Annotated in this window: 55 protein-coding genes (2 of these 55 cut by a window edge); 18 read left to right on the top strand and 37 right to left on the bottom strand. The window is 42.7% G+C overall.

What is annotated here, in order from left to right:
• From ftsE to NSQ26_RS13605, 7 genes are all read right to left on the bottom strand, one after another.
• Positions 1-596, bottom strand: the 5' portion of a protein-coding gene (ftsE, locus tag NSQ26_RS13635; RefSeq protein ID WP_499718559.1) for a cell division ATP-binding protein FtsE. 91 nt of this gene lie to the left of the window's left edge; the window shows 596 of its 687 coding nt (coding positions 1-596); it begins with the start codon at positions 594-596; its stop codon lies off the left edge, out of view.
• 245 nt (positions 597-841) lie between these two features.
• Positions 842-1,174 (bottom strand): c-type cytochrome, encoded by a 333-nt coding sequence (locus NSQ26_RS13630; RefSeq protein WP_499718558.1) that lies wholly within the window; start codon positions 1,172-1,174, stop codon positions 842-844.
• The gene (locus NSQ26_RS13625) at positions 1,175-2,041 is read right to left on the bottom strand and encodes a YitT family protein (RefSeq protein WP_499718557.1); all 867 of its coding nucleotides are present in this window, start codon (positions 2,039-2,041) and stop codon (positions 1,175-1,177) included.
• A gap of 113 nt (positions 2,042-2,154) precedes the next feature.
• Positions 2,155-3,259, bottom strand: a protein-coding gene (gene prfB, locus NSQ26_RS13620) for a peptide chain release factor 2 (protein ID WP_141769832.1) whose coding sequence is annotated in 2 segments (ribosomal slippage) — positions 2,155-3,186 and positions 3,188-3,259 — 1,104 coding nt in all. Because the reading frame shifts where the segments join, the coding sequence is not laid out codon by codon here.
• Positions 3,260-3,287: 28 nt separating this feature from the next.
• Complete coding sequence (gene secA / locus NSQ26_RS13615; protein ID WP_499720079.1) at positions 3,288-5,810, bottom strand: preprotein translocase subunit SecA; 2,523 nt, start codon at positions 5,808-5,810, stop codon at positions 3,288-3,290.
• A 179-nt stretch (positions 5,811-5,989) separates the two neighbouring features.
• Entirely contained in the window at positions 5,990-6,556 is a 567-nt protein-coding gene (gene hpf, locus NSQ26_RS13610; protein WP_090774809.1) for a ribosome hibernation-promoting factor, HPF/YfiA family, read from the bottom strand.
• 162 nt (positions 6,557-6,718) lie between these two features.
• Positions 6,719-6,916: a cold shock domain-containing protein gene (locus NSQ26_RS13605; protein WP_090774808.1), complete on the bottom strand. Its 198-nt coding sequence runs from the start codon at positions 6,914-6,916 to the stop codon at positions 6,719-6,721.
• A gap of 372 nt (positions 6,917-7,288) precedes the next feature.
• Between NSQ26_RS13605 and NSQ26_RS13600 the strand changes: the two genes are divergently transcribed.
• Positions 7,289-8,113 carry a DUF6612 family protein gene (locus tag NSQ26_RS13600; RefSeq protein WP_499718556.1) on the top strand — a complete coding sequence of 275 codons (825 nt, stop codon included), beginning with the start codon at positions 7,289-7,291 and terminating at the stop codon, positions 8,111-8,113.
• A gap of 11 nt (positions 8,114-8,124) precedes the next feature.
• On the opposite strand, the gene NSQ26_RS13595 is transcribed toward NSQ26_RS13600, so the two are convergent.
• The 5 genes from NSQ26_RS13595 to NSQ26_RS13575 all read right to left on the bottom strand — a co-directional run bounded on the left by NSQ26_RS13595 (position 8,125) and on the right by NSQ26_RS13575 (position 12,963).
• Entirely contained in the window at positions 8,125-8,829 is a 705-nt protein-coding gene (locus tag NSQ26_RS13595) for a ComFC family protein (protein WP_499718555.1), read from the bottom strand.
• A gap of 2 nt (positions 8,830-8,831) precedes the next feature.
• Positions 8,832-10,160 (bottom strand): ATP-dependent helicase ComFA, encoded by a 1,329-nt coding sequence (locus NSQ26_RS13590; protein ID WP_499718554.1) that lies wholly within the window; start codon positions 10,158-10,160, stop codon positions 8,832-8,834.
• A gap of 49 nt (positions 10,161-10,209) precedes the next feature.
• The gene (locus NSQ26_RS13585; RefSeq protein WP_499720078.1) at positions 10,210-11,049 is read right to left on the bottom strand and encodes a DegV family protein; all 840 of its coding nucleotides are present in this window, start codon (positions 11,047-11,049) and stop codon (positions 10,210-10,212) included.
• A gap of 162 nt (positions 11,050-11,211) precedes the next feature.
• On the bottom strand, positions 11,212-11,889 hold the full coding sequence (locus NSQ26_RS13580; RefSeq protein ID WP_499720076.1) for a response regulator: 678 nt from the start codon (positions 11,887-11,889) through the stop codon (positions 11,212-11,214).
• Positions 11,890-11,949: 60 nt separating this feature from the next.
• Entirely contained in the window at positions 11,950-12,963 is a 1,014-nt protein-coding gene (locus NSQ26_RS13575; RefSeq protein ID WP_499718553.1) for a sensor histidine kinase, read from the bottom strand.
• Between the two features lie 293 nt (positions 12,964-13,256).
• On the opposite strand from NSQ26_RS13575, the gene NSQ26_RS13570 reads away from it, so the two are divergent.
• Positions 13,257-13,889, top strand: a complete 633-nt coding sequence (locus NSQ26_RS13570; RefSeq protein ID WP_499718552.1) for a YigZ family protein — start codon at positions 13,257-13,259, stop codon at positions 13,887-13,889.
• Here NSQ26_RS13570 and pcp read toward each other — a convergent pair.
• Entirely contained in the window at positions 13,868-14,503 is a 636-nt protein-coding gene (gene pcp, locus NSQ26_RS13565) for a pyroglutamyl-peptidase I (protein WP_499718551.1), read from the bottom strand. The genes NSQ26_RS13570 and pcp overlap by 22 nt on opposite strands.
• Before the next feature lie 154 nt (positions 14,504-14,657).
• Between pcp and NSQ26_RS13560 the strand changes: the two genes are divergently transcribed.
• A complete protein-coding gene (locus NSQ26_RS13560) occupies positions 14,658-15,263 on the top strand; it encodes a trimeric intracellular cation channel family protein (protein WP_499718550.1) in 606 nt (201 codons plus the stop codon).
• 191 nt (positions 15,264-15,454) lie between these two features.
• Here NSQ26_RS13560 and NSQ26_RS13555 read toward each other — a convergent pair whose 3' ends face one another.
• The 6 genes from NSQ26_RS13555 to NSQ26_RS13530 all read right to left on the bottom strand — a co-directional run bounded on the left by NSQ26_RS13555 (position 15,455) and on the right by NSQ26_RS13530 (position 23,324).
• Positions 15,455-17,281 (bottom strand): oligopeptide ABC transporter substrate-binding protein, encoded by a 1,827-nt coding sequence (locus tag NSQ26_RS13555; RefSeq protein WP_499718549.1) that lies wholly within the window; start codon positions 17,279-17,281, stop codon positions 15,455-15,457.
• A gap of 377 nt (positions 17,282-17,658) precedes the next feature.
• Positions 17,659-19,473 carry an oligopeptide ABC transporter substrate-binding protein gene (locus NSQ26_RS13550; protein ID WP_499718548.1) on the bottom strand — a complete coding sequence of 605 codons (1,815 nt, stop codon included), beginning with the start codon at positions 19,471-19,473 and terminating at the stop codon, positions 17,659-17,661.
• Between the two features lie 15 nt (positions 19,474-19,488).
• Positions 19,489-20,397, bottom strand: coding sequence for an ABC transporter permease (locus tag NSQ26_RS13545; RefSeq protein WP_090774799.1), 909 nt, complete (start codon positions 20,395-20,397; stop codon positions 19,489-19,491).
• Between the two features lie 18 nt (positions 20,398-20,415).
• Positions 20,416-21,378 carry an oligopeptide ABC transporter permease gene (gene opp4B / locus NSQ26_RS13540; RefSeq protein ID WP_090774798.1) on the bottom strand — a complete coding sequence of 321 codons (963 nt, stop codon included), beginning with the start codon at positions 21,376-21,378 and terminating at the stop codon, positions 20,416-20,418.
• Between the two features lie 4 nt (positions 21,379-21,382).
• Complete coding sequence (locus NSQ26_RS13535) at positions 21,383-22,315, bottom strand: ABC transporter ATP-binding protein (protein WP_090774797.1); 933 nt, start codon at positions 22,313-22,315, stop codon at positions 21,383-21,385.
• A complete protein-coding gene (locus NSQ26_RS13530) occupies positions 22,302-23,324 on the bottom strand; it encodes an ABC transporter ATP-binding protein (protein WP_499718547.1) in 1,023 nt (340 codons plus the stop codon). Before NSQ26_RS13530 ends, NSQ26_RS13535 begins: the two co-directional genes overlap by 14 nt.
• Before the next feature lie 499 nt (positions 23,325-23,823).
• On the opposite strand from NSQ26_RS13530, the gene NSQ26_RS13525 reads away from it, so the two are divergent.
• Both NSQ26_RS13525 and NSQ26_RS13520 read left to right on the top strand, forming a co-directional pair.
• Positions 23,824-24,822, top strand: coding sequence for an LCP family protein (locus NSQ26_RS13525; RefSeq protein ID WP_499718546.1), 999 nt, complete (start codon positions 23,824-23,826; stop codon positions 24,820-24,822).
• A 168-nt stretch (positions 24,823-24,990) separates the two neighbouring features.
• A complete protein-coding gene (locus NSQ26_RS13520) occupies positions 24,991-25,806 on the top strand; it encodes a polysaccharide deacetylase family protein (RefSeq protein ID WP_499718545.1) in 816 nt (271 codons plus the stop codon).
• Positions 25,807-25,964: 158 nt separating this feature from the next.
• Here NSQ26_RS13520 and galU read toward each other — a convergent pair whose 3' ends face one another.
• From galU to NSQ26_RS13480, 8 genes are all read right to left on the bottom strand, one after another.
• A complete protein-coding gene (gene galU, locus NSQ26_RS13515; RefSeq protein WP_499718544.1) occupies positions 25,965-26,852 on the bottom strand; it encodes a UTP--glucose-1-phosphate uridylyltransferase GalU in 888 nt (295 codons plus the stop codon).
• Between the two features lie 22 nt (positions 26,853-26,874).
• Positions 26,875-28,437, bottom strand: a complete 1,563-nt coding sequence (locus NSQ26_RS13510; protein ID WP_499718543.1) for a glycosyltransferase family 2 protein — start codon at positions 28,435-28,437, stop codon at positions 26,875-26,877.
• A gap of 107 nt (positions 28,438-28,544) precedes the next feature.
• Positions 28,545-30,698 (bottom strand): bifunctional glycosyltransferase/CDP-glycerol:glycerophosphate glycerophosphotransferase, encoded by a 2,154-nt coding sequence (locus NSQ26_RS13505; RefSeq protein WP_499718542.1) that lies wholly within the window; start codon positions 30,696-30,698, stop codon positions 28,545-28,547.
• A 63-nt stretch (positions 30,699-30,761) separates the two neighbouring features.
• A complete protein-coding gene (gene tagD, locus NSQ26_RS13500; protein WP_090774789.1) occupies positions 30,762-31,157 on the bottom strand; it encodes a glycerol-3-phosphate cytidylyltransferase in 396 nt (131 codons plus the stop codon).
• 226 nt (positions 31,158-31,383) lie between these two features.
• Positions 31,384-32,133 (bottom strand): CDP-alcohol phosphatidyltransferase family protein, encoded by a 750-nt coding sequence (locus NSQ26_RS13495; protein WP_499718541.1) that lies wholly within the window; start codon positions 32,131-32,133, stop codon positions 31,384-31,386.
• Between the two features lie 2 nt (positions 32,134-32,135).
• Positions 32,136-33,332 carry a CDP-glycerol glycerophosphotransferase family protein gene (locus NSQ26_RS13490; protein ID WP_499718540.1) on the bottom strand — a complete coding sequence of 399 codons (1,197 nt, stop codon included), beginning with the start codon at positions 33,330-33,332 and terminating at the stop codon, positions 32,136-32,138.
• Between the two features lie 73 nt (positions 33,333-33,405).
• The gene (locus NSQ26_RS13485) at positions 33,406-34,782 is read right to left on the bottom strand and encodes a sugar transferase (protein ID WP_245701010.1); all 1,377 of its coding nucleotides are present in this window, start codon (positions 34,780-34,782) and stop codon (positions 33,406-33,408) included.
• A 143-nt stretch (positions 34,783-34,925) separates the two neighbouring features.
• Complete coding sequence (locus NSQ26_RS13480) at positions 34,926-35,927, bottom strand: glycosyltransferase family 2 protein (protein WP_499718539.1); 1,002 nt, start codon at positions 35,925-35,927, stop codon at positions 34,926-34,928.
• 282 nt (positions 35,928-36,209) lie between these two features.
• On the opposite strand from NSQ26_RS13480, the gene nrdI reads away from it, so the two are divergent.
• The 5 genes from nrdI to NSQ26_RS13455 are packed head-to-tail and all read left to right on the top strand — an operon-like array spanning position 36,210 to position 41,005.
• A complete protein-coding gene (gene nrdI / locus NSQ26_RS13475) occupies positions 36,210-36,596 on the top strand; it encodes a class Ib ribonucleoside-diphosphate reductase assembly flavoprotein NrdI (RefSeq protein ID WP_090774785.1) in 387 nt (128 codons plus the stop codon).
• Positions 36,559-38,661, top strand: coding sequence for a class 1b ribonucleoside-diphosphate reductase subunit alpha (nrdE, locus tag NSQ26_RS13470; protein WP_090774784.1), 2,103 nt, complete (start codon positions 36,559-36,561; stop codon positions 38,659-38,661). The genes nrdI and nrdE overlap by 38 nt, the downstream gene beginning before the upstream one ends.
• A gap of 57 nt (positions 38,662-38,718) precedes the next feature.
• Entirely contained in the window at positions 38,719-39,711 is a 993-nt protein-coding gene (gene nrdF / locus NSQ26_RS13465; protein ID WP_090774783.1) for a class 1b ribonucleoside-diphosphate reductase subunit beta, read from the top strand.
• A complete protein-coding gene (locus NSQ26_RS13460; RefSeq protein ID WP_499718538.1) occupies positions 39,708-40,331 on the top strand; it encodes a hypothetical protein in 624 nt (207 codons plus the stop codon). Before nrdF ends, NSQ26_RS13460 begins: the two co-directional genes overlap by 4 nt.
• 5 nt (positions 40,332-40,336) lie before the next feature.
• Entirely contained in the window at positions 40,337-41,005 is a 669-nt protein-coding gene (locus NSQ26_RS13455; protein ID WP_499718537.1) for a DUF3885 domain-containing protein, read from the top strand.
• 171 nt (positions 41,006-41,176) lie between these two features.
• Here NSQ26_RS13455 and NSQ26_RS13450 read toward each other — a convergent pair whose 3' ends face one another.
• The 4 genes from NSQ26_RS13450 to NSQ26_RS13435 form a co-directional block, all read right to left on the bottom strand.
• Entirely contained in the window at positions 41,177-41,278 is a 102-nt protein-coding gene (locus tag NSQ26_RS13450) for a putative holin-like toxin (RefSeq protein WP_499718536.1), read from the bottom strand.
• 191 nt (positions 41,279-41,469) lie between these two features.
• The gene (locus tag NSQ26_RS13445) at positions 41,470-42,015 is read right to left on the bottom strand and encodes a GNAT family N-acetyltransferase (protein WP_499718535.1); all 546 of its coding nucleotides are present in this window, start codon (positions 42,013-42,015) and stop codon (positions 41,470-41,472) included.
• Between the two features lie 39 nt (positions 42,016-42,054).
• Complete coding sequence (locus tag NSQ26_RS13440) at positions 42,055-42,609, bottom strand: GNAT family N-acetyltransferase (RefSeq protein ID WP_499718534.1); 555 nt, start codon at positions 42,607-42,609, stop codon at positions 42,055-42,057.
• 27 nt (positions 42,610-42,636) lie between these two features.
• Positions 42,637-43,182 (bottom strand): cysteine hydrolase family protein, encoded by a 546-nt coding sequence (locus NSQ26_RS13435; protein ID WP_499718533.1) that lies wholly within the window; start codon positions 43,180-43,182, stop codon positions 42,637-42,639.
• A 109-nt stretch (positions 43,183-43,291) separates the two neighbouring features.
• On the opposite strand from NSQ26_RS13435, the gene NSQ26_RS13430 reads away from it, so the two are divergent.
• Both NSQ26_RS13430 and NSQ26_RS13425 read left to right on the top strand, forming a co-directional pair.
• Positions 43,292-43,468 carry an SE1832 family protein gene (locus tag NSQ26_RS13430; RefSeq protein WP_499718532.1) on the top strand — a complete coding sequence of 59 codons (177 nt, stop codon included), beginning with the start codon at positions 43,292-43,294 and terminating at the stop codon, positions 43,466-43,468.
• Between the two features lie 147 nt (positions 43,469-43,615).
• On the top strand, positions 43,616-44,920 hold the full coding sequence (locus NSQ26_RS13425; protein ID WP_499718531.1) for a glycosyl hydrolase family 18 protein: 1,305 nt from the start codon (positions 43,616-43,618) through the stop codon (positions 44,918-44,920).
• A 2-nt stretch (positions 44,921-44,922) separates the two neighbouring features.
• Here the strand turns inward: NSQ26_RS13425 and NSQ26_RS13420 are convergent, their stop codons facing one another.
• From NSQ26_RS13420 to NSQ26_RS13395, 6 genes are all read right to left on the bottom strand, one after another.
• Entirely contained in the window at positions 44,923-45,924 is a 1,002-nt protein-coding gene (locus NSQ26_RS13420; protein ID WP_499718530.1) for an agmatinase family protein, read from the bottom strand.
• On the bottom strand, positions 45,915-47,186 hold the full coding sequence (gene hutI, locus NSQ26_RS13415; protein ID WP_499718529.1) for an imidazolonepropionase: 1,272 nt from the start codon (positions 47,184-47,186) through the stop codon (positions 45,915-45,917). Before hutI ends, NSQ26_RS13420 begins: the two co-directional genes overlap by 10 nt.
• Entirely contained in the window at positions 47,183-48,853 is a 1,671-nt protein-coding gene (hutU, locus tag NSQ26_RS13410) for a urocanate hydratase (RefSeq protein ID WP_499718528.1), read from the bottom strand. The genes hutI and hutU overlap by 4 nt, the downstream gene beginning before the upstream one ends.
• A 141-nt stretch (positions 48,854-48,994) precedes the next feature.
• Positions 48,995-50,449, bottom strand: a complete 1,455-nt coding sequence (locus tag NSQ26_RS13405; RefSeq protein WP_499718527.1) for a helix-turn-helix domain-containing protein — start codon at positions 50,447-50,449, stop codon at positions 48,995-48,997.
• A gap of 60 nt (positions 50,450-50,509) precedes the next feature.
• Positions 50,510-51,040 carry a GNAT family N-acetyltransferase gene (locus NSQ26_RS13400; protein ID WP_499720075.1) on the bottom strand — a complete coding sequence of 177 codons (531 nt, stop codon included), beginning with the start codon at positions 51,038-51,040 and terminating at the stop codon, positions 50,510-50,512.
• 384 nt (positions 51,041-51,424) lie between these two features.
• Positions 51,425-52,270 carry an NYN domain-containing protein gene (locus tag NSQ26_RS13395; protein ID WP_499718526.1) on the bottom strand — a complete coding sequence of 282 codons (846 nt, stop codon included), beginning with the start codon at positions 52,268-52,270 and terminating at the stop codon, positions 51,425-51,427.
• 238 nt (positions 52,271-52,508) lie between these two features.
• Between NSQ26_RS13395 and NSQ26_RS13390 the strand changes: the two genes are divergently transcribed.
• From NSQ26_RS13390 to NSQ26_RS13365, 6 genes are all read left to right on the top strand, one after another.
• Positions 52,509-53,333, top strand: a complete 825-nt coding sequence (locus NSQ26_RS13390) for a hypothetical protein (RefSeq protein ID WP_499718525.1) — start codon at positions 52,509-52,511, stop codon at positions 53,331-53,333.
• Positions 53,334-54,497 (top strand): hypothetical protein, encoded by a 1,164-nt coding sequence (locus NSQ26_RS13385; protein ID WP_499718524.1) that lies wholly within the window; start codon positions 53,334-53,336, stop codon positions 54,495-54,497.
• 28 nt (positions 54,498-54,525) lie between these two features.
• Positions 54,526-54,906 carry a GntR family transcriptional regulator gene (locus NSQ26_RS13380; RefSeq protein WP_090774770.1) on the top strand — a complete coding sequence of 127 codons (381 nt, stop codon included), beginning with the start codon at positions 54,526-54,528 and terminating at the stop codon, positions 54,904-54,906.
• Positions 54,899-55,588 carry an ABC transporter ATP-binding protein gene (locus tag NSQ26_RS13375; protein WP_499718523.1) on the top strand — a complete coding sequence of 230 codons (690 nt, stop codon included), beginning with the start codon at positions 54,899-54,901 and terminating at the stop codon, positions 55,586-55,588. Before NSQ26_RS13380 ends, NSQ26_RS13375 begins: the two co-directional genes overlap by 8 nt.
• Complete coding sequence (locus tag NSQ26_RS13370; RefSeq protein ID WP_499718522.1) at positions 55,585-56,403, top strand: hypothetical protein; 819 nt, start codon at positions 55,585-55,587, stop codon at positions 56,401-56,403. The genes NSQ26_RS13375 and NSQ26_RS13370 overlap by 4 nt, the downstream gene beginning before the upstream one ends.
• A 187-nt stretch (positions 56,404-56,590) precedes the next feature.
• A protein-coding gene (locus NSQ26_RS13365) for a GAF domain-containing sensor histidine kinase (protein ID WP_499718521.1) crosses the window boundary here: on the top strand, positions 56,591-57,671 show its 5' portion. The gene runs 59 nt beyond the window's last position; only the first 1,081 of its 1,140 coding nucleotides appear in the window; its start codon is at positions 56,591-56,593; its stop codon lies off the right edge, out of view.

Here is a 57,671-nt window from a genome sequence, read left to right as displayed (position 1 = left end):
ATTTCTTTATTATGTGTCGCCATGATGACTGTTGTACCAAGCTGATGAATGTTGTCAAGTACATCCATAATTGTCCATGCCGTGTCGGGGTCTAAATTTCCTGTTGGCTCATCCGCAATGAGCACTTCTGGTTTGTTCGCCACGGCGCGAGCGATGGCGACCCGTTGCTGCTCCCCTCCAGAAAGTTCGCTCGGTAAAAATTTCGCTTTATGCTCCAATTTAACAAGACCTAACACTTCAGTGACACGTTTCTCTATGTTTTCTGGTGTTTCCTCTATTACTTCTAACGCAAACGCCACATTTTCAAAGACTGTTAGCTGTTGTAACAACTTGAAGTCTTGGAAGACGACACCAATTTTGCGGCGTAAATGTGGGATGTGCTTGTCAGGTAACGTAGATACATCGGTATCCCCTATAAAAACAGCACCTTTTGTCGGACGTTCTTCTCTATACATTAAGCGAATAAACGTTGACTTTCCTGCACCGCTGGGACCGACTATGTAAACAAATTCTCCTCTAGTGACTTCCACTGTTACCCCACTAAGTGCTTTGACATTATGAGGGTATACTTTCCAAACATCTTCGAGCCTGATCATGATCACACAACCTTTTTTTCTTGTTTGTTGCAATAACATTGTTTTATTTTGTTTATCACACGGGGGCATATTACGCGTCACTTCATCATACGACGTGATCGCCTCATTACCCCTCTTCTGCGACAGGCTTCGTGCTGATTATACCATTAGAATCTTACATATAACATTACAGTTCTATTTCAGTTCTTTTCAAGGTTTGTTTCAAGCTGTCGGATGTGCTGAAAAGACGCAAAAAAAGAGCGAACTTATTGTTCACTCAACCACGTCGCCAGCACCGTTAAAATGTCAGCATCTACTTGTTGCGGCGGCATAAACCCTTTTCCCTTTGAAATAATCTGTTCAATTTCAGATACCGACAAAGATTGTGACGTCAACGCCGGTCCTGATGCGCCTTGCAATGCGTCGCCATGACAAGCAATACACCCTTCTTGCTCATAGTACGCATAACCTTCACTTTGTTCAAAGGACGTGTTTCCTGTCGACACATCTTCTTTTTCAACACCGTCCTCTTTACCCCCACAAGCAACGAGCACGCCCACCATACATAGCGCGATATAGACACGCCACACGTCAATCACCTATCCCTTCTTAAATCCTTCACCTAACACTTCAGAAGCAGTAGAAAGCACGACAAACGCCTTTGGATCCGTTTGGCGCACTGTTTGTTTCAAGCGAGCAACTTCATTTTGGTTCACCACACACATGAGTACTGCACGGGCTTCGTTCGTATAACCACCATAGCCAACAAGCTTCGTTACACCGCGGTCAACCGAACGATAAAGTGCTGCCTGCACCTGTTCTTCCTCATTTGAAACGATATAAGCCACTTTTGCGTAACCAATGCCCATCTGTACAAAGTCAATCGTCTTACTAATTGCGACAAGTGCAATCAATGCATACAGCGCAAGTTCAATACTAAAAACAAATGCAGAGGTAACAACGACAAATCCATCAATTAAACCGACACACATGCCAACGGATAACCCGGTGAAACGCTGCACAATTTGTGCAATCAAATCTGTACCCCCTGTACTTGCATTTGCCAAAAAGACGATGCCTAAACCGAGTCCCACACCAATACCGCCAAACAACGCACCGAGCAACGGGTCACTTACTGCAACCGACCAATCTCGTGTTAACAATACAACGAGCGGAATAAACAATGTACCAACTAACGTTTTCAACCCGTAACGAAACCCACCAAGTAAAAGTAAACCCGAAATAAAAATAGGGATGTTTAACGCCCATAATGTATACGCTGGTTCAAACCCAAAGGCATAGTTTGCAATTGTACCGACGCCACTTACACCACCTGGTGCAATTTGGTTCGGCAATAAAAATAAATTAAACGCAAGCGCCACAATGGCTGAACCGAGTAACACACGGCTATAATCAAAAATGACTTGTGTCACCGCATTTGGCGGCGCTGATCGACGATTTCGCACGATATCTTTCTCCTTTTTACTCTTATGTTAAAATTTTCATGTTGAAACGTAAAAAAATGGACGTGCTGCCTCTAACGTACAAGAGGCAACTAGCAACGTCCACTCCCCATCAATCATCCCGATAGTGCCTGTCTTAAGTATGCATCTATAAAGCCATGAATATCGCCGTCCATGACAGCATTCGTATTCCCAATTTCATAATTTGTGCGGTGATCTTTCACCATTGAATATGGATGAAACACATAGGAGCGAATTTGACTGCCCCATCCAATATCTTTTTGTTCCCCTCGGATTTCTGCAAGCTCTCGCTCTTGTTCCTCAATTTGTAGTTGGTGTAACTTTGCTTTCATCATTTTCATTGCATGTTCCCGATTTTTAATTTGAGATCTCTCGCTTTGACACGTCACAACTGTATTGGTTGGCAAGTGTGTAATACGCACCGCTGAATCGGTCGTGTTAATATGTTGACCACCGGCACCACTGGCACGATACGTATCAATTTTTAAGTCTTCCGTATTCATCTCAACATCGACTGCGTCGTCAAGCTCTGGCATCACTTCACATGAGACAAACGATGTATGTCTACGTCCCGATGAATCAAACGGGGAAATGCGGACGAGTCGGTGCACCCCTTTTTCAGCTTTTAAATAGCCATATGCATGAAGCCCTTTGATCGACAATGTCACACTTTTTACGCCAGCTTCTTCACCAGGTAGGTAATCTAATGTTGCGACAGAAAAGCCATTTTTCTCGGCCCATCGTGTATACATTCGAAGTAACATCGCAGCCCAGTCTTGTGATTCAGTCCCTCCAGCTCCTGGATGCAACTCCAAAATGGCATTGCTGCGATCGTAAGGACCATTCAATAACATTTGTAGCTCAAACTGGTTAATTGACTCTTTTAACGTTCCCAATCCAGCTGATAGCTCTTCTGCAAGCTCAGAATCCTCCTCCTCGCGCAACAGTGCAAAGCTAACCTCCAAATCTTCATACGCGGTCACCATCTCGGCAAACGTTCGCACCTGATCTTTTAAAGCATTCGCTTCATTAATAACCACCTGAGCTGCTTGTTGGTCATCCCAAAAATTTTCTTCAGTCATTTTCTGCTCTAACTCAGCAATGCGCTCTTCTTTTTCTTCGACGTCAAAGAGACCCCCTAAAATCAGTTAGTCGCTTCTCAATTACTGTCAATTCTTGCTTTATTTCTACTAAATCCATGACAATCACCCCACGCTTGCAGGAAAACTTAATTTTTCCCGCAGCAATTTTTATATTTTTTTCCGCTTCCACATACACAAGCATCATTTCGTCCTGCAACTTCACTTTTACGGATCGGCTTTCGTTTCGGCTTTTGATCTGCCTCTGTCGTTGTAGACTGCTGCATCGCTTTTCCTTCTGCTACTTCTTGACGTTCGAGATTTTGCTGTACTTGTGCTTTCATGACATACATGGAAACTTCTTCTTCAATTTCTGCAATCATCGCTTCAAACATGCTAAATCCTTCAAAACGATACTCACGCAATGGGTCGTTTTGACCGTACGCACGTAAGTGAATCCCTTGTCGCAACTGATCCATTTGGTCAATGTGGTTCATCCACTTACGATCGACTGTCCGCAGCAAAATGACTTTTTCAAACTCACGCATATGCGCCGGTGACACGTCTGCTTCTTTCTGTTCATACGCTTGTTTCACTTGCTCATAAACAAATGCTATCATTTCTTCTTGGTCTTTTCCTTTGAGTTGTTGTTCCGTCATCGCATTCTCACTTAATAATTGCCCGTTCATATACGAAACAATCGCTGCAAGATCCCATTCTTCTTCCAGTTCTGCTTCAGGCGTATGTGTGGTCACAACACGTTCGACAACTGCCTTTTGCATCGTTAAAATGACTTCACGTAAATTATCAGACTCAATGACTTCCATCCGTTGTTTATAAATGATTTCGCGCTGCTCACGCATAACATCATCATATTGCAAAATTTGTTTACGCGCATCATAGTTATTGCCTTCAACACGTTTCTGCGCTGTCTCAACAGCTCTTGAAACAAGCTTCGATTCAATTGGCTGGTCTTCTTCCATACCAAGTCGATCCATCATTGTTTTCATATTATCCGAACCGAAGCGCCGCATTAATTCATCTTCCATTGACAAATAAAATTGGGAAGAACCTTCATCGCCTTGACGTCCTGACCGACCTCGCAACTGATTATCAATCCGGCGACTCTCATGCCGTTCTGTCCCAAGAACATGTAAGCCACCAAGCGCTTTCACACCATCACCGAGCTTAATGTCTGTTCCTCGACCAGCCATATTTGTGGCAATCGTCACTGCGCCTTTTTGACCCGCATTTTCAATGATCTCCGCTTCACGCTCATGGTTCTTCGCATTTAACACATGATGCGGAATCCGCTTTTTATGCAACATTTTCGCGACAAGCTCTGAGGTATCCACATTAACCGTTCCAACGAGTACAGGTCGTCCACTTTTATGAAGCGCCTCTATCTCGGCGACGACAGCTTCAAATTTCGCTTGCATCGACTTATAAATCAAATCTGGTTTGTCAATCCGCGCAATCGGTTTATTCGTTGGGACAACCATCACGTCCATCCCATAAATATTGCGAAACTCTTCCTCCTCTGTCTTCGCCGTACCAGTCATTCCTGCCAAGTTTGCATACAAACGGAAATAGTTTTGGAACGTCACCGATGCGAGCGTCATGCTCTCACGCTGTACTTGTAAACCTTCTTTCGCCTCTAACGCTTGATGCAAGCCATCACTATAGCGTCGCCCTTTCATTAATCGTCCTGTGAATTGGTCAACAATGACCACTTCACCTTCATCGACAACATAGTCGGCATCACGGGCCATCGCTACATGCGCCTTTAATGATTGTCCAATATGATGATTCAATTGTACGTGCTTTTGATCATATAAGTTATCAATTTGGAACGCGCGCTCTGCCTTGTTAACCCCTTCATCGGTTAGCTGTACATTTTTCGTCTTCACGTCATACGTGTAATCCACATCTTTTTTCAATGCCCGAACGAATGTATCCGCTTGACCGTATAATTTCGTTTTTCGTTCAACGGAACCCGAAATAATAAGTGGCGTCCGCGCTTCATCAATTAAAATCGAGTCCACTTCATCAATTAAAGCAAAATAGAGCGGACGTTGAACCATTTCCTCTTTATACAACACCATATTATCACGCAAATAATCAAACCCTAATTCATTGTTTGTACTGTACGTGACATCAGCTTGGTACGCTGCTTGCTTTTCTTCTCTTGACAAACCGCTCTCATTTAAACCTACTGTCAAACCAAGAAACTGAAAAATTCGACCGTAATTTTCAAGGTCACGGCGCGCCAAATAATCATTGACCGTTACAATGTGTACCCCTTTCCCCGCAAGCGCTTGTACATACATTGCGATCGTTCCAACAAGTGTCTTCCCTTCACCTGTTTTCATTTCCGCAATATTGCCTTGATGAAGTGCCAATGCACCGAGTAATTGTACGCGATATGGATATTCGTTGAGCACCCGACCGGCTGCTTCACGCACAACCGCAAGTGCTGGCACAACGATGTCGTCTAATGTACTTCCTTCTTTTAATTCCGCTTTGAACTGTTCCGTTTTTTGACGTAACTGTGTGTCGGATAATTGTTTTGTCTCATCGGCTAACGCTTCAATTTTGTCTACAACCTTCTCATTTTTCTTCAACTGCTTTTGCGCAGGATCTCCTACGACTTTTTTCAGTAACCCAAGCATCAACATCTTTCCCTTCTTGACAGTAGCATAAACAACACTCGCTCATCGCCATGTTTCTCTCTTTATCATACCAGTTTACACTGTCACTTACAATTTAGACAAGTGGTAACAAATAAAGAGGCGCACGATTATCCGTACGCCTTGTTATATTCTAGAAACGTCTTTCCTAATTGAAAATACTATACCGCTTCAATTAAACCGTATTTTCCATCCTTGCGCCGATATACCACATTTGTCCGCCCGCTATCTGCATCCGCATAGACAAAGAAATTATGACCCAGCATATCCATCTGCAAAATGGCTTCTTCTGCATCCATTGGCTTCAAACTAAATCGCTTTGTCCGCACGACCTCTGGTTCCTCTAATGCACCTTCATCATCTATGATCTGTTCTTGTTGTAACGGCTCTAGCTCATTGACAAACATATATTTCAAACTACCTTCTTGACGGAACTTGCGGTTTACCTTCGTTTTATACTTACGGATTTGTCGCTCTAACTTCTCTACAACTAAATCGATTGCTGCATACATATCTGAGTGTGTCTCTTCTGCTCGTAAAAGCAATTTAGACATTGGAATCGTCACCTCTACACTTGCCTCGTTGTTACCTAAGAGCTGCAATTTCACATGAACATCAGCAACAGGCATCGTCGCAAAATAGCGGCTAAGCTTACTCACCTTCTTTTCGACATATGCACGAATCGGAGCTGTTACCTCAATGTTCTCTCCACGAATGTTAAAATTCATGTCAACTCTCCCCTTTCTTTCTTACACATACTATTTCGCCAAACCCCATATGTATTCCTACCAGAAAACAAACGTAAATGTGTACAAAATATGACAAAAGCCCACCTCGATGTGAAGTGGGCTGTTCATTAGCTATCATTCATATCCGTACAGGAATGTGAATTAAAGCTTCATTACGTTTGCAGCTTGCGGTCCACGCGCGCCTTCAACGATTTCAAATTCTACATCTTGACCTTCATCAAGTGTTTTAAAGCCTTCAGAGTTGATCGCTGAGAAATGTACGAATACATCGTCGCCATCTTCGCGCTCGATAAAACCGAAACCTTTTTCTGCATTAAACCATTTTACTTTTCCTTGCATGCTTCACATTCCCTTCGTTACTGAAAATTTCATTGTGGTGCTTTACCACATCTTCAACTATATCAGTGAAGTGGAGTAAAGTCAAACCATTTATTTTAAATCTACATCATAAATCCATGTCTAATTCTAGCGATCTGTGATACTTTTTCTTTGCTCAATGTATCAAAGTACTGATTTATCAAGCTTTTTTCTCAATCATACTTCGAAAATATTGACGAAAGATTGGTGCAATATTTTTCTCTTTTTCTCTCCAACGATCACTAGTACATTTTCCCTATTCCATCGATCCACAATTTTTGTTACAATAGATGTCAAATGTAATATGATTGTAATATTTTTTGTATGTTATTTCTCCAGAAGGGGGATTCACCTTTGTTTTCGCATTTACGTACCTATAGCCTTTTATTACTTTTCCTGTTAAGTGGTTGCTCTTTTTCAATGAAAGAGACACCGAACATACAGACATATACAGATAATGAACACTTGGATGTGGACACATTGCTCCAACAATCCATCGAAACACACAATCATCAAAAAGTGTTTGGTTTTAAAAGCAAACAAATTGATACCCTGTCGCACCTCCTCCAAACAGATACTTACTCGACAGTAAACACTACTGTTACAGAAGGGACATCCCAATATGTATCAAATCAAGGTGCGTGGTATAGTGAATTCAAGCACATAAAAGACTGGGATCCATCTGTTTCTGACAGCCAAAGTGAAGATTTCTCCATCTGGAAGACTGACACATCTGCATTTGTATTAAATAACGGAGATTGGTCAGAGGAATCACCTCGTCTATCGACCTTTCAAGACACATCCATCATCCATTTTGCACCAGTTGATCACCTTGAAGTGTTCAAAACGTTTATCGATCATGTTATTTTTGAGCAACAAGAAGATATGTATGTGCTATCCGTAAAGGCAGATGAGACGCAACAACAGGCAGTTGCGGACACCTTCATTTTACCAGACGATATGGCGAATCAACAATCGGACAGAGAAAAAGAAGCATCGTACCAGTTTAGTCAGCTACATTACATGTTATTTATTAATGAATCATCACTGCTCGTCGAACAAGTTTACATCTTTTGTGAACTTACAGCGCCGACAACAAAGGGCATCGAAACCATCAGCAAAGAATATACGCTTCTTAAGCTAGATACGCCCCCACAATTAGACACACGCTCCCCGTAATTACGCATGACTCAGGAACGCGCGATTGTCAAAGATGACACGGATTGTGCGCCATACTTGATCAGAACGCGCGCCGCTTGTCTCACCGTTGTTCCAGTTGTATAAATATCATCCATAATGACAACACTTTTTCCTGAGAAATAAGCAGGCTCAACATCTGATGCAAGTTTAAAAGGATTTTCTTTTATGAGCGCGATCCGCTGCCGGCGCGTTTTTTTACTTTGTTTTCCTGAGTCGTTTGTTGCCCGCTGTAACCAAGTGACACGACCTGCCCAATTTCTAGCAAGCAATGTAGCCTGGTTAAATCCCCTCTCCTTGAGTCTTTCTGGAGAAAGCGGGATCGCTACAGGTATACAGTGAGCAAATGTTTTACGGTATGCCCGCCGCATAACCGCTACAAAACATTCATGTAAAGCAACATCTCCTCGATACTTGTAATCTGCTAATATCCCCTTTAAGAAATCATTATAATAAAACAACGAATAATTGCGTTCCAACACATCGCCTTCAAGCATTTTTGACCAGCGCACACAATCATAGCAAATCTCTTGCTTCTCATGAACAACCTTACTCCCACAACGCTGGCATCCGCTCCCCTCTATCGCTTCTAATTTTTCGTAACATTGCTCACACATCTTCTCTTCTCCTGGATCCATGAGCATTCGAAACGACATCGCTGTCCGAAATGAAACATGACAAATGATACACCGCCTCACACTCATTCCTCCTCGTTCATCGATACAATGTGCGCAATCGCTTTCTTCATTGCTTTTGTCTTACCGTGATGAAAGAATACAATGTCCCCTGTTGGTTCAGCCTGATTCCGCCCCACTCGACCGCTTATTTGTACAAGTGCTGCTTCAGTGAAAATATGATCCTCCGCGCCTAGTACAGCGACTTGCAAGCCTTTGATTGTAATTCCTCTCTCTAAAATTGTTGTCGTCACAATGCAATCAACTTCACCACGTCGATACAATGCTACATCTGTATGTCTCGCCCGCGACTGAGCATGAACAGCAACGTGTGCCATGTCAGCACGTTTTAAACAGATCGACAGTTGTTGTAAAGTATGGACGGAAGGAACGAAAATCATTTTTGGCTTGGTCCGGTGTGACATCATCCACGCGCGCACTTTCTTCGGCAACTTCCCTTGTTGCAAATCCTTTCGCCAATGTCCACACCATTGCAGAGAAGGGAGAGGTAAATCATGGCCATGGAACCTTCTCGAAATTTTTGTTTGATGAAAGCGATACTGTTTCTGAATTTGCCTAGAAGGTGTCGCACTAAGCAATATGAATGCGCTTACATTTTTACGCGCACGCTCAACCACGCGCTGCAAACGCTCATCGTAAGCGTAAGGAAATGCGTCCACCTCATCAACAATCACCACATCAAATGCATGTTGATAACGCATCAGTTGGTGCGTTGTCGCAAGTACAAGTTGTGCGTGTAACGGTTGTTTCCGGCTACCTGCATACCATACACTTTGAGATACTTTCGGGAACGCCTCACATAAACGCGGTGCTAACTCTTTTATTACATCTATTCTTGGTGCGACAATCGCAACACGATAACCAAGTGCAAAACTACGCGCTAACGCAGGATACAATACTTCTGTCTTCCCCGCGCCACATACTGCCCAAAGTAGATGTACATGCGCTTGTTCTACCGCGCGTACCAATGCCTTTGCAGCTTGAGCTTGTGCAGACGTGAGCGTCCCACGCCACGCACACGCCGAAAATAGCGGACGGTAAGAGAACAATGCCCCTACCCACGTATATAAAAGCGTACACGATGACGCTTTTCCGAGCCGAATACAATAGCGACAATATGTGCATGGCTGTTTACAACGCGCACATTCATGTGTATAAAAAAGGGCCTGCTCATCATTGCCACACCGACGACAATGCCAGTGGCCAAATTCGATTTGCAACGCTGGTTGGTGATTGACATGAAGAGAACGATGCAGCACTTCTTTCGGGAATGGCACTTCTGTTTCTAACAATTGTCGACCCGCTAAACATTGACGGATCGCCTGATCAGTCATAACGCCACCCCCACGTTTCAAAAAATAGTGTACATCATTTAAACGTAAATTAGTGCCAACCAATTCCTAAACTGCCCACTCCGAGATGCGTGCCAATGACCGGACTAAAATAGCCTGTACGTATTTCGAGTGTTTTATTATACGCTTCGATCTCCTGCTTCAATGCCTCAGCCCGATCAGGGCGGTTTGCATGAATAACAGCTACACGCGTCACTTTACCTGCATCAATATCAGCGTACAACATCGATAAAATGCGATTTAACGCTTTTTTTTCTGTTCGTACCTTTTCAAATGGCACAATGGTACCATCCTCAAAATGTAAGATCGGCTTGATTTGTAGTAAACCACCGATTAATGCTTGCGCACCACTTAATCGCCCACCACGACGCAAATGATTTAAATCATCGACCATAAAATAAGCGCAGGCCCTCTCTTTTAATTGTTGTAACGTAGCGATAATATGTGTCACATCCGCCCCATCCTGAACCATTTCTGCTGCGGTTTGTACGAAAAACGCTTGGGGCGCAGAACTAATTTCTGAATCAAATCCATGCACTGTTAGCCCTTCAACCATACGAGCCGCGGACATGGCGGTTTGATAAGTCCCACTAATTTTAGATGACAAATGAACGGAAATAACATCTGTATACCCTTCTTCCTTAAGTTGCTCAAATAAAGATACAAATGCACCTACAGGCGGCTGCGAAGTTGTTGGCAATGCTTGCTCCGTCTCTAATTTTTCATAGAAAGCAGCCGCTGTCATATCAATCCCTTCACGGTATGCTTTTCCGTCAAAAATGACAGACAAAGGAACCTCATATACATTGAACGTCTTAATCATGTCTTGATCCAAAAAAGCGGTTGTATCTGTAACAATTGCTGTTTTCACCATTTACTATTCCTCCTACATCAGTCTTCCTAAATGTAGCGGAAAGTGCGCCGATAATCAAGGGAAATCGCTTAAATCATTTATTTCCCGAGAAATATCAGCAAATTTCTTGGTTGATTTTCTTTGTTACTGGAAAAAAGCACAATTTGACAACGAAACGCATCAATCATCACGCACAAGCACATAACCACGCTTCATGGCCACTACAACCGCTTGTGTACGATCTTTCACTTTCAATTTTCGTAAAATACGACTAATGTGGTTTTTGACCGTCTTCTCACTAATGTAGAGCGATTCAGCCATTCCTTTATTATTTTCTCCGTCAACGAGTAATTGCAATATTTCACACTCTCTTACTGTCAACAAATGTAAGGGACGACAATATTCAACCACTTGGTAAGCAGTTGCAGCTTGTTGCGCTTGTTGTTTTTGCCATAAATCTCGGTACTCTTTTAAGACGTAAGGTGCCACTTTCGGATGAATATACATGCCCCCTGCCGCCGTCATTTTAATCGCTTCAATTAATTTTGTTGCTTTCATTTCTTTTAACAAATAACCTACAGCACCGGCACGCAACACAGAAGAGACATATGTTTCCTCTTCATAAATAGATAAAATTAACACCTTAGCGTTAGGAAATGACTGCAGCAATGTCTCTGTCGCTTCGATACCATTCACCTTTGGCATTTGCATATCCATGAGAATAATGTCCGGCTGGTACTGCCGCATGAGATCAACTGCTTCAGACCCGTCTTCTCCTTCTGCCACAACTTCGAAATTTTCTTCCATAGATAAAATTTGCTTTACTCCTGCACGAAATAAAGGATGATCGTCAATCATTGCGATACGTATTTTATGTCTTTCTTCTGTTTTCACTCGTGCGATTCCCCCTTGTACAACTCATGCTTCCTCTAAGGTCTGACTACAGTCTCTCGGTACAAAAATGGTTACACTCGTCCCATGACCGATGCCCGAATCAATGTCAATGACACCACCAAGTGCATCTACTCGTTCTTTCATCCCAACTAAACCAAATGAAGTGGCCTTACGTTGTGTTGGATCAAATCCTTTCCCGTTATCAACCACTTGTAATACAATCTCATGCGCTTTCATTTCTAACGTGACAGTTACCTTATCGGCCTCAGCATGCTTCTTCACATTATGCAGGGATTCCTGAACCAAGCGAAACAAGGCAATTTGCATATCTAACGACAAGCCCTCTGCTTCACCCATCGATTCAAAAACAATGCTTCCTTTAACCATTTGTTCTTCTATGCCTTCGATATAGACACGCAATGTTTCGACAATCCCTTTGTCACTCATATCTGCTGGTCTTAAGTCAGCCACAACGCGTCTTACATCTTCAGATAACGCCCTCACATACTCACGCAACATGTGAAGCTCGTCTAGCGCCGCATGTAATCCTTCTTTTTCGTAAACAAATGGAATATAATCTGTATGTAACATGACTTGTGTCATCAATTGTGCTGGACCATCGTGCATATCTCTTGCTAATCGCAATCGCTCTTCTTCACGAACTGCAACAGCTCTTGCCTGGATTGCCCGATCACTTGAATGTTGTTCTACACCTGCCAAAGCGTCTCCAGCCCGCGTTAATTGCTCAGAGTAATGCGTCGCCTTCATCATTGTCTGTTGCAGCACTAGCAGGCGTCCCTCCATGTCCTTGTCGTTCTCTTGTCTCCTCATGAAAGCATCAACAGATTGATCTTCGCATGATATCTCTTCATCGTGACTTGCGGCAATTGCGTCCTGGGCACATGACTTCGCTTGCACAATCGCGTGATATTCCTCGCGTGCACACGCATCCATCGTCTTTATTTTCTCCTGCGCTCCTTGCACATCATCTCGGACTTGTTCCATTATCTTGTCACACATTGCTTCATTCGCTTTCATCCATTTCACCCGCCTTTCACAGATTAAGAGAAAAACCAAACATTGCGCACGATCCTGTCGCCATACATTTTGCAGGTTGTTCTTTTTACAACACCTTGCATCTTCTTTGGAAAATGATTTCACATCAGAAACAATCGTGGTAGAATAGTAAGACCTATACTTATTCAGTTTATCAAACATTCCCTATCCCCTGCAAACCTTACTTAAAACAAATTCCTGTCTCTGTAAACTGATTATACTACATCACCCCGTTAAAAACTGACAAAAAACAATGGAAATATGAGGAGCAGCCTATGTTACAACAATACTTGACCATTCAACAAACAGGAAAATACGAGATGGTAATCCAGAAATCACGCTTCATTGCTCACTTCAAAAGAACTGAAACCGAGCAAGATGCAACCAACTTTATTTCAAGTATCAAAAAAGAACATTGGCATGCTGCCCACAATTGCGCTGCTTACTTGATTGGCGAAAACGATACGATTCAAAAAGCAAACGACGATGGCGAACCAAGCGGTACAGCAGGTGTTCCGATGCTTGAAGTATTAAAGAAACGCGGGTTAAAGGATACATGTGTTGTCGTCACCCGCTATTTCGGTGGGATCAAATTAGGCGCTGGCGGATTAATCCGGGCATATGGTCGTGCTGTTAGTGACGGGCTAGTATCTGTCGGCATTGTCAAACGCACCCGAGTTCAAGTTGTACACACCACTGTCGACTATACTTGGCTTGGCAAACTTGAAAATGAACTACACACCTCCCCTTACATCATTAAGACCGTGTCGTATACAGACAAAGTGACGATCGAAACGTATGTTGAACAACATTTAGTAGATACTTTCCATCAATGGGTAACCGCAGTAACAAACGGTCAAGCAGTCATTGCAAACGGTGACACTTCTTATTTAGAAACGCCCATCTGAATCGTCTCGGTATCGATTGTGACAGCGAGCATCTCTTGAACTGCCTCAACCAATTTGTCATTTGTAAAAGGCGTATCATCTATCACTTTCATCTTGCTTGCATACGGGATGTGAACAAAACCAGCCCTCACATCGCTTGCGAACCCCGCTAGGTTCAAATAATGTAACACCCGGTACATGAGCATATTACACACGTACGTTCCAGCAGTATTGGAAATGTGTGCTGGAATCTTTTTTTCTTGTAACCTTTCTACCATTTCCTTGATCGGCAATGTCGAAAAATAAGCCGCCGGCCCTTCAGACGCAATTGGCTGATCAACCATCTGCCTCCCATCATTATCTTTAGCACCATCCATCACATTGATTGCGACACGCTCTGGTGTGATGACATCCCTATCCCCTGCTAAACCAAGCATCATCACAACAGAAGGCTCCTTGCTTGTGACGAGCTGCAACAACTGTTGTGCCGCATCTTGATAGCTCACTGGTAACACATAACCGCAAATGGTATGACCCCCAACGACTTTGCCATTTAGTTTGCGCGCAACCATCTCCGTTGGATTTTCTTGGTGCTGCAAAAATGGTTCAAAACCTGTTACAATAATATTGCTCATTTCACAATACCCCTTTCTATCTCATAAGAAATACCATAACTAAAATCACACCAACGAACGTTTTATTAGCAATGCGTCAGTATAAATTATGCCAGCTATATCAAAGTACTCATTCATTGTATATCATTTTTATCATGCTAACGGAGGAATTATTTTGAATACGTGGGAAATCTTTACGATTATCGGTACACTTGCATTTGCACTCTCTGGCGCGCTTGTTGCTTTTGAAGAGAAATACGACTTATTTGGTGTCTACACACTCGGTTTCATTACTGCTTTCGGTGGAGGTATGATCCGGAATCTCGTCGTCGGTATACCTGTCTCTGCCTTTTGGGCGCAAACGCCTTTATTTTTACTCACCTTTGCCTTAATCACATTGCTTGTCCTCTTACCGTCCTGCTACTTTCAGCTTTGGCACCGCTGGGGCATTTTCTTTGACGCCGTCGGATTATCCGCCTTTGCCATTCAAGGTGCGATCTTTGCCCAAAGTGCAAATGAATCGATTTTCGCGATGATGATTGCTGCTGTGCTCACCGGCGTTGGCGGCGGCATGCTTCGCGATGTTTTGGCTGGGAGAAAACCTCTTGTTCTTCATACGGATATCTATGCTGGTTGGGCATTACTTTCTGGGCTACTCATCGGGATAGGCTTCAGCCATCCGGTAGCGCAGTATGTTTTATTCGTGTTGGTGATTTGCTTGCGGATGCTGACGGTGCGTTATTGCTGGCATTTACCGAGAGTGAGTAAGAACATCGCCTGAATCAGCCTCCAAACGACACGCCTCGCTTATGTCGTTAAGTATTCGCCACGCACGCGGGCGATTCCTGCTAAAAGAACAAAAAAACGATCAAATTAATACACTTAAATACTAAATGAGTAGTAGGAATGGATTAAAAGAAAATCCTGTTCTGAAACGTTTGAATAACTCAGAACAGGATCGTTTTTAACAAACTACTTATCCACAACTGGCTCTTCCGCATTCAATTGAATCGTATGGTATCCATAATCATTGTTTCCTCGTTCAATTGAATACCCACTCACACGTTTGTTAATTGGCTCAACATCTAGACTATAAAGTGTCGGCGCTAATGGCAATACTTCATTAATATATGCCTGAAACTTATTATAGACTTCGCGCCGGTAATCCAAATTGAAAGCTTTATCAGATAATCCTTCTGTAATTAATTCCTCAATCCGATCATCAATATACCGCGGGAAATTGAATTGCGCTTCTGCCCCAAAAAGTCCTGCCGGGTCAACATCTGATCCTACATTCCATCCTGCCGTGTACATATCAATTGCTGGATCATCTTCTTGAATACGATCATAGAAAGCATTCACCTCCATCAATGCACCATCAAGCAACTGCACATTCAAACCAATGTCTCTCCACGCTTGCATCTCGTAGTTAGCCACCGCTTCTGCTGTCGCATCACCTTGACGAGCTGCAAACATAATTTCTAAAGGTTCACCTTCTGGCGTTTCAACAAAGCCATCGCCGTCTTTATCCTCATAACCCGCATCCGCTAAAATTTGCTTTGCTTTTTCTGGATCATACGAGAAACCGGGGTTTGATTTATCATGATAAAGTCGATAAGCAGGTGGTAACACAGTTGTAGCTGGGAACCTTAAACCACTATACATTTTTTCCCCCAATTCCTCGTAATTAACGGCTAAGCGCACCGCCTTACGTAAGGAGACATTTGCCATTTTTGCATCAGGATCTGTGTTGATCTGACCTTCTTCTGCGTTCCACGTACCTAGATTAAAACCAATATACGAATAACTAAGTGCCACGCGTCCAAGCCAATCAACGTTATTCATGTCCGCATTATCTGCAAATTGCGATGATGGAAATGTATTCACCATATCAATTTCCCCTGATCGCAATGCTTGAGCCACTACATCAGGGTTCACCACTTTTAACACAACACGATCGACTTTGGGCTCACCTCGCCAATAATCCTCATTTTTAACAAGCGTCACCGATTCACCCGGTTCAATAGATTCTACTTTGAAAGGACCATATCCAATTGGTTTCACACGAACTTGATCTGAAGCTGACATATCGGCTATCTCAACACCCTCAAAATAGTGTTTTGCCATTGCATAAAACCAAATTCCACCATTCATTAACGACGGGGTCGCTTCTTTAAATGTCAACTTCAGCGTCTTGTCATCTATAATTTCAAACCCTGAGATCTCATCTGCTTCACCAGAATGATATTCTTCCATACCAACAATATTTTGGAATGATGCATCATAGCGAGGGCCATCATAATCTTTATGACCAATCACTTCATGCGCAAACACAAAATCCTCTGCTTTCACTGGTTCTCCATCGTGCCAATTAACATTCTCTTTAATCGTGACCGTATATGTCTTTTTATCCTCTGATGCCTCAATCGTTGCCGGCCCTTCTTCTGTCACTTGAAAATTCTCATCCGTATAAAACAGCGACTCATTAAACCATTCAATAATATCGGCATCTGTGGAAATACCATAAAATTGGAAGTCTAATGTCCCTTCAAAGGCTGAAGATGCGACAATTCCGACTTTTAATGTCCCACCAAGATTGTCTCCTTCTGTTTCTTTTGTTAATTCGAAATCATCGACAGAATAAATCCCGTCTTCTCGTTGAATTGTTTTTGGTTCTTTTGGATCACCCTCATGACCCGGTTTTGAAGACGTATTACGATCATTTCCACACGCAGCCAACGTTGTTGTCACGACAAGCGTAGATACTGCTAGCCATTTTAATATAGACGGCTTCTTCAAAACTAATCTCCCCCTCAAATTTTTAAATTTTTTATCTTAACACATATTTACGCTTGGCTCACACCATTTATACACATGTATCATGTTTAAATGACCAATCATTCTACTTCACCCACTTATTCCTCACCTTTTTCTACCCACATTTATGATTATCTTCTTTGTGATACTATACATTTTAAATATTATTTTTGTTTCATATTCGTTTCGATTTCTTTAATTAATAAACACGACAACATAAAGAAACTCCCGAAAAAATTCGAGAGTTTTTTAATACGCTATTTTGGTTCCATAATCCATCTATCCTTTTAAAAAAATCCCTCTACGCTATCACATCATTCATTAGATAGAGTAGAGGGACAAACCTTCTTCACAACTATTTACTTCGCTACAGCTGGTTTCTCATCATTTAGCTGAATCATGTGTTTCATTTCATCACCATACTCAAAGTTACCAATTTCAACCGAATAACCACTTACACGTTTATTAACTGGTCGTACATCCAGCATGTACAACGTTGGTGCTATAGGAAGCACCTCATTAATATAGGCTTGGAACTCATTATACACTTCCGTCCGGTGCTCTGGATCAAAGGACGCATCAGACATCCCGTCCGCAAGCAATTCTTCAATGCGATCATCAGTATAACGCGGATAGTTAAACATCGCATCTTTACCAAACAGTCCTGATTGATCAATATCTGTTGAAGATCCCCAACCAGCTGTATACATATCAATCGCTGGATCATCTTCTTGAATGCGGTCATACATCACGGTCGGATCCGTTACTGTACCTTCCAGCAAATTCACATTTAAACCGACGTCTCGCCATGACTGCATCTCAAATTTTGCAACCGCTTCAGCCGTTGCATCTCCCGCACGAGCTGCATACGTAATCTCTAACGGTTCACCTTCAGGCGTTTCCACAAACCCATCGCCATCTTTATCCTCATAACCAGCATCTGCTAAAATTTTCTTTGCTTCCTCTGGATCATATGCAAATCCTGGATTTGAATCATCATGATACAACAGGAATGTTGGTGGAATGACTGTATTTGCCGGGAAACGCAGGCCGTTGTACATTTTCTTGCTAAGTTCGTCGTAATCAACCGCTAAACGAACGGCTTTTCGCAAGTTCACATCAGCCATTGTCGCTTCCGGGTCGGGCACGACTTCCCCTTTTTCTTCATCCCATTTACCAAGTTTAAAACCAGTGTAATTGTAACCATTATTTACAGTGCCAAGCCAATCGACATTGTCCATATCGGCATTATCAGCAAACTGCGCCGCCGGGAAGCTATTCACCATGTCAACATCACCTGTACGCAGCGATTCAGCCATGACATTCGGGTTCAGCGCCTTTAAAACAACTTTATCTACTTTTGGCTCCCCTTGCCAATAGTCTTCGTTTTTCACTAACGTCACAGATTCACCAGGAGTGATACTTTCCACTTTAAACGGTCCATAACCAAGTGGTTTTTTACGCACTTGATCAGAACCTGCCATATCTTTCACCTCAACACCTTCAAAATAGTGTTTTGGCATCGCATATGACCAAAGGCCACTATTCATCAAAGATGGATTCGCTTCTTTAAAAGTCACCTTCACAGTTTTATCATCGACAATCTCAAAACCAGAAATATTGTCCGCTTTCCCATCATGGTACTCTTCCATGCCAACAATGTTTTTAAAAGTCGCATCATAACGAACACCATCATAATCTTTATGCCCAATTACTTCATGCGCAAACACATAATCCTCTGCTTTCACAGGTTCTCCATCATGCCAGTTAACGTTATCTTTGATCGTAATGGTATACGTCTTTTTATCATCTGAAACATCAATCGTCGCGGCACCTTTATCTGACATCAAAAAGTTTTCATCCAAACGGAATAACGCTTCACTAAACCAGCTGATGATATCAGAGTCCCCGCTGTTCTCATAGAATTGCCAATCAAATATACCCTCAAAGGCTGACGGTGCATAAATTCCGACATTTAAAGTGCCACCGATTGCCTCACCTTCGGCAGCTTTCGTTTGTTCAAAGTCATCTAATGTATAGACGCCATCTTCTTTTTTTGCCTTATTAGCACCATCCTTGTCGTCGTTACTATCTCCACCACCACAAGCAGCTAAAGCCAGTACACAAACAAGCGCAGGTACAGCAAAAAACTTCGTTTTAAGTAATTTTTTCATCACTCTCTTTCCCCCTTAACCTCTTCGTTGTTTTGCGTCAGTCGAACGTTTTAACGCTTGACCGACATTATTTATACACAACATCAATACTAATACTAGAATTGACGCAGGTAACCATACCCATGGGCGAAGCTCAAAAATTTGTGGATTAGTCGCATGACTCATTAATGTACCTAAACTTGGCTTTGACTCCGGAAACCCAAACCCTAAGAATGATAAGCCTGTCTCAATCCCTACATTTGCAGCTAAACTTAAAGTGAAATTGACAATAACAATCGAGCTTAAGTTAGGTAACAAATGACTAAAAATGATCTTATAATGAGGTGTACCTACTGTCCTAGCCGCATGAATATATTCAAGCGAACTTTGTTGCAATGCTTTTGAACGAATTAAGCGCGCCATTGATAACCATAAAAAAGCAGTCATAATTAACGAAAATTGAATGAGAGTATAACCAGGTACGACCGCCACAAACGCGATAATAATCAACGTTGTTGGCAAAACCATAAAGAAGTCAACGATACGCATAAATACATTGTCCACGTGCCCACCGAAATAACCGGCTACTAAACCAAAGACTAATCCGATTATACCGGACATGATTGTCACAGCAAATGCCATAATCAATGAGTTACGCGTACCAATAATTAGTTGTCCAAATATATCACGTCCGCCATGATCAGTCCCTAACCAAAACTCTGAAGACGGCGGTTCAAAAATGGCTAATAAATCAACCGTTACAATCTCACTCTCTTTCAAAACAAGAGAAACCCCGAAAACAAAAGCTACAATTAATCCAAACAAAATAAGTGAAAATAAAGCGAGCTTATCCCTAACAATTTCTTTCAAAACAATTTTCATTCCCGATGGCGACTTAACAATTTTGCCATCACCTAGCGGTTGTGCATTGCTTTGCTGCTTCATACGACGGTCCTCACTTTCTTATTTAATACGAATTCGTGGGTCAACAATACTTAAAATGATGTCTGAAAGCATCGTTCCAACAATTGATAAAAATCCTGATAACAGCAACAGCGCACTAAACACACTGTAGTCTCGGTTTGTTAAAGAATCTATCACCAGCTTACCGATTCCTGGAAAACTGAACACCATTTCAATAAAGATTGTTCCACCAAGCACCCCAACGATTTCATATCCTAAAAAAGCTGCAATAGGAACGAGTGAATTGCGGAAAATATGATGATTATACACACGATTTTCACTTGCCCCTTTAGCACGTGCAGTTTGAATGAACTCCTTGTGCTTCGTATCGATAATCTCGCTACGCAAATATTGGACAGTACTAACAACAGTGATAAGTGCTAGTGACATCGCTGGCAAAAGCATGTGATGAATCTTGCTCATAAAGTAAGAAAATGTCCCTGGCTCTAATCCAGGTGTGACACTTCCCCCTGTTGGAAACCAACCTAAGTTAAATCCAAAAACAAACAATGTGATAAGACCAAAAATAAAGCTTGGAATCGCAAAACCGAGATACGTATATCCTGAGATCACTCTGTCTGCCCATGAATCATTGTAACGACCACTGATGATCCCTAACGGAAGTGCAATCAAGTAGGAAAAAACTAGCGTAAATATCCCTAGACCAGCTGTATTTAACATCCGCTGACCAATTAGCTCAGAAACAGGCATTTTAAAGCGGAATGATTGTCCAAAATCACCTTGCAGTGCATTCCCAATCCACCGTGTGTATTGTTGATACCATGGATCATTTAGCCCATGAGCCTCACGTAATTCCTCTAAACGCTCAGCTGTAATGCTTGGATCAATTAATCCAGTAAACGGATCACCCGGCATTAAGCTCGCAAGAAAAAAAATAAGCAAACTAAGCACAAACAATTGCGGAATCGCTATTAACATACGCCGAATAATAAATTTCCACATACGCTCACCCTCTCTCCCGTACAGCGGCGAAATGCGTTGGAGAAATTGGCTTTAAGGAAAAGGCAAGTCCTTCTTGATCAAAATACTCATTTGCTCGCTCGCGATACTCTTGATTTACTTGGTTACGAAGCGCCTGTTGTTGCTCTCTATTTTCCGGGTTAATATCCGGGATCGCTGACAATAACCTTTTCGTATAAATATGCTGCGGATTCATAAAGATCTCTTCTGTTTTCCCAACTTCAACGAGCCGGCCTTTATACATAATACCGATATGATCACAAAAATGGCGAACAATACCTAGATCATGACTAATGAATAAATACGTTAAGTTTAACTCGCGTTGAATATCTTGCATAAAATTCAACACTTGTGCTTGCACCGATACATCTAGTGCAGAAACAGGCTCATCTGCAATGACCAATTTCGGCTTCAGTGCAATCGCTCGGGCAATACCAATACGTTGTTTTTGTCCTCCAGAAAACTCGTGTGGATATTTATAAATGCTATCCTTACTAATATTTACCATATTGAGCAACTCTTCCACCGCACGAAATTCTTCGTCTCTCGTCATCTTTTCAAAATTGCGCAGCGGCTCTGCGATGATATCTAATATCCGCTTTTTTGGATTTAATGAAGAGTACGGGTCTTGAAACACCATTTGAATATTACGTCGCATATCACCTTTGCTACTTCGCTTGTCTGTAATATCGACGCCATCAAAAATGATTCTCCCGGACGTAATATCATTTAAACCAATAATCGCACGCCCAGTCGTACTTTTCCCTGAACCAGACTCGCCAACAAGCCCATACGTTTTTCCCTGCTCCAGCTCAATGGTCACGCCATCTACTGCCTTGACATGTCCAACCGTTCGTTTCAAAATACCAGCTTTAATGGGAAAGTGGACTTTCAAGTCTTGGACTTTAAGAAATCCCATTTGCAATTTCCTCCTCTTTCTTTCCTGGAAAATCAAATGTTTGATAACATGTACAACGCACATAATGTCCCGGTACAACCTCATGTAATTTTGGTTGTGCTTCATGCGCGGATTCATCTATCCACGGAATTCGTGATTTAAAACGACACCCTTCACGTGGCAAGTTCACCAATGATGGTACAACCCCTTGAATCACATGTAGTTTAGACTTCTCTTGACTCATTGTCGGATTCGAGCGTAGTAATGATCGTGTATACGGATGCTTTGGATTTTTAAACAGTTCCTTCACTGGTGCAATCTCCACCACTTGCCCCGCATACATGACAGCTACACGGTCTGCCATCTCTGCCACAACCCCGAGGTCATGCGTAATTAAAATGATACCGCTATCTAATTCATTTTTCAGTTTCCTGATGAGATCCAAAATCTGCGCTTGGATCGTGACATCCAGTGCTGTTGTCGGTTCGTCAGCAATTAAAAACGTTGGATCACAGGCAATCGCAATCGCGATGACAATACGCTGCCGCATCCCCCCCGATAACTCATGCGGATACTGGGAATAAACCGTCTCAGGACGCGGGATACCGACTTGATTCAACAAATCGATAACCTTTTTTTTCCGCTCTTGCTGGTTTAAGCTCGTGTGCAGGTAGAGTGTTTCACTAATTTGGTCCCCCACCCGGTGTAACGGATTCAACGCTGACATCGGGTCTTGAAAGATCATTCCGAGATCGCCACCTCGAAGTTTTTGCATCTTTCTCTCTGATGCACCAGCAATGTCGTCACCTTTGTAATAAATGTGACCTTCAATCTTTGAATTCAGTTTCGGGTGCAAGCCCATAATCGAAAAAGCAAGTGCGCTTTTTCCAGAACCGGACTCCCCTACAATGCCGAGAACTTCATTTTTACGTACATCGAGTGTAACATCATCAACCGCCGCATAATATTGATCGTTAATACGAAACGACGTTTTTAAGTTCTCTATTCGTAGTAATTTGTTCTCCTCCATGGCAGCTCCACCTCTATTCCATCATCAACTTAACTACAGATCCCGTTCATTCATTAACTATGTATTTACATATGCATCGCACTTAAGTACACACAGCGTAAAGACTTGTTATGAATTTACAAAAATATATTGTGTGTTTATGGGATACTTTGAAAATGATACTAAGAATAAGTATAAAAGACGTCCCTTCAAATTGCAACATAAAATTTATAAATGCACGCTTGACTTTCCTATTATTCGACATCCATACTTTACGGGCGTAACCTCTCCGTAAAAAACATGTAACATCTTTTACCATATCCATACGCTACCTTCGCATATCATTTTGTGTTATAATTTGAATTTGAACATCACCGTTGTAGAGTATGCTTTGCTGCCAATCTATCGAATGATGGCCGTTCAAATAAACGGTTAGAGCAAGTATCCATATTGCTTTTCATATGCTTAGAGTCTATTATCCCATTACAATATTTTTTTCTTAATGTAGGAGGAACATCTTATGACCGATTATACACGGAATGACCGACGGAAGAAGCGTCGCTCTAAAAAAATCTTAAAAACCATCCTGATCACAATTATTGTCGCTTTTCTCGCGCTCGGTGGCGGGATCGTTTATTTTGTGAAACAACTGCAAGACACTGCTGCGGGGTCTTACAATGAGCTTAAGCGCGGAGACAAATCGGCCATGCGCGCAGAACCGATTGATATTGATAAAGATAACTTTTCAGTGTTGTTACTCGGCAGTGACGCCCGCGAAGGCGAAGACATGGAAAATACGCGAACAGATTCCATGATTGTTGCTACATTTAACAAAGCTGAGCACTCAGTTATTTTAACGAGTATCCCTCGTGATTCTTATGTAGAACTTGCAGGACTGGGTATTATGGACAAAATTAATCATGCAAGCGCAAAGGGAGATGGTGTTGACTCAACCATCGAGACAGTCGAGAAATTATTAGACATTCCCATTGATTACCATGCGCTAATTAATTTTGCCGGCTTAGAACGAATTGTCGATGAACTTGGGGGCGTTGACGTTGATGTCACATACACATTTGACTTCACAGAAGGGGGTCGGACGTTACACTTCAAGGAAGGCCCAGCGACGTTAGACGGTGAACATGCATTAGCATACTCACGCGAACGGAAATCCGATTTAAAAGGGGATCTTGGACGTGGACAGCGCCAACAACAAGTCATTAAAGCGATCATTCAAAAAGCCACTTCATTTTCTAGTATTACGCGCTTTCAAGGTGTAATGGATGCGATTGGGGATAACTTGAGAACTGATTTACAATTTGGTCATCTTCTTTCTCTACACGGTTATGCCGGTTCTCTTGATAACATTGAAATGCTTCAGTTAGAGGGAGACGATATGCGCATCAATGACATTTATTATCTTGGTCTTTATGATGAATCTCTTGCTGAGGTGAAGCAACGTTTACACGAGCACCTCGAGTGGACACCGAAAAAACCTGTTCATACTTCAGGCTATTAACATTTAACGAGCTGCAAGGTGCACACTTTGCAGCTTTTGACTTTTTTAATATGAGGGTTTGTCATATTAAATTTACTTGCCCTTCTCCTCCAAAACGTCTACAATAATAATTAGTGTAAATTCGACACTAGACAACAAAATGTCCACTACATTTTAGGAGGAATTTTCTTGAAAAAGATATTTATTATTTTAACCTGTCTAAGCTTCCTTATCGGTTGTAATCAAGCCCAGAGCGATTCCGGTTCTGACTCTACTAAACCTACAGCTCCGCAGTCGAAAGCGCCCGTAGAGCAAAAAAAGCTCGTATCCAATGAAAAAAGCGCAAAAATATTATATGAAGTAAATCCAGACAACAGTTATGTGCTCGAACCAATTGCAGGCTCAGGCATAGAAGCTGATGAGAAAGCCGTCTTATTAACATTTGACGACCCTTTTCGCTTTAATGATCCAGACCAAAATAATGTCCTTGAAATGGCAAAAACACTAAAAGAACTGGATGTCCCTGCAATTTTCTTTGTAAATGGCACTTATCTTCATAATGAAGAAGGAAGACAAACACTCAAAACAGTCGCAGATCTGGGGTTTGAAATTGGTAACCATACGATGACACATGTAAAATTAGAACCACTACGAGAAGAAGACCAAACTGGGAACATTTTATCATTAAACAATTTAGTTGAAGACATCATTGGGAAGCGTCCACGCTTCTTCCGTGCTCCTTATGGTAAACACACCGAGCATGCACAGAAAGTAGCTGAAGAAGAAGGTATGACGTTAATGAATTGGACATATGGACGTGATTGGAAAGAGGGCTACGATACACCAGAGGCCATTGCAGATTACATGGTCAATAGTAAACACCTACAGCCAGGAGCAAACTTACTTATGCATGATTTAAAGTGGACTTCTGATGCGCTTAAAGATATTGTTACTGGATTACGTGAAAAAGGCTACGGTTTTATTGATCCCGCTACAATAAAATGATCTATTTATTGTTTGGTCACCACACACATCCTCTATCTTAAAGTTAGGTTGAGCCTAACCGGTGGATGCTTAGGTGCGTATTGTTACGATCATAGATTCTTTCCTTATAAACCATCATCAACAAGAGCTATGAGGAATCCTCATAGCTCTTGTTAATTTTAATTCTTCAACATCTCTTCTAGTTCCACATACTGTTTCATCTTCTTCAGCAGTGCTGGTTTCAAGTCTTCTCGCTCCAGCGCGAATGCGAGCGTCGTTAACACAAATCCGATTTTCTCACCTACATCATAGCGCTGTCCTTCGAAATCATATGCATAGACATCTTGCGTCTCATTTAACGCACTGATCGCATCCGTCAGTTGAATCTCGCCACCAGCACCCGTTTCTTGCTTATCAAGGAATTGAAAGATCTCCGGAGTCAGTATATAGCGACCGAGAATCGCCAAATTTGATGGTGCTTCTGCTACTTTTGGTTTCTCAACAAAGCGATTGACACCGTAAAGACGACCTTCTTGCACTTTTGGATCAATAATGCCGTACCGATTTGTTTCTTCGTGCGGCACTTGTTGCACACCAATAATGCTCGCATGTTTCTGCTCATATTGCTCAATTAACTGTTGTAAGCATGGATTTTCATGCCGGACAATATCATCTCCAAGCAAGACAGCGAATGGTTCATTTCCGATAAATTTCCGCGCACACCAAACTGCATGTCCTAAACCCTTAGGTTCTTTTTGACGGATATAATGGATATCAACTTTCCCCGCCTCCTGCACAGCTTCAAGCAACTCATATTTCTCTTTCTGAGCTAAATTTTGTTCTAACTCATGCGCATGATCAAAATGGTCTTCAATCGCACGCTTTCCTTTTCCGGTCACAATAATAATGTCTTCAATTCCTGAATGCACAGCCTCTTCGACAATGTATTGAATCGTCGGCTTATCAACAATCGGTAACATTTCTTTCGGCATTGCTTTTGTCGCTGGCAAAAACCTTGTTCCAAGCCCGGCAGCTGGGATGATCGCTTTCTTTATCTTTTTATTCATACACTAGAGCCCCTTGTCACCATCATTTTTCTGCAATGATTTTTAAGGATAGATTTCCATTGATGGTCTGATAAAATTGATATTTTTTGCCGTTAGCAATCCACTCAACCTTCTTTTCATCGACCTTCTTTAACATCGTCTTCTCATACCCATTGTATATGGCATACATCACATATCCACCTTCTGGGAGAAGTTCTATCTTTTCTTTCTTGAGTATCATCTGCAAACCTTTGCTGTCACTTACGCATTCTCCGTCCAGATAAACAGTATCGGGGGCAGCGCGACTAGCAAATTGAATCGTCTCAAGCCCTTTAGCAACACTCTTTTCTGGATCTAAAAAAATGTGGATATTTCCGCCATGCATTGATACATCCTTAGTTTCAACATGAAGAAGTACTTTTAACCATGAAAAAGCTGTATTTTCTAACGAGGTCTTACAATAAAGCGTGCCATCTTTCATCATGAAAGTTGCTTCTTCATTGCTTTTCGACCATTTTGCTAGCTCAACTAATTGATCATACTCTTTTTGCATGAAGAGACGAAAGTACGCTTGGGCCAATGGCTTTATCAGAATATCTTCTAGTTCATAACTTCGGCGATAGCCTTTGAAAATTTTTATAGCTTTTTTAAGTTTGCTGTAATATGCAGATTTATTTTTGCTCTTGATAAAATGCTTACGGTCAAATAAGCGCGCAATACAGTCAAACTCGATTAACCGGTTTACAATCATTTTCTCTTGTTCGACTGGTAAGTTTTTGTCAAGCACATGACGTAATACAGTTAAGTTTGTGTCCATCTTCTCCAGCACATTTGTTTTCGTTGTTAGCGAAACATTGTCTTCTCGCCTATTCACATAATAAATGGTCTTTGTTGTTGTCGAAATTTTTCCCGCAACAGAAAGGACATCAATAAAAAATTGTTTGTCCTCAGCAAATTTCATCTCTGGGAAAAAAATCTTATGTTGTCGCAACAAATCTAATTTAACCATACGTGAAGGCGGTCCCAAGTGATAAAACATATGTCTGATAGAAAAAGGCGACACGCCTTCCCTGTCCGCGCACGATGTATAAGGCGCAACAATCTTTTGACGTTTACTTTCTACTTTCATTGTTTTTCCAGCCGCATAGTTCACACCCGTTTTTTCCATTAAATCGTACAAGGTCTTTAATCCTTGACGAGAAAGCCAATCATCCGCGTCTAAAAACAGCACATAAGAGGAGTTTGCTAAGTAGATACCTAAGTTTCGCGGAAATGCGGGTGTTCCTGTATTTTCTTCTAAGAAAATGGCAACGATATTCGGGTAAAGCTGAGCGTACTCTCTCATAATCTGTTTTGAACGATCGGTTGATGCGTCATCTACTAGAATAAGTGTTACGTTTTGAAAACCAATATGTTGCACGACAACAGAATCAATCGTCTGTGACAAATATTTCTCGGCGTTATATACAGGCACGATCACTGTTACCGCCGTTTTTGTGTTCAATGCATCCTCGTTTATCACATGATAATCAATCTTAGAAAAGTATTCTTCTTCAGTACTTTCGTCCTTATTTTTAAGCCTCAGTTTCCCCAACAGATTTCGCATCATGACCCTCTTCTCTGTTTTTTATAAAAAGTTGGTTGACCCCATCCGTCTTCCAATGATGGTGCGTGAGCAGTACAAAAAAGATTGCCTGCTCTGGCACCTGCTACTTACTTTTTAAATACGCGTTCAACCACATGACGAGATGCTTGTCCATTGTCCAGATGGCAATATTGGTTATAAAAGTCATCTCTTTTTTGTTCGAATTCGGCCGAAACCGACTCAATGTTTTCTAAAGCATCCATCACTTGCTCGGATGTCTCTAGTAATGGCCCTGGTGCCTCAACGGCAAAGTCAATATAAAATCCCCTCAAGTCATCGCGATATTTATCAAGGTCATACGTATAAAAAACAATCGGACGCTTTAAATTGGCATAATCGAAAAAGACAGAGGAGTAATCTGTAATTAAAACATCCGAGATCAAATATAACTCCGCAATATCGTCATAATCAGAAACATTATAGACAAATCCCTCTAACCCATCTACATCTAGATTGTCGGCAATTAAATAATGCATCCGTAACAACACCACATACTCATCTGCAAAACGTGCCTGCATTTCTCGAAGATCCAATTTCACTTCAAATTTATATCGACCTCTAGCATAAAACTCATCATCTCGCCAAGTCGGTGCATAAAGGACCACTTTTTTATTTGAGGGAATGTTTAAACGCTGTTTCAATCGTTGGATATTGCTCATGTCTGTCTTAGCAGGATCATAAAACAAATCATTACGCGGATACCCAATATCTAGCATCTCTTTTGTAAAGTTAAAGGCCCGTCGAAAAATCTTCGAGGAGTACATATTTGGAGAGATCAAATAATCCCAACTCTGCGTTTCCTCGTAAAAGTTTCGCTTATACGCCGTTGTTGACGTTCCAGGCATTTTCACTTCCTTCATATCTGCTGCCAAACGTTTTAATGGCGTCCCATGCCAAGTTTGCACATAGATCGTACCCGCACGCTTATCTAATGTCTTCTCTTTTCGCGCGTTCATCACCCAATATTGAGATGTCGCTGCGTAGTAATAATACTTTAAACTTAGTCGCTTTACTTTTCGATGCTTTCCTGGGATGTCCTTATCCTTTGGCTGATTGAATGCCCAAATACATTCGTACGAATCATCGTTTTTTTGCAGTTCCTCATAAATATAACGCGGGTTACAAGCATACGTCTTACCACCAAAGCTTTCAAACAACACGCGCTTTTTCTTAAGCGGACGTCGGTGAAACCATACCCTTGAAATTTGCTGATATAATTTTGTGCGGCTTTTAAAGCCATTGCGCCATTGATTCGCGTTCAATCGTCGATCGATCCATTTGCATGCTGATGCTTGACTCCCTTTGAGGTGTGCCGCAATCTGTTTTCTCCCCAGCCAGCCTCTCTTACGAATCGTGTCCTCACGCACTAACGCTAAACCAGATTGAATTTGCGTAAAGTATTGTTTAAATAATACATGGTTTCGGTAATCAGCAAGTTCCTGGAAATATACTTTTAAAAACCGTTCTTCTAGTTCAGTGCGTAGCCAGCCATTTTTCTCCAAACATCCGTCTTCCATCACCTGCTTGAAAAAGCGAAGCCACTCCTCAATCTTATTGGAAAATGGTTCTATATTTAAAGATGGTTGCTGAATTGGGTCGTAACATTCCCCTTTGATGTAGAGGGGAAGATTGATATAGGATACTTGTGAAGCTACTTTTAATGCATCTATTGTAAACCCATCATCAGCATAATAATGGCGTGATTCCTTAAAACTGAGTTCGAAGCAGTCTATAAAATCTTTTCGGTACAGCACCCCTGCAACAGAGTGTCGTTTCATTGCCTTTACTAAGTTTTCAGCTGTCCATCGACTTGTGCGTAAATTCAATTCCTCTACAGGCTTAACATTATGTGATTTTTGCATGCGGCTCATCATAATAGGTGAATCGGTCATCTCAGCAAGTACACCCCATAAACGAAGTGCATGTTCCTGAATATAATCATCACCGTCTAAGAAGAGACACCAATCTCCAGTGACCTTCTCTAAACCGGCATTGCGCGATACACTTACATTCTTAGAAACGTCGCACGTAACTAACGCTACATCGTGTATCTCATGCGTTTGTATTGTCTCTTTTATGATACGTAAGCTATCATCTGTTGATCCATTATCAACAATGATTAGCTGTTTATGCTTATAGTCTTGTTTTGCATAAGAAATTAAACACCGTTCAATGTAGTCTTGCTTATTGTATACTGTCACAATGACACTAAATTTAACCATTGATGCTACGATTCACCCCTTTCGGCTCGCTTGCCTCTAAAACAATACGCACTTTTATTTAGTTCATTGATTCACAGCACTTAATCCTTCTTTAATCTTCGTCGTTGAAATGCCCGCTGTTCGCGGTAAATACACAACCTCACAGTGTTCTTTGAGGAAATCGAACTTTCCTTCCCAATCGTCTCCCATCACAAATACATCAATATCATGTTTCTTCACATCTTCAACTTTTTGTTCCCAATTATCCTCTGCAATCACTTCATCCACATACCGAATCGCTTCCAGAATCATTTTTCGGTTTTCAAAGCTATGGAAAGACTTCTTCCCCTTTAAATCATTAAACTCATCCGATGAAATGGCAACAACTAAATAGTCGCCTAAATCTTTTGCTCGTTTCAATAAATTAATATGACCCCAATGTAATAAATCAAATGTACCGTACGTAATCACTTTTTTCATCGCGTGTTTCTCCTCTCTTATGATTTTTATCAAATAAATTCGTTGTCATTTTCATACTCGTATTCTACAGCCATGCTTCGTCTGTCTTCAACGTTCATTTATGTTTATATACAACACGCTACGCGCCATTGAATTTCCCTCGACAGTCATTTTCCTATTATAACATAAATCTTCATCTTTACATAACGACACAGCCTCATTATAGTACAATTATCAAACACTTCCCTCATTGAAACGTACGCAAAGTCACGACAAAACGTGCTCCTACTTTACATACCATCAACAATAAAAATCCCACCAAATACCAGCCTGTCAACAACATTCCTACACTCACTGACAAAAGAGCGCTAGTGACAAAAAAACCAGGGAGACCGAGCAACACACCAACAAATTGCCATAATAACGCCTTCGTCCGAATTTGATTAACTGGATCGCGCTGGTCAGCATGTGTGGCATGTGTTAATTGGTAAGAGATTGGAATGAATAATGCCATAACGATACACGTAACGACACCGTAAACTATGACGGATTCAGACGATGACAATTGTAAACGATCGGTCATCGTTAAGATCGCAAGCAAAATCGATAAATACACGGGCAACGTAGCACCTTGAATAAGCAAATCGATAAAATAACCTTTTCTGGACGTTTTTCCCGTCAAACGTGCCATTTCACCATCTACACAGTCGAATAAATAGCCGATGTTATAACAAAAAAAGGCAATCACAAAACTGAGCGGTGTGGCTTGCATTACCCAAACCCCTGATGCAACAACGAAAAAAGCACTGAGCCAACTAACGGCATTCGGTGTTAAGCGGCATTTTAAAAACACGATGGTGACAAAGATAGATAACCGCCGCAGCACATACCATGACCATAAGTCTTCTTTTGTACTATATGCTTGTGATTGCGCACGCAACGTGCGAACTTTCGCTGTATCAAACCACGTCGTCGCTAACTTTTGCTCCGTTGTCATTACTACTCGGCTCCTTTATATGGAAACACGCGCTCGACGACGCGCTTTGTCGCTTGCCCATCTTCTAGCGCACAAAACTTCTCTTGAAAGCGCGTATACGCGTCCTCGTATAATCCTAATCCTTCTTCCTCAAACCGACCAATCGCAGCAAGCAATGCTTCTGTCGTCCGCACAATCGGTCCCGGCGCTTCTTCTTCCAAAGAAAAATAAAATCCTCGTACTTCATCACGATAACGCTCTAAGTCATACGTAAAAAATATGATCGGCCGTCCTAAATTCGCGTAATCGAAAAACACAGACGAGTAATCGGTAATGAGCATGTCTGAAACCAAATAAAGCTCATTAATATCGTAATAGGTAGAAACATCCTTTACACAATCATTATAGGACGAAAGATCCAGTTTCTCACTTATAAACGAATGAAGTTTGACGAGCAACACTGCGCGGGCGCCATATGTTTCCCTAAAAGTGTCTAAATCTATTTGCAACTGAAATGTATAGGCACCTGGTCCAGCATGTTCATCATCACGCCATGTTGGGGCATATAAAAACACTTTCTTGTCTGTTGGGATGGCAAACTTTTTCTTTAACGCCGCAATGGCGTCAGGATGGCTTTTCGTCGTTAAAACATCGTTACGTGGATACCCTGTCTCAAGCATCTCTTTTTTAAATTGAAACGCCCTCCGAAAAATATCGCTTGAATAACGGTTGGGTGAGATCAAGTAATCCCAATGGCTTGACTCCGCATGAAAATGCTTTACATACGCTTGTTTTGTGACGCCTGGCATTTTGACATCTGTCATGTCAGCGACAAGTTTTTTTAAGGGCGTCCCGTGCCATGTTTGCACGTACACCGTATGAACTGGTTTTGGGACCCAATTTGGCATACGGCTATTTATCACCCAAAACTTCGCTCGTGCCATGAGCAAAAACCACTGCAAACTCAACCTTCGCACATAACGAACCCCATTCTCCTCAAATAAACGTTCGTGTTGCTTTTTCACACTCCAAATTAGTGTATAATCCATCTTCTGCTCGCGCATATATTCATAAATTGCCCGGGGATTGCAACTATATTGCTTACCCGAATAACTTTCGAACATGACTAATCGCTCATTCACTGGCAACTTTGCAACTAGCCAAAAAACAAAGCGCGTCAGCATTTGAACCGCATTGATTCGTTTTAATCGTTTCAGCATGGATCCATCTCCTTACAATCAAACAGCGAACCCCACAACCATAATCATTTGTGGGGCAACTTTATACTAACTTCTACTGTGTCTTACGTGCAACATAAGGCATCTGCTGACTGCTTTTTGTCTTTGGTAGCTCTGCTCCTTCTGATTTCGCTTTATTAATGACAACCAAGATCGTTTGCATCAAAATAATGAAATCAAGCCAAAGTGAGTAATTACGAATGTAGTGTAGGTCAAACGTTAATTTTTTATCGACGCTCGTCGTATATTTACCCATCACTTGTGCGTAACCAGTAATGCCCGGTTTGACAGCATGGCGGTAGTTAAACCATTTGTTTTGCCGTTGAAACTGTGTCGCAAAGAAAGCACGTTCCGGTCGTGGACCGACTAAAGACATATCACCTTTTAACACATTTATTAGTTGTGGTAATTCGTCAATCCGCGTTTTACGAATAAATTTACCCATTTTCGTGATCCGAGCGTCATTCGTTGTCGCAAGCGTTGGTCCCGTCTTCGCTTCTGCATCAATGACCATGGAACGAAATTTTAATATATGAAATGGACGATGGTTTTTCCCGAGCCGCTCTTGTTTAAAAAAGATTGGTCCACCATCTCCGCACTTGATCGCAATCGCACAAATCACCGTCACCGGCAAAGTGAAAAGCAATAACACGAAGGAAACAGCTACGTCAATCATTCGCTTTAAGCCAGCTTGGAAAAGTGTTAACGTAAACGGCTTTACTTGCATGACCATCGTATCATCGACCGTCGTCACTGACGTATTCATTAGCAACATATCATTCACTTTCGGCACGACATAAACGAGTTTTTCATTTTTCATCGCACAAAACATGAGCCGTTCTTTTTTCGCTTCTTCAATTCCTGAGCCAAGAAAGATGACATCATATTGCATGACATGTGCCTGCAAGGCGGCAAGTGATTCATTTTTATCGTACCAACGTACGTAACTATTTTTAGACAGAAAGGTGGATAGGCTTCTTTCCATACGGTCAAATTCTTCTTCAGTCCCGATGAACATGACACGACCTTCACGGGTAAATTGGCTATACTTTGTATACAACCATTTCCAACCAAGTAACAAGAAAAAAGCATTCGTATGCGCCACAAGTAATAATGAGCGCGGTAATGCAAATTCACGAAAAAAGAACGAAGCTGTCATCGTAAGCAACATAATAAGCGTAAGGGCAATGGCCAACTTCCTGACAATGTCCCAAAAATCATGTTGTACGAGGCGATCTAATTCGTAAATACCTAAAAATAATATACTGATCAGTAAAATCCATGGCACCACGGAGCTGAATGCTTCCATGTTGCGTGGATCCATCTGATCACGTAGCAGCGTGAACGCCAAACCGTATGCAAGAAAAATGAGCACAAGGTCAATGAACATCGTCACACCGCGGATCATTTTGTTTGGGATCATATTTGGCATATGCATGACTCCTAGTTTCATAGTTTTATCTTCAGCACATTTTAACATAGTCAATGAAAAAAATCTTCCCTATGGGAGAATTTCCATTAATTTTTAGCACCTTTTTGACATTCCGAGACAAGAAAGGACACAACCTCCTCTACTCACAACCGCCAGTAATCACGGCTAAAATACGCCGAAAATGAACCCCATCCTCGGAAGAAATGTAAACAAAAAAAGGTCACCATGCACGGGAACAAAGCGCGCCATCCTTTTTTACGTGCAATCCCAACACTAGCGTAAGCATTGACGCCAACGTATAGTGACACCATCAGCAGAAACGCCGCGAATAGATATAAATGAAAAAATGATAAAATCGTGAACAACAACCCAAGCACAAATGCGACAAGCGGTGCCTTTTGCCTGACACCTGAAGCACCTGGTGTCCGCTTATTCGCGATGACCGTCCATTTCCCGTCCCCTAAAGACTTTTCAATTAATGTCCGTAACGTTGGTCGCACAAAATAAGTAGAAGTGATCGTTGTCGATAAAAAAAATCGCTTTCCAGCATCTTTCATTCGTTTATGAAATTCAATGTCTTCATTTCGTTTTAATGTCTCATTAAAAAAACCGACTTCAGCAAAAATCTCACGTTTATAAGCACCATAAGGAACAGTATCGACATACCCTTCCCATGAAGTATTTTTTAATGTCCGAAACTTTGAGTTGCCAACACCAAATGGATGAGCGTACACATACGCATTGATTTCCCCTTGGAAGCTGCGCCCTTTTGAATCAATCACACCACCGACAACATCTGCTTCGGGATGCGCTTCGATCGTCTTTGTGTAGCGTAAAAGGAAGTCATCAGGGATGGCCGTATGACCATCAATCCGCAAAATGTAATCGCCTTGCGCTGCACGAATCCCGATATTCCATCCTGCAGGCAATGTTTGTCGTGGATTTTCAAGTAATTTAATCTGCGGATATGTTGCTTGATAACGCATGACGATCGCTTTCGTTTGATCGGTTGACATGCCGTCAATAACAATTAACTCCATCAAAAACTGCTCACTTTGTTGCTTTAACAATTGTGTCAATAACCCTTCGATATCACGTTCCTCATTGCGCACAACGAGCAACACTGAAAAAAAAGGTTTCTTCATTACTTTCCACCTCACTCACTTCACGCTACTCATCGTAACGTAAACATGCGTAGATGTAAACAAACAGGCTATCCACGATAAATATTTATCCATATTTACATTAAAATAGAAAATCATCTGTCGAAAAAAGAGGATAAATACTTATCCACAAGTCTCATGTCGCACCACATGCAGTATTTAATGCATTTGTGCACAGGTTGGGGATAAAATCAATATATAGACCCCGTTGCGCTTTTGTGGTACTATATGTAGTGTAGACATGACGAAAGGGCTGTGATACTCATGAAGATGATCTTTGCTTCAAAAACGGGGAATGTGCGCCGATTCGTGGACAAGCTTTCCTTTTTAGACTGCCAACCACTGCAGTCCACCCTACAAGTGGACAAGCCTTTTATACTCATTACGTATACAACCGGCTTTGGTGATATTCCACTTGAGGTCCGCCACTTTCTCAAAAACAATCATCATTTCCTTCGTGGCGTCGCCGCAAGCGGAAACCGCATTTGGGGTAATCGCTTTGCGAAAAGCGCGGACACGATCAGTCAAATGTATCATGTGCCTGTCTTGCATAAATTTGAACTAAGTGGCACACCAAATGATGTGGCCATTTTCTCACAGGAGGTTGAAGCCCTTGTCACAAAATCAAGTACCAAAGTGGGTACAGCTTAATAATGAACTGATGATTAAAGCAGATGGTGCTTATCAGTTCGAAAAAGACAAACAAGCTGTACATAGTTATTTTGTTGACCATATTAACCAAAACACCGTGTTCTTCCACGATTTAGAGGAGAAAATCGATTACTTGATCAAGCATGACTACTACGAGTCAGAGCTGCTCGAAAAGTATTCGATGGCAGAGATAAAAGAAGTGATGAACATCGCCTATGAAAAGAAATTCCGTTTTCCTTCTTTTATGAGTGCGTTCAAGTTTTACAATGATTATGCACTAAAAACAAACGACGGACAGAAAATTTTAGAACGGTATGAAGACCGCATCGCCATTGTTGCGCTTTTCTTTGCTGATGGCGATATTAACCATGCCAAAGCGCTCGTTTCCGCAATGATTGCGCAAGAATTCCAGCCGGCAACACCGACTTTTTTAAATGCCGGAAGAAAAAGGCGTGGTGAACTCGTCTCTTGCTTCCTACTTGAAGTAGGCGATTCACTCAATGATATTAGCCGTGCCGTTGATATTTCCATGCAACTGTCTAAACTCGGTGGCGGTGTCTCGCTCAATTTATCGAAGTTACGGGCAAAAGGAGAAGCGATTAAAGACGTGGAGAACGCAACAAAAGGGGTTGTCGGCGTGATGAAGCTGCTTGACAATGCTTTTCGTTATGCCGACCAAATGGGACAGCGTCAAGGATCAGGTGCCGCTTATTTGAATATTTTCCATGCGGACATTCACGACTTTCTCGATACACGAAAAATTTCTGCTGATGAAGACGTGCGTGTCAAAACGCTATCCATTGGCGTTGTCATCCCAGACAAGTTCATTGAACTGGCCCGTGAAGATAAAGATGCTTATCTGTTCTATCCGCATACGGTGTACAAAGCGTATGGCCAGCACTTAGACGAAATGAACTTCGATGAGATGTATGACATATTGGTAGAAGATCCACGCGTTCGAAAAGAGAAAACGAACGCCCGCCGTCTCATGCAAAAGCTCGCTTTACTACGTTCAGAATCAGGCTATCCATATATCGTGTTTGCCGACAATGTCAATCGTGTTCATGCGAATAATCATATTAGCCATGTGAAATTTTCCAACCTTTGTTCAGAAATTTTACAGGCCTCACAAGTATCGACCTACACCGATTACAACGAGCCCGATGACATCGGTTTAGACATTTCTTGTAATCTTGGCTCCATTAACATGATGAACGTCATGCACAACAAATCATTACGACAAACGGTGCGACTAGCGACAGACGCATTAACCCGTGTCTCTGAGTCGACAAACATCACGAATGCCCCCGCGGTTCGGCGCGCGAATAAATTAATGCGCTCCATCGGGCTTGGCGCCATGAACTTACATGGATACCTTGCAAGCGAGCAAATCGCATATGAAAGTGAAGATGCGCGCGACTTCGCCAACACCTTTTTTATGATGATGAACTTCTACTCGCTCGAGCGCTCTGCCGAAATGGCGCGGGACGAAGGTACCACATACTACGGCTACGAAGAAAGCACATATGCCGATGGCACGTATTTTGAGCGCTATTTAACCGAGGATTTCGCACCCACATCCGCCCGCATTGCGGCACTATTTGAAGGCATGCATGTACCGACAAAAGAAGATTGGCGCGACCTAAAAGACTTCGTTGCCAAACATGGCCTGTATCATAGCTACCGTCTTGCCATTGCCCCAACAGGTTCCATCTCTTACGTACAATCGGCCACCGCTAGTGTCATGCCAATTATGGAGCGGATTGAAGAGCGCACATATGGCAACTCAAAGACGTACTACCCGATGCCGGGGCTATCTGAGAAAACATGGTTCTTGTTCAAAGAGGCGTACGACATGGACATGTTTAAAGTCGTTGATATGGTGGCGACGATTCAACAACATGTCGACCAAGGTATTAGTTTTACGTTGTTCTTAAAAGACACGATGACGACCCGCGATTTAAATCGCATTGACTTATATGCCCACCATCGTGGCATTAAAACGATTTACTACGCCCGCACGAAGGACACTGGACAAGACACATGCTTAAGCTGTGTCGTTTAAATAACTATGAGGCGGGAGCACCCAGCTTCCGCCGATGCAGAAGGAGACGAGCACGTGATGGCACATATATACGATGCAGCCAATTGGTCCCAACACGAAGATGATTTTACGCAAATGTTCTATAATCAAAATGTGAAACAATTTTGGCTTCCTGAAGAAGTTTCTTTAAACGGCGACCTACTCACATGGAAGTATTTATCTCCCGCCGAAAAAGATACGTACATGAAAGTTTTGGGCGGCTTAACTTTACTTGATACAGAACAAGGCAATACAGGAATGCCAATTATTGCCGAACACATTAACGGACATCAACGTAAAGCGGTACTAAATTTTATGGCGATGATGGAAAATGCCGTTCATGCGAAATCATACTCGAACATTTTTATGACTTTGGCAGCCACTGAGGAAATCCACGATGTGTTTGAATGGGTCAAACAAAATAAACGTTTGCAGTTTAAAGCAGACCGGATCGTTTCAAAATATAAAGCGATCACACCTGGTGACGACCATTCTCTCTTTTTTGCATTGGTTGCATCTGTCTACTTAGAGAGCTTTTTGTTTTACAGCGGTTTTTATTATCCACTTTATTTTTACGGGCAAGGGAAGTTGATGCAAAGTGGTGAGATTATCAACCTCATTTTGCGTGATGAAGCGATTCATGGTGTGTACGTTGGCCTGCTCGCCCAAGAAGTTTACAACAAACAAACGCCAGAAGTACAACGTACCTGGTACGATAAAGCGATTGCGTTTTTAGAAGAGCTTTATGAAAATGAACTCACTTATACAGAGGAACTTTATGACCCGGTTGGCTTATCTGCCGATGTGAAAAAGTTTATTCGCTACAATGCCAACAAGGCATTAATGAACCTCGGATTTGACGCTCATTTTGAAGAAGAAGAAATTAACCCAATTGTATTGAATGGTTTAGATACGAAAACAAAATCACATGATTTCTTCTCCATGAAAGGCAACGGGTACAAAAAAGCAACGGTTGAGCCGTTGCGCGATGAAGACTTTGTTTTTCCAGAGAAGGAGGCACCTGTGCGATGAACAAGATGGATGAACAAATTGTTGTTGCCCCGCGTAAAAATATTTTTCAAGAAGAAACACTCACTTTCCAAGGAGTCACAAGCAACCAAGCACAAATTGAACCAATTATGGCAGCATTAAGCACCTATTTCGACGAGATGCGCCGCGGTGATGCCGAAGAAAACGAAGCGTACAAACAACCAATTCCTTATGTTGTCATCCGTCGTGGCTCACAAGTTTATTTGTATGAACGACTACAAAAAGGTGGCGAGGCACGGCTCCATAACAAGTTGTCGATTGGTTTTGGTGGTCACATGAATACAGGCAGCGCCAACACATTTCCTGACCTCATTACAGAAAACATGATGCGTGAACTGCAAGAAGAACTGTATATTGAGCGCGATATGATGGAGAACGTAGATACAATCGGTTTGATTAACGATGACGATACCGATGTCGGTCGGGTTCATATCGGCATTTTAACGGTGATCGACGTCGTAAAAGATGCGATCATCTCCATTAAAGAAACCGATCAACTCTCTGGACGGTGGATTTCGATTACCGCATTAAATGAAGATGCAACGTTCAATCGACTTGAACGTTGGTCGCAATATGTAGCGCGGATTTTGCAAAGAAGTTAAGCGCGATGCAGCTACAGTCTTTCTTGGCAATTCATTTTCCTGATCTTATCTTGCGTCCACCGTTATTTTATAACTGGACGCCAAGCTTGCGGTTCGAGATTGGGTCGCCTGCAATCTGTTTCCGTACGCAACAGGAATTGTATATAAACGAAGCATTCAAGCGAGCGAACACGTTGTTTCAACATGTTTTTCAACCAGAAGATGACATCTTGCTCGTCACTACTGTGTACGCGGGTGAAAACAACCGCTATTTACAAAAGAACCCTCTCCATGTGTATGGGAAATATGTGAAAGAACGATCTTTGCTAACGAATTTAACATGTACACGGGTACCAATCCCAGCTGATGACGGTGAAGGAACGTACCCGTGGTTTGTACTTGCCTGTCAAACAAAGCACCTTCGCGCTGCAGCATTGTTAAAAGCCATTCTACATGAAGACTTCCGCCACCACTCTACACTTTTAAAAAGAGATCGTTACAGTGGCTGTGAAGTATATGTGGTCAACGTCACGCAGCAAATGATTTTCCATCTTTATGATGATCGTGGTTGCGACATGATCGCAGCTGACAAAGAAAATCTTCGCTCTCTGTATAAGAACTTCAATCACTGGTTATTAGACTATGATCGGGAGCAAATGGATGAGGTGTTTGCGGATTTGCGAAAGTCGACTTGACGGCTCTCGTACGGCGCGTGTATACTTAAATTAAGTAAAAGCATAAACTAAAAATAACCGCGAGTGCTTGAGAAACACTCACGGCTTTCAGTAACAGGGTTCCCTTTAAGAGGGACGGCCGATTGATAAGGTACTGATAACCACCCTACCGCGTGGCATGCTTAAGGGTGGTTACTCGTTGTTATCGCTATCTTTCTTTTGCGACAAGCTGATGATCGATACAATCAAACCGCCAAATGCTATCATAAGCATAAACGCCTCAAATGTCGTCATCTTGCGACACCCCCTTTCGATAGGGAGTACCGCCCACCCTTAAAGACCCTTTCGTTACTGCACTGTCATTGTAACATGATGTGCCTTCATATGACAGCGCTTTCATTAAAGATGCGCGAGGACAATCAAATTTTTTAAGGATAACCAGCCATCAGCGCTGACAACAACGCCAATGGCTGGTGGTACTTGTGTTACGAACCTTGCAAATACTCCTCCCTCAGTAACCCATAACATTTCGAGTCGATGTACATCCCATCTCTCATAAAGTGTTGCCGCATCAGACCTTCTTCTTTCAATCCGATCTTCTCCATGACACGCCACGAAGCGGGGTTATGAGCAAATGCTCGCGCCATGCATTTATGAAGCTTCAATTCGTTGAAACAATACGCCAACATCGCACGCGCCGCTTCTGTCGCATACCCTTTCCCCCAGTGTGGCTTACCGATCCAATAACCAAGTTCCCCACGGTTGTGGGCGGGCTCGATCCGAACACTCATTGCACCAATACAATCATCTATTCCTTGTTCCGTGATCGCAAACACAACATTATTGCCTTCTTCTACCCGCAGTTGTACAGACCGAATAAAGGTTAATGCTTCTCCTTCTGGATACGGATGGGGGATATTCAACGTCATTTTCGCAATATCCGGATCACTCACATATCGTTCCACACGTGCTGCGTCTGTTTCAGCAAGCGGTCGTAGTATGAGACGTGCTGTTGTTAATGTCGTCGTCATCTCATCTCCTCCACCCTTCTGTATGTCAGTCCAAACAAATTACAACAATGATGACGTCATTTCTTGGAACTCATCTCGCAACAAACCGTAATATTTTGCATCCATGTACACACCATTTTTCTTAATGCCCTGCCGCAATATCCCCTCTTCTTTCATCCCGATTTTTTCCATGATCCGCCATGAAGCTGGGTTATGAAGAAAAGCAACCGCCATACATTTATTAAGCCCACATTCATTGAAACAATGCGCCATCACCGCACGCGCTGCTTCTGTCCCGTATCCTTTTCTCCAGTATGGTTTTGCGATCCAATAACCGAGTTCCCCACGGTTATGCGCAGTTGCTAAACTGACACTGATAATCCCTATACAATCACCTACACCTTTTTCTGTCATAGCGAAAAAGAGAGCGCTGCCTTCCTCCACCTGCTGTTGTGCCGACTGAATAAAGGTTAACGCACCTCCTTCTGGATAAGGGTGCGGGATATTGAGCGCTGTTTTCGCCACATCGGGGTCGCTCGCATATCGTTCTACAAGTGGGGCATCTGTTTCAGAAAATGGTCTTAATACGAGACGTTCTGTTGTTAATGTTGTCATCCTAGTTTCCCCACTCTCTCCCTTAAATTAGCGTATCTCAGCACCAAGCACATCTTTAAAGTGGCGTAATGCCCATTCATGACCGGCAGGATCAAAACTGGCAACTGCGTCTTTGTAAATGACTAGTTTATACCCAAGTGAATAAGCGTAAATGGCTGTGTGTAATACACAAATATCAGTAACATCGCCTGTCAAATGCACTTCTGTGACCCCGTTCTCACGCAACAACAAGTCCAAATTCGTGCCAACAAACGCAGAATAACGTGTTTTATCAAGCCAGTGTACGTGATTTTTGTCTTTGATTTGATCATAAAGTGTGCCAACTTCACCGAATAGCGCACGTCCCTTAGTACCACGAATATTGTGGGGTGGAAACAACTTCGCCTCCGGGTGATTTGCATCATTTTTCTCGTGGACATCAGTCGCAAACACAATCATCGCTTTTGCTGCATCAAACTCACGTATACGCGATACAATCGCTTGTTCAATCGCTCGACCCGGCTCACCAACAGGTAACGCGCCGTCTTCAGCAATAAAATCATTCGTATAATCAATCACGAGCAGCGCTTTCATCTTCGTCACCTCTTTTTCTTTCCATGTATATTACCATCATTTCGACTACACGGCTATACAAAAGACACATTTTTTGCTATGGTTCTTAAAAAGGGGCTGAACTCGTACAATGGAACAAAAACTTGCTGAATTAAAAAGTGATTTCGTCCGCCTCCAAGGCGATATTGAAAAGATTGAATCGATCGGCGGCGATGTGACGCAATCAGTGAAACAACTCGACGCATTAGAGAAAGAAATTGCGGTTGTAAGGGCCGAGCTAGCAAAAGCGAGAAACCGGAATGATTAATTTCCGGCTTCTCTCTTTGATGTTTATCTGACTCTGACAGATCACCTCGCTAACCCATCACGCATACGATACTAGAGGTTAGGAGTCGGAAAATCCGATCTCCGGCTGCTGAATTCCGTACTCCGGAAAAACAGGAGGTGACAAAGGATGCAACTCCACGTTATCCAGCCAAATGAAACACTCTCTGGCATCGCGCAAGCGTACGACACCACCATTCCCACTATCACAACAGCCAATCAACTAGATGAAAATGACGCGCTCGTCGTCGGACAAACGCTCGTCATCCCAATTATTGGACGCTTTTATTGGGTGGAACCGGGCGATACATGGGAAACGATCGCGAGACGTTATCATCTAAGTGCAAGCGATATCGCTGCCTTCAATCAAATGAGCCTCGCTATACCGCCCCCAGTCGGTACCCGGCTCCACTTGCCAGCAGCGGAAAAAATAGAGATTGAAGCCAATGCTTACCTGGAACCAATGGGAGGCGTTGTGAACCCACACTTACAAGCCGCAGCCGCAGAGGCGAGCCCCTTCCTTACTTATTTAGCGCCTTTTAGTTACCACATCAACGCCGACGGTACACTCACACTCGTTCCCCTCGATCCATTGCCTGCAATCGCAAGTGAGCACGGCACATCACTGATGATGGTCGTGACCAACTTAGAAGAAGGGGCGTTTAGTGGGGCGCTTGGGCAAGCGATTCTCTCCGATGAGACAAAACAAGATGCATTGCTCGATGCGATTTTAGCAGAAGTGGCTCGCGTTGGACATTTTACCGACGTTCATTTTGATTTCGAATTCCTCCCCCCTGAGGAGCGCGAAAATTATAATCAGTTTTTACGAAAAGCGGTTGATCGCCTGCACCCCGCTGGACTGCTCGTTTCCACCGCGCTCGCACCAAAGACGAGTGCCGAGCAAGTCGGACAATGGTACGAAGCCCACGACTACCGTGCCCATGGTGACATTGTTGATTTCGTCGTGCTCATGACGTACGAATGGGGCTATTCCGGTGGACCGGCAATGGCTGTATCGCCGATTGGTCCAGTGAGCGAAGTCGTCGACTACGCATTAACAGAAATGCCAGCACAAAAAATTATGCTCGGGCAAAATTTATACGGCTATGACTGGACACTGCCATTCGAACCAGGGGGTGAGTATGCCCGCGCCATTAGCCCGCAGCAAGCAATCGACCTTGCCCGTACCCACAATGTCCCAATTCAATACGATGAAACCGCACAAGCACCGTTCTTTTTCTATACAGACGACCAAAACAATGAACACGAAGTTTGGTTCGAAGACGGACGCTCGATCCAAGCAAAATTCGATTTGATTAAAGAACGTGGTTTACGCGGGATTAGTTACTGGAAGTTAGGGCTTGATTTTCCGCAAAACTGGCTGCTTTTAAACGATCAATTTACAATCCGAAAACACACACGAACGCGGCGCTAACATCATGCGCCGCTTGTTCGTTTATATAAACCAACGAGTGCGTTCAACCATGTGTGCACGGCAATTTTCACGGTTGCATCATGCACGTCTTTGCGTGGGTCAAGGCAAACAATATCAAGCGCTGCCACTTTCGGGTGGGCACCGAGCTGCAAAACGGCATCGAGCAATTCATCTGTGTACATACCACCCGGCGTTGAGGCAGGTACACCAGGGGCATGGCTAATATCAAGGACATCCATATCGACTGTCACATAAATGTCGTCGACTTCTGTTGCGAGTGCTGCTAGTGCATCGGCGATCGTCGCTGCTAAGCCACGTTTACGTGTTTGCTTCATCGTATAGTAATGAATCCCGTGTCTGTCTGCGACTTCTTTTAACTGCTCACCGTTAAAAAAGCCATGTAAACCGATGGTGTAGACATGCTGCCCCGAAACGACACCTTCTTCAACCAATTGCCTGATCGGTGTTCCGTTTGCTTTCCCTAGTTCCGCCGGATCACGTAAATCAAAATGCGTATCTAATTGGATGATGCCGATTTTTTTACTTGGTTCAGCTTTCTGCATTCCCCGCACCACACATGCAGTAATCGAATGATCACCACCGATCGTTGTCAAAAGTGGTTCCGGATAGTGCGTCCGTAAAAAGCGCGCCGTTTGCTCAATCGCTTCATGCGTCACCGCCGAATCCGTCACATGCTCGATCACATCACCGACATCGACGACACGTAACCCCGCAAGATTGACATCCTCATCGATGTTATATGTCGCAAATCCACGCCATAAGCGCCGGAATGCCAGTGGATGTTCAGATGCCGCCGACGCACTAATGGACGTACGTGACAACGGCACCCCCCACACGAGCACATCAACCTGCTCTTCGCACGCCGGAAGCGCTTCTCCAGCTACTTCAACCCACTCGGATACAAAGCGAGGAGCCGCGTCTCCAGTAGGACGCTGCCACGAGAAAGGTGCACACCTTAATTCGGCTGGGCGTCTCACGCGCATCCACCTCGTTGATAAACGACCTTACCCGCTTTCATTACTGTATCGGTATGATTCATCCCGTAGTGATACACAAGCTGACGGTAATCAGGGATATCATGAACAACAATATCTGCTTGTTTGCCGACTTCAATACTACCCACACGCGTTGCTTGGTCAATCGCATGCGCCGCATTGATTGTCACGGCCGTTAACGCCTCTGCTGGCGTCATCCCCATATTTAAACAAGCTAAGCTTAAAATCAGTCCTGTTGATACTGTCGGTGAAGAACCTGGATTACAATCAGTTGACAACGCCACTGGCACGCCAGCGTCAACCATCTTCCGACCATCGGCCGCGTCTGTCATTAAAAAGAACGCCGTCCCCGGTAACAATACGCCAACCACTTTTTTCTCGGCCATCGCTTGAATACCCGCATCAGAAATGCGGAGCAGGTGATCCGCTGACACCGCACCAACTTGCGCCGCGAGCTCTGCCCCTTCATATGGCTCGATCTCATCGGCATGAATTTTCGCTTTTAAGCCATGCGCTTGCCCTACTTTTAGCACACGTTCTGCTTGAGCAGGTGTAAACACACCGCGCTCACAAAATACGTCGTTAAATGTTGCTAAACCGAGCCGCGCCACTTCGGGAATCATCTTTTCACACACAATATCAACAAACGCATCTTCATTCCCTTTATACTCAGCCGGTACTGCATGCGCGCCCATGAATGTGTGTACGATATCAAGTGGGTGATCACGATTGAGCGCATGCGCAACTTCTAACTGTCGCTTTTCCACTTCCCAATCTAGCCCGTAACCACTTTTCGCTTCCACCGTTGTCACACCATACTGCATAAACTGATTCAAGCGCCGTTTGCTTTGGCTATACAATTCCTCAAATGAAGCTGCCCGCGTCGCCCGCGTTGTCGCATGAATCCCGCCACCGGCATTCATAATTGCCATGTAACTTTCTCCTTGCAAACGCATCGCAAACTCTTGCTCGCGACTACCTGCGTACACAAGATGCGTATGTGGCTCGACAAAGCCAGGCGTGACCACTTTCCCTGTGGCATCAATGACTTCCGCTGACGCAACCTCTTCCGGGAAAGCAGCCAGCAATGCCTCATGTGTATCCACACCAATAATTTCATCATCACGTAGCAACACATTCGCATCCGTCCGCACGTCAATCTCACTCATCTCTGTACCGACTTTAGGCGTATCACTCGCGCCAGCCATCGTAATGACTTGATTTGCTCCTTTAATATAACGATACGTCATTTTGCATCCTCCTTCTCTAACATTGGCATATCCATCCCCGTTCGTCTCGCTGTCTCTTGTGCCAGCTCATATCCGGCATCCGCATGACGCACAACGCCCATACCAGGATCCGTTGTCAGCACACGTTCAAGTCGTTTTTCTGCTTCTTTTGTTCCATCGGCAACAATGACCATGCCCGAGTGGAGCGAGTAACCCATACCGACACCGCCACCGTGATGCAACGACACCCAGCTTGCCCCACCAACACTATTGATCAACGCATTCAAAATCGGCCAGTCTGCCACTGCGTCACTTCCATCTTTCATCGCTTCTGTTTCGCGGTTTGGTGAAGCAACAGAGCCGGAATCAAGGTGATCACGACCAATGACAATCGGTGCTTTTAATTCTCCAGCTGCAACCATATCATTTAAACGCTTCCCAAAACGGGCGCGATCACCGTAGCCTAACCAACAAATACGAGATGGCAAACCTTGGAACGCAATTTTCTCTTGCGCCATCCGAATCCATTTGCACAATCCTTCATTATCCGCAAACATCTCCAAAATTGCTTCATCTGTTTTGCGAATATCTTCTGGATCCCCAGACAACGCGACCCAGCGGAACGGCCCTTTCCCTTCACAAAATTGTGGACGAATATACGCGGGGACAAAGCCAGGAAAAGCAAACGCATCTTTTACCCCTTCATCGAGGGCAACTTGGCGAATATTGTTACCATAGTCAAAAGTGATTGCACCTTTTTCTTGCATCACAAGCATGGCTTTTACATGGGTTGCCATGCTTTGCTTCGCTTTGGCAATGAGCACATCCGGCTCATGTTTCCGAGCCGCTGCGGCCTCCGTAAGTGTCATTCCCACAGGAAGGTAACCATTTAATGGATCGTGCGCCGACGTTTGGTCCGTTAATACATCTGGCTGGAAACCGACATCAATCATTTGCGGCAATATCTCGGCTGCATTGCCAAGCAAACCAATGGATAACGGGCGCCCTGCTGCTTTTGCCGCCTCTGCTTTTTCAATCGCATCAGCTAATGTATACACTTTGCAATCTAAATACTTTGTTTCAATGCGACGGTCCATCCGCTCCTCGTCCACCTCAATTGCAATGCACACGCCTTCATTCATTGTCACCGCTAGCGGTTGCGCACCGCCCATACCACCGAGACCGGCAGTGACGGTAATCGTCCCGGATAATGAGCCGTTAAAATGCTGGCGCCCGAGCTCCGCGAATGTCTCATACGTCCCTTGGACAATGCCTTGACTACCAATATAAATCCAGCTTCCTGCCGTCATTTGCCCGTACATCATCAGCCCTTTTTGATCAAGCTCATGAAAATGGTCCCAATTCGCCCAAGCTGGTACTAAATTTGAGTTCGCCAAAAGTACACGTGGCGCATCTGCATGTGTTTTAAATACGACAACAGGCTTCCCTGATTGCACAAGCAACGTTTCATCGTTTTCAAGTCGCTTCAATGTCTCTACAATCGCTTCATAGCTCTCCCAGTTTCGTGCCGCTTTCCCGATGCCACCATAAACGACCAAATCGGCTGGATTTTCCGCGACATCGTCCTGCAAATTATTGGCTAACATCCGTAACGCTGCCTCTTGGACCCAGCCTTTCGTGTTTAGTTCACTTCCTTTATACAATGTCACTTTCTTTTTTGTGGTCATAAAAAAATCCCCTCCTCCTATATGTTAGCTTTAGTATAGAAGAAGGGGGATGACCCGCATAGACGGTTCCTATTTTGATTTTGATGATTCATTTCGCCCATTCTAATTACAATAATAATACAGTAGCACTCTATATCGTAATTAGCATTTTAATTTGATCCTCTGTTGTTGCCGAAATGCACTTGGGGTCAAACCGACTTCTTTCTTAAAAATCCGACTTAAATAGTTTGCCTCTTTTAAACCGCTACGTAAAGCAACTTCACGAATAGAACACGGTTCATTCGCCAACAGTTCCTTCGCTTTTTCAATCCGACGTTGAACGACCAGGTCACGAAAAGACTGCCGATTTGCTGAGAGGAGAGCACTCAAATAACTCGGGTTGCGCCCGACATACTGAGCCACATCTTTTAACGACAGGTCACTTTGCGTATACGACCGATCAATAAATGCAACCGCTTGCTCGATCACATCTGTCATCGATGGCTTTTCTGCTTGCGCTTCCAGTAGTTGTGAAATAAATAAAATAAACGCTTGTACAATCCTCGATAAAACCTTCCCATGCAAAATATGCTCAAACATTTCATGGTAAGCCCGTTCTAACCGTGCTTCGTCCATGCGTTGTTGGATCATAAACCGTCGAACTTGCGCGAGCACGCTTGTCAGTTGAATACGCACTAGCTCTGGATGAATATCTCCGTCAGAGGACGGCAGAAACGTTTCATACAACCATGCTTTGATCGGGGCTAACGCACCTTCGTCAAGCATTTCAACCCATTCTCGTTGCGCTTCAGCTGATAACAATGGGTCAATCTTACGAAACTTAAGTGTTCTCCTTACAGAAATGACTTGCTGAAAGCCTTGATAAAACGTTTGCATGTAATGCGCTTTCGCTTGCACATACATTTCATCCAATGACGTGCCTTCAGGTGGATCTTCATAAAGAATGACACTTAGTTGTGACTGATGGCACTGTCCCCAATCAAACACAAATCGTTGTCCCAATTGATCCAATGGCGCCACAGGTTTATCAGGAAATAACAACACGACATGATCTTGTTGCGCAATCACCGTTGCCAATGCGCCTTCTCCATATTGACGCAAAAAAGCAACAATCCGATCCACATCGCCATGATCTGTTGATAATAATAACAATGCATGCACTGGCAGTGCATCTTTTTTAAACACATCATCTTTTTCGATGACACGTGCATGTACAGGCTGCTTTTGACGTGCCACCTCCTGTAACTGATGGAATCTCCGCTGAAATTGCTCAAATGACAGCGGCTTGATAAACAAATCAATTGCTTGAATATCTAACGCGCGCATCGCAGTTGCATATGTTGCTTCCGCAGATAGTGCCAATACAATTGGCTCGTAATGCGCAAGCACCTTTTTCACATGAGACCAATCATCTGAAGACAGCATATCAAACTCTAAACATACGATTGTCGGTTGCTCATTTTCTAACAATGATAAAAGCGATGCGACATCACCAGCTTCGTGCACAGATTGACACACGAGTGGTGAGCGCCCAAACAACCACTTTAAACCTGATCTTTCTAATGGATCGCGATCCGCAATTAAAACAGTATGCATATCCCACCTTCCTTTCTTTAGTCGTCAAAAATCAGATTAGGAAACGCGCGACACTGACTTTTACAACCATTCTTCCCGTAATACCCCATAACGAATTGAGTCATAATATACACCATTGTAAAAACGGCATTTCCGCATCCGGCCTTCCAGCGTCATCCCAAGTTTTTCCCCTACACGCATCATCGGTTTATTGCCAGACCACGTTGTAAACCCGACCCGTTCCACCACCGGTACTGCTTTAAATACATAGTCAATCCATGCACGCAAGGCACGTAACCCAATGCCACTTCCACGATTAACTGGATCATAAATCAAAATGCCTGTTTCCAGCCACCGAGAAGGCTCATATTCCCAGTAGTAAGAAACACCACCTATAAGCACATTATCGACAAAAATACCGTAGAAATTGTCTTGATCAACAAATTTTTCTTTCTTTTCCAGTAGTTGTTCATAAGACATCGTACGATGGGGAAAGTATGGCGCGTCCCACTGTTTCCACTCAGGTGCTTCTTCTTTGTATTCAAGTTCCCAAAAGCGTTTTAAATCATCAGACATCAATTTCCGTAAATACAATCGTTCATCAACAACAATCACAAACATTCCCCTCTCCACAGGTCCCCATTCGCACACTTTTTACGCCTTTGATTCTCTTATCCTAGACGCACTAGCACGTAATCGCTTTCAAGAGAACATACACGAAAGAGAGGTGAGGACGTTTTTCCCCCACTCTAACAATACATAGAAAAGGTCAAGGTATTTCCTTGGCCTTATAACGAATTTGTCTAACGCATTCATTTTTTAGCGAATAGTAGCGAATAGGTTACTTACCTATATCATAAAGAAAGACATAACAACAAGTCAACCCTTAAAATTCGACAATACGAGAATAAAAAAAGATGCCACACAAAAAAGTCTACATACATAAGGTGTTCTCCACCCGTTTCTTGTTGGAAAACACCTTATGTGATCATCAACTTAGACGTTCTGTAAGGGCGCGATCCATGCACGTCCTAATTCCGTCAGTGCCAAACTCGGTTTCACATCACCATTTCGTAACTCTTTATTTTCCGTTCCAATGAGCCGCTCAACTTTCAATAAATCAATGAGCTCACTCGCAGCATTGGCAGGCATCGCAAATTTAAGAGAAAATTGATTCCGAAGCCACGGTGCACCTAAGTACAATTCGTTCCCTGCACCAAAACGACTTTCCCACTCTTCAATAAAACGAAGCGCTTCCATTTTATAAGCAGTTAAATCATATTCTTTGACCTCAAGCTGTAAAAATTCCCTTAAATCCTCGCTGTAATGGGAGTAATTTGTTATATCTGTATGCTTTGGTGCTGCTTCAGATAAATAATATAGCTCGACCCGTTTTCCTTTAAACATCAATCGACTCATAATTGGCACCATATCACTATCAGCTGTCACAAATACATAACAAGAAATATTCTCATCTTTATACGTACTCTCAATGGCATCAATACAAAGCTCAATGTCAGATGAGTTTTTACGAGAGTCGCCTTCCTTGTCATTAGAGTATACATGACGAATCTGTACCCGCTGTTTCTGTAAATCAGTTAAATTTGAACGAATCCGCTGAAAGTCCGCATAAGCCCGAAACGCGCGCACTTGATCTTGTCCATAACGTTCCCACAAGCGATAAAATAAATTCTTTTCTAGTTCTTCATGATTCGGATTATGATTATAGCGATTCATCAACGTCCAGTACACATTATCATAGTCAAGAAAAATTGCGACATTCCGATGTTCTGATGTCCTAAACGTAACCTCCTTATGCATTCCATGTCCTTGATTCACCATTGAACCGCCTCCCTAACACAAGATAAAGTCTCCTTACTATATATTCTACGACAAAAAACTAAAAAACCCTATGTGATGTTGTAGAATTTCTAAAAAAAATATATTTGACGTCTTTCATTTCCACGTTTTATCATTTTTATTTAAAAAAAGGTTGACATGACGTCTGTATGAACTTTATAATACAGATTATCGTGTATGAATCGTTTAATACATACATTTTGTGATAGAGGTGATCTTTTTGTCCTATTTTAAACTTGTTCATTTCGAATTAAGTCGTGTTTGGAAAATATATGTCGGTCTTATTGGGCTCGTACTCATTGGACAATTGAGCGCGATCTGGTTTGGCGCAAATCAGTTTATGAAAGAACTTACACAGTTTGCACGAGAAAAAAGCATTAGCTTGAAAGCCGCAAGCACACACGAAGAATTTTATATGAATAGTCCAAATGGATTTCTACGTGAACCATGGTTTTACTACCCAATTATGGCCTCCATTGCTGTTTTGCTTCTTTATATGATTTTAATTTGGTACCGGGATTGGTTTGGTAAACACGCCTTCATTCATCGGCTTCTGCTCCTACCGACAACGCGCGCACCGATCTATTTTGCGAAGTTATCGACGATCATGCTCCTTGTTTTCGGACTGTTGGCATTGCAAATTGTCATTTTCTTTATTGGTGCAAAAATGATCGCTGTGATGGTTCCAGAAACCCTGTATGATACTGTGTCTTTAGCAAGTTTTACTGAAGAAGGCGTTTTCCCATTGTTATTACCAGCAGAAGCCCTCCTCTTTTTCGCTTATTATACCCTTGGGTTCACTTTCGTCACCGTTGTTTTTAGTATCATTTTGTTCGAACGGTGTTTTCGTTTAAAAGGCTTTTTCTTTGGCGCCATCCTGGCAGTTTGTTTCGTCTTCTTACACGTTGCACCTTACGCAGTGGCAAATCAGTTTTCCTTGTATCCTTCAGAATCTGTATTGATCCACCTAGGTGTGACGATCTTCACATTAATTTTTTATACACCACTCAATCTCTATCTTTTGAAAAGGAAGGTGACGGTATAGATGAAACCTTTTGCATTGAAACGCTACTGGCCGAGTTTTCTTCTCGTTGCCTTTGCTTCAATTGTCATTACAATTTTATATGTCACAGTGAGCGACAAGCAAGTGCTTGACGCGAAGAAACTACAATTTGAAACAGTTGCTGGAGATAACAGCCTGCTGAAAGACCTTCAGCTAAACGTGGAATCACACGAAGATACTAGTAACGGTACAATCGCTTTTAACGACGGTACACTCACTTTTTCAGAGAATCCTATTTCTTGGCAAGAAAAATTAGACCAGCAATACGATTCGCACATGCAATCACTGCAAAACCGTTATCGCAACTTCATGCGCCCTTTCCAGTATGGAGGAGCCAATGCGACACCTCTTGAAACAGATGATGCGGTAGTTATTGCTAACATAACAGAAGCATGGTTTGATGAATTTGATAACAGCAGTGCACAAATTGACTTGGCTTTGCTACAAAAAGAGACTGAGGCAGAGACACATTTTTCAGTGACCGTTGATTTACCTGGTGATACCAGTCTTTCGTATGTCCAAAACTTAGAGATGGTAAACAACCATCTTTACGCTATCTTAGATGTATACGACCATCAAACAGACATGAACAGTAACGTCTTATTAAATATTGACATGGATAAACAAGTGCTTACTTCCTCGACAACAATGTTAGATGACATCGCGGAAACACAAGGAACAGACAGTTACATTTCGTTACATGGGCTTTCACCTACCCCGACACCAACTGCCTGGTTTTTGATTGAACAGGAAGGAACAAGTCGTATTGCAGGTTATGACGCCACCGCAAACACATCGTTCTTTCTAGAACAAGAAGGAAAGAACGGCATTATTGACCGCCTTCTCACCTTTAACGACATGCTCTATGCCATCTCAACAGAGGATCAATTCGAAGTAAATGTGTACAACATCGTGGATAAAACATTTCATGGAAACATCACAACCGACATTACACTTCCAGATGAATATTATGCGGACTTCCTCATCAAAGATGGATTGATGTATGTATTAAATATTGATCATTCGTACGCTGGGATCGGCAATCTATATGTGATCGATGTCAATACAGGCGCCGTGCGCTACCACGGAAAACTCTCAAATGTGTCTTCGGGCTTGTACATTACTTTTGGAGAAGACGAACTATAGTCACATACAAGACAGGAAGGAGATCAAGATGAGCATATCATTCAACACAAGAGAGCCTGTATATGTGCAAGTCATTCGCCACTTCAAAGAGCAAATTGCCACGGGACAACTTCAAGCCGGACAAGAAATTCCCTCGCGGCGCGAACTTGGAGCCACATTAAAAATTAATCCAAATACTGCCCAGCGTGCGTACAAAGAAATGGAGGAGCAACAGTTGATTTATACAGAGCGTAATCGTCCGAGCCGGGTCACAGAGGACGAGCGTGTGTTACATGCTGTCAGACAAGAGCTCATTGAAGAAGCAATCGACGCTTTTATCGCCTCCATCCGTCCCATTCAAGTACCGTTTAATGAATTAATGAATATGACGAAAGAACGCTATTACAAGGAGGATACATCTCATGATTGAAGTGAAAAACGTCTCAAAGAAATACGGTCGGAAAAAAGTACTTCATGACGTTTCCTTCACCGCAAATCCCGGGGAAATGACGTGTCTCATTGGGATTAACGGTGTTGGTAAAACAACGATGTTGAAAATCATTACCAACTTAACACCAAAAAGTAGTGGCACCATCACAATTGACGGACAACCATTACAAGCTAAAAGTTATGAAGTCATTACGTTCATTCCAGATGCGATTCCGATGCCACCTTCAATGACGATTGATCAAGCGATCACCTTCATGCGTGATTTTTATAAAAGTTGGAATGATACTCGTGCAAATGAGTTGCTGACATTTTTTAAATTAGACCGCCAAACGAAGATTTCTGATCTCTCAAAAGGAAATACAGCAAAAGTAAACTTGTTACTCGGTTTATCACTTGATGTAAAATATATTTTAATGGATGAACCGTTTTCTGGGATTGACATTTTTAGCCGTGAACAAATTTCTAACTTATTTTCTAGTGGCTTCCTAGAAGATCGTGGTGTTATTATTACGACACATGAAATTAAAGACATTGAACATTTAATTGACAAAGTGATCTTTCTTGATGACGGTCGTGTGTTGAAAACATTTGATACAGAGGAAATGCGTATTTCTGAAGGCAAGTCGATTGAGGATGTGATGCGCGAGGTTTATTTACCATGATGACGTATTTAAGGCTGACTCACTTCGAACTGCGCCGCTTCTTGCCTACTTATGTTGGGCTGCTCTTGTTTCTACTTGCCGGACAACTCCTCGTTGTTTTCCGTAACCAACAAATTGAGTTAGGTGGTATAGCGGCGTTTATAAAAGAAGGTAAAACAGTTGATCACTTCCTTGCCGAACACGGACCTTTCACAATGGCTCCAGTCGGTTTATCCATCATCTACCAAGGCGCATTCATCATCGTGTTGACAATCATTACACTCTATTCCTTATTTATTTGGTATCGCGACTGGTATGGGAAAAACACAATCATTTATCGCTTACTTACATTGCCCCACGCCCGACTAAGCTTATTTTGGGCGAAATTCACAACGATTGCGCTTTTGTGGCTTGGAGCGATCACGTGGCAAATCTCAATTATTCCAATTCAACAATTATTTTACGAAATGCGATTTCCAACTGAAGCAGTTACGTCTGTCCCGATATACAGTGTGCTAAAAAATATCAATCCATCATTGTTTATTCATCCCGCTAATACGGTAGAGATGATCACACTTTTTCAAGGAGGCATTCTGTTCTTGCTAACATTGTTTACAATGATTGTCATTGAACGTGCTTATCATTTTACAGGCATTGTTCCCGCAATTATTTACGGCGTATGTATCTATGCCATCACGACATTCCCGTCTCAATGGTTCCAAAGCTATATGTATCCTTCAGAACGTTTCTTTCTGGACAGTACTATTTTTCTTCTTGTCATGGCAATGAATCTACTCATTGCACATCGATTGATGAAAACACGAATTACAGTTTAAGCGCAAGGGAAAAGAGGCTTCACCACCCGGAGGACATTCACTTACATATGATAGGTGGATGTCCTTATTTTTTTAGAGAAATAACACTTACGGTTCCCTAAAGCATTTTCTTCGCCCCTTCGCCCGTTATCCTATATAATTAAACAAAAGAAACCGCTCCCTCACTCTATCAAAAGGAGCCACCACCATGCACACCTTTCATACGCTTAAACAAATCTCACAAACATTGAATCAGGAAACAGATCGGAAGACAATGTTAGCGCGCGTGCTCACCCATCTTTTACACGAAACAGGCTTACAAAGTGGCTGGATTTTTTTAATTACGAAAGACGGTGCGCATGAACTTGCTGCTGCGCACGGACTCCCACCCGCTTTAGCCAAGTGTGACTGCGCACCGTTAAGAGACGGTGGCTGTGCGTGCAAGAGCAAGTTTTTACAAGGATCGCTTGCCAGTGCTGTCAACATGATTGAATGTCAACGGATCGAACGCGTGCAATCACAACCGAACAAAGGTATCGACGGAATCACCCATCACGCCACCATCCCCATCTACACAGGTGACGAAAAACTCGGTATTTTAAATGTCGCACATCCTCATAAAATCCATTACAACGAAGAAGAGCTACAATTGCTTGAATTGATTGCTTTACAAATCGGTACGGCTTTAAAACGGATTTCCCTCGTTGAGGAAGAAGCAGCACGTGCGTGGATATATGAACGACATCGGCTTGCGCGCGATTTACATGACTCTGTGAATCAACTTGTATTCTCAATGCAATTAACCGCCCAAGGATTGTCATTACGGGTGACAGACGAAGCAATACAAGGAAAGTTGCAAGAGCTGACAGCGCTCGCACAAGCAGCCCTAAAGCAGCTAAAAACGATCGTTTATGCATTGCGTGACGAAACCATTCGACACGACTTTATGACCGCAGTCACTACATACGGCCAGCAAATTGGAATGAACATTTCTTGGGAGAACACGGCAACACCATCCTTATCTGAGACACAAGCGATAAACCTTTACCGGATTGCTCAAGAGGTGTTAAATAACACGAAGAAACATAGTGGGGCAACTGGAGTACGCATGCACTTTGAGCATGAACATCATCGTTATCTCTTCCATTTGCACGATGACGGTTGTGGTTTTGACGAAAAAACCGCCCCGTCCCGCTCATCTTACGGCTTACAAACGATTCGCGAACGAACGCAAGCATTAAACGGACAAGCCACACTCGTAACAGCACCAAGTCGCGGAACAACATGGC

It is taken from the genome of Bacillus sp. FSL W7-1360, assembly GCF_038592975.1.
GTDB lineage: Bacteria > Bacillota > Bacilli > Bacillales > Bacillaceae_D > Shouchella > Shouchella lonarensis.
This window is presented reverse-complemented; position numbering and strand designations above follow the sequence as displayed.

Excerpts from the sequence above, each read along its gene's own strand:
- secA (WP_499720079.1), bottom strand. The coding sequence starts at position 5,810 with ATGCTTGGGTTACTGAAAAAAGTCGTAGGAGATCCTGCGCAAAAGCAG.
- hpf (WP_090774809.1), bottom strand. The coding sequence starts at position 6,556 with ATGAATTTTAACATTCGTGGAGAGAACATTGAGGTAACAGCTCCGATT.
- NSQ26_RS13605 (WP_090774808.1), bottom strand. The coding sequence starts at position 6,916 with ATGCAAGGAAAAGTAAAATGGTTTAATGCAGAAAAAGGTTTCGGTTTT.
- NSQ26_RS13590 (WP_499718554.1), bottom strand. The coding sequence starts at position 10,160 with ATGACTGATCAGGCGATCCGTCAATGTTTAGCGGGTCGACAATTGTTA.
- NSQ26_RS13580 (WP_499720076.1), bottom strand. The coding sequence starts at position 11,889 with ATGATTGACGATCATCCTTTATTTCGTGCAGGAGTAAAGCAAATTTTA.
- NSQ26_RS13575 (WP_499718553.1), bottom strand. The coding sequence starts at position 12,963 with ATGAAAGCGAATGAAGCAATGTGTGACAAGATAATGGAACAAGTCCGA.
- NSQ26_RS13570 (WP_499718552.1), top strand. The coding sequence starts at position 13,257 with ATGTTACAACAATACTTGACCATTCAACAAACAGGAAAATACGAGATG.
- pcp (WP_499718551.1), bottom strand. The coding sequence starts at position 14,503 with ATGAGCAATATTATTGTAACAGGTTTTGAACCATTTTTGCAGCACCAA.
- NSQ26_RS13550 (WP_499718548.1), bottom strand. The coding sequence starts at position 19,473 with ATGAAAAAATTACTTAAAACGAAGTTTTTTGCTGTACCTGCGCTTGTT.
- NSQ26_RS13545 (WP_090774799.1), bottom strand. The coding sequence starts at position 20,397 with ATGAAGCAGCAAAGCAATGCACAACCGCTAGGTGATGGCAAAATTGTT.
- opp4B (WP_090774798.1), bottom strand. The coding sequence starts at position 21,378 with ATGTGGAAATTTATTATTCGGCGTATGTTAATAGCGATTCCGCAATTG.
- NSQ26_RS13535 (WP_090774797.1), bottom strand. The coding sequence starts at position 22,315 with ATGGGATTTCTTAAAGTCCAAGACTTGAAAGTCCACTTTCCCATTAAA.
- NSQ26_RS13530 (WP_499718547.1), bottom strand. The coding sequence starts at position 23,324 with ATGGAGGAGAACAAATTACTACGAATAGAGAACTTAAAAACGTCGTTT.
- NSQ26_RS13525 (WP_499718546.1), top strand. The coding sequence starts at position 23,824 with ATGACCGATTATACACGGAATGACCGACGGAAGAAGCGTCGCTCTAAA.
- galU (WP_499718544.1), bottom strand. The coding sequence starts at position 26,852 with ATGAATAAAAAGATAAAGAAAGCGATCATCCCAGCTGCCGGGCTTGGA.
- NSQ26_RS13510 (WP_499718543.1), bottom strand. The coding sequence starts at position 28,437 with ATGCGAAATCTGTTGGGGAAACTGAGGCTTAAAAATAAGGACGAAAGT.
- NSQ26_RS13505 (WP_499718542.1), bottom strand. The coding sequence starts at position 30,698 with ATGGTTAAATTTAGTGTCATTGTGACAGTATACAATAAGCAAGACTAC.
- tagD (WP_090774789.1), bottom strand. The coding sequence starts at position 31,157 with ATGAAAAAAGTGATTACGTACGGTACATTTGATTTATTACATTGGGGT.
- NSQ26_RS13495 (WP_499718541.1), bottom strand. The coding sequence starts at position 32,133 with ATGACAACGGAGCAAAAGTTAGCGACGACGTGGTTTGATACAGCGAAA.
- NSQ26_RS13490 (WP_499718540.1), bottom strand. The coding sequence starts at position 33,332 with ATGCTGAAACGATTAAAACGAATCAATGCGGTTCAAATGCTGACGCGC.
- NSQ26_RS13485 (WP_245701010.1), bottom strand. The coding sequence starts at position 34,782 with ATGCCAAATATGATCCCAAACAAAATGATCCGCGGTGTGACGATGTTC.
- NSQ26_RS13480 (WP_499718539.1), bottom strand. The coding sequence starts at position 35,927 with ATGAAGAAACCTTTTTTTTCAGTGTTGCTCGTTGTGCGCAATGAGGAA.
- nrdI (WP_090774785.1), top strand. The coding sequence starts at position 36,210 with ATGAAGATGATCTTTGCTTCAAAAACGGGGAATGTGCGCCGATTCGTG.
- nrdF (WP_090774783.1), top strand. The coding sequence starts at position 38,719 with ATGGCACATATATACGATGCAGCCAATTGGTCCCAACACGAAGATGAT.
- NSQ26_RS13460 (WP_499718538.1), top strand. The coding sequence starts at position 39,708 with ATGAACAAGATGGATGAACAAATTGTTGTTGCCCCGCGTAAAAATATT.
- NSQ26_RS13455 (WP_499718537.1), top strand. The coding sequence starts at position 40,337 with ATGCAGCTACAGTCTTTCTTGGCAATTCATTTTCCTGATCTTATCTTG.
- NSQ26_RS13450 (WP_499718536.1), bottom strand. The coding sequence starts at position 41,278 with ATGACGACATTTGAGGCGTTTATGCTTATGATAGCATTTGGCGGTTTG.
- NSQ26_RS13445 (WP_499718535.1), bottom strand. The coding sequence starts at position 42,015 with ATGACGACGACATTAACAACAGCACGTCTCATACTACGACCGCTTGCT.
- NSQ26_RS13440 (WP_499718534.1), bottom strand. The coding sequence starts at position 42,609 with ATGACAACATTAACAACAGAACGTCTCGTATTAAGACCATTTTCTGAA.
- NSQ26_RS13435 (WP_499718533.1), bottom strand. The coding sequence starts at position 43,182 with ATGAAAGCGCTGCTCGTGATTGATTATACGAATGATTTTATTGCTGAA.
- NSQ26_RS13430 (WP_499718532.1), top strand. The coding sequence starts at position 43,292 with ATGGAACAAAAACTTGCTGAATTAAAAAGTGATTTCGTCCGCCTCCAA.
- NSQ26_RS13425 (WP_499718531.1), top strand. The coding sequence starts at position 43,616 with ATGCAACTCCACGTTATCCAGCCAAATGAAACACTCTCTGGCATCGCG.
- NSQ26_RS13420 (WP_499718530.1), bottom strand. The coding sequence starts at position 45,924 with ATGCGCGTGAGACGCCCAGCCGAATTAAGGTGTGCACCTTTCTCGTGG.
- hutI (WP_499718529.1), bottom strand. The coding sequence starts at position 47,186 with ATGACGTATCGTTATATTAAAGGAGCAAATCAAGTCATTACGATGGCT.
- hutU (WP_499718528.1), bottom strand. The coding sequence starts at position 48,853 with ATGACCACAAAAAAGAAAGTGACATTGTATAAAGGAAGTGAACTAAAC.
- NSQ26_RS13405 (WP_499718527.1), bottom strand. The coding sequence starts at position 50,449 with ATGCATACTGTTTTAATTGCGGATCGCGATCCATTAGAAAGATCAGGT.
- NSQ26_RS13395 (WP_499718526.1), bottom strand. The coding sequence starts at position 52,270 with ATGGTGAATCAAGGACATGGAATGCATAAGGAGGTTACGTTTAGGACA.
- NSQ26_RS13385 (WP_499718524.1), top strand. The coding sequence starts at position 53,334 with ATGAAACCTTTTGCATTGAAACGCTACTGGCCGAGTTTTCTTCTCGTT.
- NSQ26_RS13380 (WP_090774770.1), top strand. The coding sequence starts at position 54,526 with ATGAGCATATCATTCAACACAAGAGAGCCTGTATATGTGCAAGTCATT.
- NSQ26_RS13375 (WP_499718523.1), top strand. The coding sequence starts at position 54,899 with ATGATTGAAGTGAAAAACGTCTCAAAGAAATACGGTCGGAAAAAAGTA.
- NSQ26_RS13370 (WP_499718522.1), top strand. The coding sequence starts at position 55,585 with ATGATGACGTATTTAAGGCTGACTCACTTCGAACTGCGCCGCTTCTTG.